Origin of the sequence: Bartonella sp. AA126HLJHH, from assembly GCF_042197425.1 — a bacterium.
Taxonomy (GTDB): domain Bacteria; phylum Pseudomonadota; class Alphaproteobacteria; order Rhizobiales; family Rhizobiaceae; genus Bartonella.
Window position 1 is genome coordinate 1 of record NZ_JBHIRU010000002.1, and the last position, 57,671, is coordinate 57,671.

Below are 57,671 nucleotides of genomic sequence, written 5' to 3' on the forward strand. Positions count from 1 at the left end.
CCCCTTATGATGTTTTTCCAGAAAACCAACAGCAGAGTATTAATGCTAAAGCAACAGTTGATGCTTGCATGGTTCAAGCAGGATTCCGCTATAAAGATCAAAGAGGAGGGGGGTGGTGTTATACTTTTAAAGAGAAAAACTTGCCGATTTGTCGTCCAGGTGCTGTCATACCACAGCGCAGTGTCAAGAAGCGCTTGAACAGCCCTTTTTGTAAAAAGTATAAAAATGCACCTGAATGCAAACCTTAAGTTTTGCTGTTTGTGATGATTAACAATCCGCCATCCTTGCTTTGCTTGAAATGACGGGATTGTTCCCTCAACTAACCATTTCAATATTGTTCACCGTTGTTTTAAGCAGCGGTGACAGAAAATATCAACAAGCTTCCGAGCTGTTTTATTGTAAAGAAACCCACTGAAGGAGGGGAATAATGAAGAAAATCTTAAAACTATTGAGTTGCATAGCTCTCTTAAATACAGCTGGATGTGTTAACCAACCTCCTCCATCAACTTTAGCATTATGGGAAAAACCAGGTGTCGATAAAGCGATGATCCAACAATCCTTATCAAAATGTGGCTGGAAACCGGTTTATGCTTCTTCTAGTGATATGAATTCGTATGCGAGTGAATTTGCCTCAGTTTATGAGTGCATGAAAAAAGCAGGTTTCCGGTATAAATTGCAAGATTCAAAAGGGCTCTATTTTGTACAACCTCTGAAAAGTGACTCGTTTTTAGCTAATTTGATGCTAGCTGGATATCAGCAATTTATGGACAATGATACCTTTGGTGTGACCAACAAAACGAAACAGGAACGCGCTTTACTAACGCATTTTGAGGATGAAAGAAAACGTCAGCAAAAGCAAAAAGCTTTACAAAAGCGATCACCAAAGCGTCCTCCCCATCGTTAAAAAGGTCGTTGGATAAAATCACGAATGAAGTAGGGGATCAAAGCCGTCTCCTTCTTTATTCAAGCGGATGACACTTTAAATAAGGCAGCATTCATGGTGTTGGAGCCGATATTATCGCTGGGACCAATCCTGTTTATGAAAATGGTGAGCAGAGCGGGAATATCACCTTGGGAGAAGGTAAAGATATCATTTTTGAAAGTGTACAAAACCAGCTCGTGGGTGTTGCTACAGCCCTTGGCTCTTAAGACGATTCATAAGAATCATTTTTACTCCTTTCTTCTATAGTTTTTACCCACACATCAGCCCCGCTTATGATGTGCAAGCAAGTGATTTTGATTGATTCAAGATAAACAGATTTGAAATGAGAGAATCCTACGTTATTCGGGAGGCTAATTCAATATAAATAACGCTAGATTATTATTATAAATCAATATTTTGTTATATAAAAAAACTAATCCGTAGGAGATTGTTGGAAATGTTGGAACTATCCTTGGTACTTTTGCTGGGCTTAGCAACATCAGAGCGAAAGAAAATATCGTACGAGTAGGGCAGCGAGATGGATACAAACTCTATGAGTATAACTACAGGGGCTATCCAGAGCGTTATCGCGGGGTGATGGCACAAGATGTTTTGAAGTCAAAACCTGAAGCTGTTTTCTTGCATAAGGCGATAGGTTTTGTGCATGTAGATTATAGCAAGCGTGGCTGTGAGATGGAAAGGGTGCAGTGATGGAACAAGAAAACACAAATTCTCTTTTAAAGTTGTTTGATCCAAAATTTTTGCGTCCTTTAATGTATCAGGTTATACCGCAGTTACCTAGATATTTATTGCAACAACGCTCGATGCCTCCAAGCACGCCGTTGGAAGGACGATACAAGCCAAGTTTTTTAGAACGGGCTGCTTGTCGCACAGACCCTTTTGATGCGAGCAATGGGGATAATACTCCGCAAAAATTGAGTCCTACAGAGCTTATTCGCGGTTCTCAAGCAGGGACAGAACAAGCTGGGAAAAAACGCCAGCAGAATTGATTATGTCTACAGATGATTTAAAGCGCCAAATGCCTCCATTGCCGGATGTTTCAAAGGATACTGTTAAGATACAAGAGGTACCAGAGCAACAAAAACATGATTTTTCAGAGCAGAGAGGTGTTGCATCAATGATTCCTCAATCTTCACTTGTTGGGAACATTGATCAGTCTAGTGGGGATGAAGCTGGGCGACAGCAAAAAAATGTGATGGATTATATTGCTCAACTTAATGAGAAATCTATAGCGGAAAACTCTTTGAAAAATGATTCTGGAAATGATGAGGAAAAGCTTTTTGATGCACCTATAGGAGAAGAAAAACATTCCAATTCACACTTACCAGAAGAGGAACATTTAAAAGCAAGTGGTGATCTTGAACAAAAAACAGATTATATCAAGTCACTTGATAACTTTGTTCAGACAGGAGCAAATCCAAGTAGCTTATGGGAGCGTTTTAGAAAATCAGAATTTTCCGAGCATTTAATGGATTTTTTTGCAGAGCTTGCGTTAGGAAAGACACCACAAGAAAGTTTTTCAAATGCATCTATCCTTATGCGGCAGGGCAACAAGGAACGCGCATAACATAAACAAAATTTGCAATTTTTACGCTCTAAAGGGTATAGCGATGAAGATGCGCAAGCACTCACGCAATATCCAGATTTTGCCATGAAAATCATAGGCAGCACGTTAAGCTCTCAAGAAGGCTATAGAACACTACTTAAAAGGCTTAATCGGGGGGATTATGAAGCAGTACCAACCGAATTGCAGAAATGGACCAAAGCAGGAGGCAAACGTTTACAAGGTCTCGTACACCGGCGTGTAGCAGAGGCAGGGCTATGGGCGAAAGGGGCTTATGTTTCTTCTAATTATCAAACAGTAGAAACGAAACAACCAACAGGGTTTCTCAAAGCAGAAGCATTGGCACCGATTATTGGTTCTTTCTCAGGTCTTGGTGGGTTTTTAGCGGGCAATGGACCAATCCAATGGGCTTTAGCCGCCATTATGGTTTTAGCGGCATGTACTGGCATTTTCTTTGTTGCTAAACGCTTTCAGGAGCACCGCCTATGATCTTATGGATGAAAAGAAACTTGATGGTAACAGGTGCGGCTTTAGCCGCTTTTTTTATTGCCTTAGCAAAAGCTTTTACTCTTGGAAAAAAAGTAGAGCAACAAAAGCAAACAGAAAAAGCTTTAAAAGCAGCCACAACACGGCTTGAGGTGGAAAGTGAAGTTAATCAAAAAAGTGATGCTGATATGCGTGCTGCTCTCTCTGATTGGTTGCATGACAAATAAATATGCTTCTTCTTGTGTTGGCTGGTTGCCAATTTATTTAGACAAGAAAGATCTGAACGCCATCAGTTCCAATTTAGCAAGAGAGATCTTAAAGCACAATAATCTAGGTGAACGCTTGTGTGGGTGGAAACATGGTTAGAAAAAAATCCAAAAAACACACAGAGCTTACAGAATCAGAAAAAGAAATGCTTCAAGAAATGATCATCACCTATCAAAGCGTGAAAATGATGTCTCGCTTGATGAAGTGGATAGCATTTTTTCTTTTTTTGCTTATTCTTGATTTTGCACGCCTCATGGATGCGATAGACAACATCTTCGCTCATTTGAAGCAGTGGTTCTCAAAGAATTAGAAAAACTGTCATACAAGCAAAAACTTCGAAAAATTCTTTTTACTATGAATTGGAGATCCAATCATAAGCGTAGTTCAGAATGCAAACCAAGTCGTAAGAGCCCTAGTGTTTTGGTATTCGGCTTTCGATAGATCAAAACTAAATCTGGCTTGATATGACAATCACGACAATTGCGCCATTGACCTGTTAGCGCATGATCTCTCCAATGCGCTTTTAGCGGTTCATTCTCCGCTAACGCTTTGACCACAAGCAGCAAATCCTTCTCTAGTGTATTAGCATACCTACCTTTGCTTTCACGTTTAAGGTCAGACCGGAATGAACGCGTATAGACAATATAGCAAGCTTAGGTTTTCTTTTCAGATTTACGCATTTCGGTTCTATCTTCGCGTATCATGGTCCTTAAGCTGTCTAATGATGTACGTTCGACGCATCCCATTTCGGCATCCTCGATAGCTCGTAATGTTTCCGGATTTGGTTGAAAGATCCAAGCGGTAATGTTCGATCTCTAGCAATGCGGGTCATAAACATGCGTACTGCATCCGATACAGTTAAACCCGTAGACTTAATAACTGCACTTGCAATTTCTTGAACTTGATCAGGTATGCGGGCTTGAATTTTTCCCATTTCTAAATCCCCTATTCAATTGTAGTACAATGTACTGCACGTTAAGTCTATGTCAAGAGTTTCAACAATAGCTTTTCACAAGAGAACTTAGCAAAATTCAAAAAATTATTAGAGAAAGTTAGAAGAATAAGATATGTTCTGTAGAAGAATATTGGAAAATCCTATTCCCTAACCTTTATTTATGAACCACATACTTTAAAAAAACATATAAATCAATGTGATATATGAATAAAAAAGAGCATAATATCACTAAAAGAGTGTTATAGAAATGATGTGTCATGACGATTCTACCACTCGATAGTGCTTCGATAAGAGAGGCAATAGCGCTTCTTGAACAAGGGAAGTTAGTAGCGTTACCAACAGAAACTGTTTATGGATTAGCGGGCGATGCAACCAATGGGAGGGCAATTTCTTCTATTTATTCTACAAAGGGTCGTCCACAAATTAATCCTCTTATTGCGCATGTTAGCGGCATCGAAATGGCGGAACGTTATGTTAAAATTGACTTTCTTTCACGCCAATTAATAGAGGAATTTTGGCCAGGGCCTTTGACATTGGTTTTGCCTTTAAAGGAACAGCATAATATCCATCCTTTAACAACCTCTGGTTTGAATACCTTGGCTGTTCGTTTTCCAGACAGTCGTTTTGCGGAAGTGGTACAACATTTTGGCCGTCCACTTGCTGCTCCTAGTGCGAATCAATCGGGGCGTCTTAGCCCTACTTCAGCTGAGGCTGTTTTTGCATCTTTGGGGGAATCTGTTCCTTTGATATTGGACGGAGGACCTGCTAAAATAGGGCTGGAATCAACGATTATTAAAATTTGTGGTGAAAATATTTATCTTTTGCGTCCAGGGGGGCTTGCGGCTGATGAAATTGAAGAGGTTGTGGGGAAGCCTTTAAAACGGATAGATCAAAGGGCGGCGATTGAAGCTCCTGGGATGTTAAAATCACATTATGCTCCCAATGCTACGGTTCGTTTGAATGTAGAAAAGGTGGAAAATGGTGAAGCGCTTTTAGCATTTGGTTCAAAGCGTGTTATGGGGGCTGAAAATGCCGTTTCTATTTTAAACCTTAGCGAAGATGGAAAGTTGGAAGAGGCAGCCTCTCATTTATTTCAATATATGAAGGAATTAGATTCATTTAAAGTGAGATGTATCGCAGTAGAACCTATTCCATCATACGGATTAGGAGAGGCTATCAATGATCGTCTTATACGGGCTGCGGCTCCAAAGGAGAAATGAACATGGAGCAGGAATTAATTGAAGGGTTTAGGGAAATTGTTGGTGCTAAGCATGCTATAACGGATCAAGCTTTGATTGCACCGTATTTGCTTGAAGAGCGTGGGCTTTTTCATGGAAAAACACCTTTACTTTTACGTCCATCTTCTTGCGCAGAGGTCTCATCGATTATGCAGTTAGCGAGCAAAACGCGCACACCGATTGTGCCACAGGGTGGAAATACAGGGCTTGTGGGGGGACAACAACCAGATGAAGGAGGAGGGAGCGTTCTTTTATCCATGGAGCGATTAAATAAGATTAGAGCTATAAATCTTGAGGGAAATTTTGTTGTTGTAGAGGCTGGTGTTATTTTACAGGATTTACAGAAAAAAGTGGATGAATCAGGTCGTTTTTTCCCTCTTTCTTTGGCATCTGAAGGTTCTTGCCAAGTAGGAGGCAATCTTTCGTCGAATGCTGGAGGGACAGCTGTTTTAGCTTATGGCAATATGCGTGATCTTTGTCTTGGTTTAGAAGTTGTTTTACCGGATGGGCGTATTTTAGATGATTTGCGTTTTGTTAAAAAAGACAATAGCGGTTACGATTTAAAAGATCTTTTTATTGGTGCAGAAGGCACATTGGGAGTTATAACCGCAGCCGTTTTGAAGATGTTTCCAAAAATAAAAGGAAAAGCTGTTGCTTTGGTGGGATTATATAGTCCGGCGAAGGCTTTAGAGTTTTTATCTCTGGCTCAAGAATATGGAGGAGGGATGTTGACAGGTTTTGAGCTCATGGGAAATCTCAGTTTGCAAATGGCTTTAGATTATAAGATGTGTGAGAAGCCTCCTCTTCAGCGGAAACATGAATGGTATGTATTAATGAACATTTCATCGTTGCAAGGCAATGATGAGGCGTTATCGGTATTGAGTACTATTTTAGAAGAAGCTTTAAAGAATGCGGTGATAGAAGATGCAGTTGTTGCGCAATCTTTAAAACAGCAAGATTTTTTTTGGCAATTACGAGAAAGTATATCATCAGCACAAAAGTTAGCAGGAGGGTCCATTAAGCATGATATTGCAATCCCACTTGCTTCTATTCCTGATTTTATTGCTGAGGCAGCGCTTATTGTTGAAGATATTGCTCCAGGAGCACGGGTGATTTGTTTTGGACACATGGGCGATGGAAATTTACATTATAATATTACACAACCTGTAGGAGCTGATACGACAGTGTTTTTGCAGTTATGGTCAACAATGAATCATCGCATTCATAGTTTAGTGGTGGACTATAGAGGTGCATTTTCTGCTGAGCATGGAATTGGTCAGCTTAAGCGCGAAGAACTTCGTTCTTTTAAATCGCCTGTCGCATTGGATATTATGCAAGGGATTAAAAAAACACTCGATCCTTTAGGGATAATGAATCCTGGAAAAGTATTATAATTCAAGAATGGTGATCATGCATTTTTGTTTAGATTTTAATAACCAAAAAAGAAACCAGTTGTTTTTTATTCAAACTTTTAATAATCCAATGAGAAAAAGCTGCTAAAGGGTGTATGTTATTTAAGATAAATTGGGATAATGTATATGGCTAATCAATGCTTTAATCAGGCAAAAGCGGTGCTTGAATTTCGGTTAGATCCGTGCCATTTGCCACAAACGACGACATATTTTTCATCCAAAACGGGTAATCAGGTTATTTGTTCGTTAAATGAGCGTGGTGTTTCTTTTAAAACGGATATGCCTTCAAGCTTATCGCATTTAATACCCCCTTATCATTTTCAAGGAATTGCAGCACGTACCGTAAAAACGCGTTCAGGAGAAAGAGCTGTTGCATTAGAATTACTTCATGCCGATGAGGAAGCTTGTATACCGCTTTTGGTTTCCAGAGATTTGAATAATGTTCTTCTGGATTGGCGGTTATGGGCGGATACTTATGGCCTTCCCATGCTTATGATCAATGAGGATAATCGCATTCTGGTTGTAAAAGATCGTTCTGATTTACATCGATTTTTTGGTACAACAGCACATTCTAAACAAAAGCATTTTTTACTTCGTTATAGCAATCCGTTAGGCTTGCGTTTGGTGATTGCGAATCGAATTGCACTCCAGTAAATTAATATGCATTCATTTTTGTACGACCGTCAGCATTTATCTTGTTGTGCTGTAAAACATCGTTGTTTGGGGAGGTAACATAAGGCATGTAAACTTCACACATGAAGTGTTTTTAGAAGATATGGCGAATATTCTAAGTTTGCTTGTAGGTCTTTGTGTAAGTGCAGCATATGAGTGGGAAGCAAGAGGAACCCGCTTAATGAGAATTCAGACCTTTACAGACGGGATTTGGTGTGACTTTTGGTTCTTGAAAACAAAGAGAAAGTCAATGATTGTAAATGAGAGTTTTTTGACACCATACATTGGCAGCAGGAATCGATGATGTAGAACGCTTTTTTCAGAGAGGTAAAAACGGTTTTCATAACAATAGAAACTGTTTTTTTGCGGTATAATTTTGGGTGTTTGCCACATTATTAAAAACACCAGAAGATTACTGGAAGTGTTTTTGAATTTTTTTTATAAATCATTTCTCCATGTTGAATGAAAGCTTTGAATATTTCAGAATATTCTTATTTCATCTCTCTTTTATAATCAAAATCATTTAGATAGAAAGGGTTATCGTAATATTGAGAATTGGAAAATACAATGATGGTATAGGTTTTTATTTTTATTCCAGAAAGCTGGCAGAATGGATTTATACTATTTGCAGGTAGTGTCGTAAAATGGGAATGATAAGCATGAGAGATATTGTTTAAGAATTTGTATGTGAATAACATAACTATCTTTTTTGGGCATTTTATTTTTCGTAAAAGCGGAATTTCACTAAAAACGCGATAAATAAAAGAAATGATAGTATATACGTTTTTCCTCAGGATTTTATAAGAAAGAAAGTGTTTATAAAAATGATGAGAAAATGCGTTTAAAGTAAAGACAACAGTAAAATGATTATTTTATATTACATCTTCAGATTCAGAAAATTTTCCTATTTTATCATGAGTAGATATCCTATTTACAATATTTGATTGTTCAAAGGAAAGCACACTTATTTTTTCAAAATTATGGCCAACGTAAAACAGTGAGAAAATTTGTGTGTTATGCTCTTATATAAAATAAGAAAATCGTAAAAAAAGAATATTCAAAGGATTTAATTTTCTCGCGCAACGGCTCTCCATCCGATATCTCGACGAACAAAACCTTCTGGCCAATCAATAAAATCAACAGCTTCATAAGCACGTTTTTGTGCATGCGTAATCGTTTTTCCTGTTGCAGTTATATTGAGTACACGTCCACCATTTGCAATGAGTTCTCCATCACGCAACACTGTACCAGCTTGAAAAACTTTCACATCGGGAAGAGTGTTTACTTGATCAACATTACGGATAACAGTACCTTTTTGGGGGGAGTCTGGATAACCATTAGCAGCCATAACAACGGTGAGAGCTGTTTTTTCAGACCACCGAAGAGGCTTATTTTCAAGTTTTCCTTGAGCTGCAGCAAGAAAAATTGGCAAAATATCATCTTTGAGGCGCATCATTAAAACTTGACATTCAGGATCACCGAATCGTACGTTAAATTCAATTAATTCGGGTCCTTTTTGCGTTATCATTAATCCGACGAAGAGAATACCTTTAAAGGGGGCGCCCATTTCTTTCATGCTTATTAAAGCTGGTTCAACAATTTCTTTGAGAGTACGATTCACTATTTCTTGGGTCATGATGGGCGCTGGTGAATAAGCACCCATACCACCGGTGTTTGCTCCAGTATCCCCATCACCTACACGTTTATGATCTTGAGCAGATCCAAAAGGAAGAGCAACTTTACCATCACAAAGGCAGAAGAAGCTTGCTTCTTCACCTTCAAGAAAAGATTCTACAACAATTTTGTTTCCTGCATCTCCAAATGTACTTTTGAAGCAGGCATCAACTGCGTTAAACGCTTCTTCCATAGTTGTTGCAACCACGACACCTTTGCCAGCTGCTAAGCCATCAGCTTTAATAACAATGGGAACACCTTGTTGCTGAATGTAAGCTTTAGCTTTAGAGGCATCATTAAAGCATTGGTAACTTCCTGTAGGAATGTTATTCTTCCGACATAAATCTTTTGTAAAGGCTTTTGAACCTTCTAGTTGAGCAGCTTTTTGAGTAGGACCAAATACACAGATGTTAGCGCTATTAAGAGAGTCTGTTATACCCGCCACCAAGGGTGCTTCTGGTCCTACAATTACAAGATCAATAGAATGTGCTTTACAAAAATCAATAACAAGGGGATGGTCATCAATGTTCAAATTAATATTTTCACCAAATTCTGTTGTTGCAGAATTTCCAGGAGCACAATATAACTTTGTTAGCAGTGGTGATGCTGCTATTTTCCATGCTAAAGCATGTTCTCGTCCACCTGAGCCAATAAGAAGAATATTCATTGCTTGCTCCTCTCATAAAAGATAATTAATCTCATCCCCTTCTCATAAGAATGAAATGTCTCTATCGCAAGACCAAAGGTAAATCATTTGATGAAAAAAAATAAAAATATCGCGCATGTTCAGTCCTATGATAGCCAAGGACGGGTTATGGATGCATCTTCCAAACAATGGGTCTACAGCTTCCTTCCCCGTTCTTTATGGTTTTATGCGCAATTGGCGCGTTGGGATCGGCCTATCGGTTGGCAATTGTTGATGTGGCCTTGTTTTTGGTCAACAACAATGGCTTTTTTCTCTTATAACATGCATTACGATACTCTTTTATCAATGTTTCTTCATTGGGTTTGGTATCTTTTTCTTTTTTTTCTGGGGTCTATTGCTATGCGAGGGGCAGGATGTACTTGGAATGATCTTATTGACCATAAAATTGATGCTCAGGTAGAAAGGACACGTTCTCGCCCATTGCCGACAGGTCATGTGAGTCGGTTGCAAGCAAGAGTTTTTATACTTGTGCAATGTTTAGTTGGTTTAGTTGTTTTATCACAATTTAATAGGTTTAGTTTTTTTCTAGGTATTTCGTCATTGATAGCTGTTGCATTTTATCCTTTTATGAAACGCGTAACATATTGGCCGCAGTTTTTTTTAGGCGTTGCATTTAATTGGGGGGCATTAATGGGGTGGGCTGTTGTCTTTGGAAGTTTAAGCTGGGCACCAATCTTGCTTTATGTGGGATCAATTTTGTGGACCATAGGATACGACACAATCTACGCACATCAAGATAAAGAAGATGACATTACTGTTGGTGTCCGTTCTACGGCTCTTCTTTTTGGTAAAGCAACCAAGCGTGCTTTAGTATTTTTGTATGGTGGTTTTGTGATGTTCGTTAGTCTAGCATTTTATTTAGCTGGAGTTCCTGTTCTTAGTTTTTTTGGGATTTTTGTGGCAAGCATCCATATGTTTATTCAAATTAAAGTCATTGATATAGATGATAGTTCACAATGCCTCAGGCTTTTCAAATCTAATTCGCTTATTGGTTTTGTGATTTTTGCTGGTTTAGTATGTGGGGGTATATGGATGATATTTTATTCTGCGGTCTAAAAATAAGTTAGCTAAAATCATAGTTTCTATTGAATACAGTATGTTTTTTTAATTAGCTTGTTGCTAATCTATTTTTAAGCAATACAGTAGAAAATATCACCAATTAACCTTTACAGTGAAAATAAAATTCTTCTATTTAAATAAAATAAATCAGCTTCTTTTAGAATTTTTCGAATAAAAAATATTTGTTTAATTGTTGCGAAGAAAAAATCTTCATAACGATGAAGTTTGAAGGATTAGGGATAAAGTTTTTGTCTTTTCCAATCGCTGTGTTCAACACAATCCCGTGTAAAAAGCAGACGATCATGTAAACGAAATGGGCGATCGCACCAGAACTCTATAGAAAGGGGTTTAACACGAAACCCAGACCAATAAGGTGGTCGTGGAATATTGCCTAGAGCATAACGCGCAGTATATTGAGCAATTGCTTTTTCGAGCACAAAACGATTGTCTAAAGGTTGAGATTGTTTAGAGGCCCATGCACCAATTCGACTACCACGTGGTCGCGATTGGAAATAGGCATCGGCTTCCTGTTGACTTACTTTTTCAACGATTCCTCTAATTCTGACTTGACGACGGAGTGATTTCCAATGAAAACCTAAGGATGCTTTCATTGATTTTAAAATTTCTTGTCCTTTACAGCTTTCATAATTGGTATAGAAGACAAAGCCTTGGGGACTGTAGTCTTTGAGGAGAACCATACGAACATTAGGGAGTCCTGTTTCGTCAACTGTTGCTAATGCCATAGCATTCGGATCATTTATTTCACTTATCGTTGCCTCTTCAAGCCACTTTGCGAAAAGTTCAAAAGGTTTTTGCATTTGCATAAAATGATCATCTGTTGGTATTTTTTTGCTCATAGTTTCTCCAAATATCAGTGAGCATGGGTGAGGCATTTTCTCATTTACTTTATCATCAAGAAGTCACAGTACCATTTTTTCTTATTTTCAAAAAGCCAATGCTATCGTGTATTTCTATGGTAGTTTAATTATTTTTACTTTAGCATAGACTACAAGGAGCTATATTAAATAAATATCTCATTTTATCTGGTATTTTAGTTTATTGATAGACATATAAAGAGAAAAGAAGAAATTATTCTTTAGAATAGACTGATGAAGCTATAAGGGATATTGAACAACGTATCAGTTGATATTTTGAAAACGAAGAAATTGAAAAGAGGGCAATATGCGTGATCCCTACACGATTCTGGGTGTGGCACGTACCGCAAAATCGCAAGAGATTAAATCGGCATTTAGAAGATTAGCGAAGAAATATCATCCAGACCATAATAAAGATGATACAAAGGCTAAAGAGAAATTTGCTGAAATTAATCAAGCCTATGAAATTATAGGTGATAAAGATAAAAAGGCACAATTTGACCGCGGTGAAATTGATATGGAAGGAAAACCGCTTTATCAAGCCTATGGTGCTGGTGAAAATTTTAGCAATAAACAAAATCCCTTTTCAGGAAGAGCAAAGGGATTTGATTTTTCCTCTTCAGGTGGTGCAAGTTTTGATGCGAGTGATATTTTTCGGGATCTGTTTGGAGGAGGAGGTAGCTTTTCGAATTCTACACACTATAACCGTCCCCAACAAGGAACACATGTTCGTGCTAATCTTGCCATAACATTAGAGCAGATGGTTGGCGCAGAAAAGGTGGAAGCTGTTTTTCCAAATGGAAAAAAGTTAAAAATTAAACTGCCAGATTATATTGAAGACGGACAGACTATTCGTTTAAAAGGTCAGGGAGAAGAGGTACCTCACGGGCAAGCAGGAGATGCGTTAATAACCATTCAGATTCAAAAACATCCTCGTTTTCGGGTTGAAGGAAGAGCACTCCATCTTGATTTACCAGTTTCTCTCAAACATGCTGTTTTGGGAGCAAAAGAAGAAGTTGAGACGTTGGAGGGGCGTGTGGTTTTAACGATTCCTGCGTGGTCAAGTTCTGATCGCGTTTTACGGTTGAAAGGGAAAGGGCTTCGTTTAAAAAATGGTACAAGAGATGATCTTTATGTGCATGTTCGCATTATGTTGCCGGGAGATGAAAATGCCGCCGCACTAGAACAGTTTTTGCAAATGCAACAAGATTAATTTTAAAAATTTTATATATAAAAGCGTAGTTTTTGTTTGATTTTAAACCAATTGCTTGAAGAAAAAGTTGACCTGTGTCATAGGCAGGTGAATAATACTAATTTTAAGTAACAATGGGGCAGTGCTGATGGCTAAGGGTAATGGTTTATTGTACGGTAAGCGTGGTTTAATTTTGGGGTTGGCCAATAATCGCTCCATCGCTTGGGGAATCGCTAAAGCGGCAAGTAGCGCAGGGGCAGAGCTTGCTTTTACCTATCAGGGTGAAGCAATGAAAAAGCGTGTCGAGCCTTTGGCTGAAGAATTAAATGGATTTGTTTGTGGACATTGTGATGTTTCTGACAGTGTCTCTATTGATACGGTCTTTAGAGAAATAGAGAAGAAATGGGGAAAACTTGATTTTTTAGTTCATGCTATTGGTTTTTCTGATAAAGATGAATTAAGTGGTCGTTATATTGATATCAGCGAATCAAATTTTATGATGACCATGAATATTTCCGTTTATTCGCTAACAGCTCTAACGAAGCGTGCAGAAAAATTGATGCCAGATGGTGGTTCAATCTTGACACTAACCTATTATGGTGCAGAAAAGGTTGTTCCCAATTATAATGTAATGGGGGTTGCCAAAGCCGCTCTTGAAGCGAGCGTGAAATATTTAGCGGTAGATTTAGGTCCCCAAAATATTCGTGTTAATGCTATATCTGCTGGACCAATTAAAACGTTAGCGGCTTCTGGTATTGGTGATTTTCGTTATATTTTAAAATGGAATGAATATAATGCTCCATTACGTCGTACGGTAACAATTGAAGAGGTTGGTGATTCTGCGCTTTATTTTCTTTCAGATTTGTCTCGTTCTGTTACCGGTGAAGTCCATCATGTCGATTCGGGTTATAATATCATAGGTATGAAAGCAGTTGATGCCCCAGACATTTCTGTCGTTAAAGAATAAAGTTTGGTTTATAAGATTTTATTAGACAGCAGTAATTTGACCAAATTTAAGGTGTCCAAGAGTATTTGGGAGAAAAGAGCTGTTTTGTGTATAGCACACAACATACGTTATCGTTGTATATATTTGACAGAGAAATGGATCTTTTTTCATGTCGCATAATACATTTGGTCATTTGTTTCGTGTAACAACATGGGGTGAAAGTCATGGTGCTGCTCTTGGTTGTGTCATTGATGGTTGTCCACCTGGAATTATTTTTACTCTTGCAGAAGTTCAAGCTTATCTTGATAAACGCAAGCCAGGACAATCAAAATACACAACGCAGCGCCGAGAACCAGATGAAGTAGAGGTCCTTTCAGGAGTTGTTGTTCAAGACGATGGAACGACATTGGTGACAACAGGTACACCAATTTCTCTGTTGATTCGAAACACAGATCAACGCTCTCAAGATTATGGAGCAATTGCTCATCAGTATCGTCCAGGACATGCGGATTATACTTATGATATTAAATATGGCATTCGTGATTTTCGAGGCGGGGGACGTGCTTCGGCACGGGAGACGGCAGCACGTGTTGCAGCAGGTGCATTTGCTCGTAAAATCGTTCCTGGTTTGAGTGTACGAGGAGCAGTGATAGCAATTGGTCCTCATAATATTAATCGTGATCGTTGGGATTGGTCAGAGGTTGATAATAATCCTTTTTTTACAGCTGATGCAGAGATGGTTCACATTTTTAGTGACTATATCAGTAAACTCCGTAAAGAGGGGACATCTGTTGGTGCGGTTGTTGAGATCGTTGCAGAAAATGTTCCGGCAGGTTTAGGAGCCCCTATTTACGCAAAGCTTGATCAAGATATTGCCTCGTTACTTATGTCGATTAATGCGGTAAAAGGTGTGGAAATTGGTGATGGTTTTGCGGCAGCCCGCTTGAGAGGAGAAGAAAATGCCGATGAAATGCGAATGGGAAATGATGGAAAACCGCTTTTTTTATCCAATCATGCTGGTGGTATTTTAGGGGGAATATCGAGTGGACAGCCAATTGTTGCGCGTTTTGCTGTAAAGCCTACTTCATCAATTTTAACACCTCGTCGTTCCATTGATGTTGATGGTCATGATATAGACGTTATAACAAAGGGACGTCATGATCCATGTGTTGGGATTCGTGCCGTTCCTGTTGGTGAAGCGATGGTTGCTTGTGCTATTGCTGACCATTATCTAAGACATCGCGGTCAAGTTGGGTGATTGAAAAGGTGAACAATGGCGTATGATGAAAAAAAAATTGTTTCTGCACTTAAAGCTTTTGAACGCGGTGAAATTGTTGTGGTGACAGATGATGATGACCGTGAAAATGAGGGTGATTTAACTGTTGCTGCAGCGCATTGTACAGAAGAAAAGATGGCGTTTATTCTTCGTCACACAACAGGTATTGTGTGCACACCTATGCCAAAAAAAGAAGCAAAACGGTTTAATCTTTCTCCTATGGTACCAGATAATAACTCTGCACATGGGACGCAATTTACGGTTACTGTTGATTTTAAACACGGCATAACAACAGGGATCTCAGCACATGACCGTACATTAGCTGTACGTAATCTTGCGAATTCAAATGCAAGTGCGGATGATTTTGTTCGTCCAGGGCATGTTTTTCCTTTAATTGCGCATGAAGGGGGAGTGCTTATGCGTTCAGGTCACACGGAGGCCGCTGTTGATTTATGTAAATTAGCTAATTTGCCGCCGGTTGGTGTTATCGGTGAGTTAGTTAATGATGATGGAAGCGTTAAACATGGCGATCAGATTATGAAATTTGCGCAAGAACATCGGTTGCATATTATAACGGTTGCAGATTTAATTGCTTACCGCCAACGTAAGGAAATATTGATCAAGCATGTTGGAGAAATGCCTATTGAAACATTCGTAGGTCCCGCTATTGTTCAAAGTTATCAACTCCCTTGGGAAGTCGTTCAGCATATTGCAATTGTTTTTGGTGATGTCCGTGAGGGTGAGAATATTCCTGTGCATTTACATCATGAAAACATTATAAGTGACGTTTTTTGTCAAACTTCAGATATTATGGTGATGATGCGGCGTATGATGGAAAAAGAAAAACGTGGCGTATTTATTTATTTGCGTGAAGGATCTGTTATACAATCAACTGTTGGTATTCAAAACATGACAAGAAACAATTCAGAAAACCATGTGCAGGCGATTGAACGCGAAGAAGAATGGCGCAAAATTGGTTTAGGGTCACAAATTTTAAAATATTTAGGAATAGGCTCTGTTATTATTTATGCTTCTAAAGAGCATCATTATGTAGGTTTGGAAGGTTTTGGAGTTCGTATATCCAGAACAGATATTTTTTGAGGTTCATATGAAAAAAGAGATACAAGAGGGGGATATTACGACCTTAAGCTTTGAGCAAGCGCTTAAGCAACTTGAAGTTATTGTCGAAAATTTGGAACGTGGCGATGTGCCTTTGGAACAATCCATTGATATTTATGAACGCGGTGAAGCGCTTAAAAAGCATTGTGAAAAACTCTTAAGAGTTGCTGAAGCTAAAGTTGAAAAAATCCAGCTTTCAGAAGAAGGTTTTCCAGAAGGAGTGGAACCACTTGATGCTAAATAATTTAAATCTTTTTGGATATTTATTGTGGGACTTAAGAGAAGCAATAACCTTAGTTTATAAACAGAAAGTTTTATTGATTTCTTTTTTATAAAATAAGTTAAAAATGAGGAAATTATAGCTCATCTCAAATAGAAAAGAGCATTTTTCAGTAAAAAAGATGCAAAACTGTAAATAAAAGAGTAGAGAAGATATATTTTTATCATTGTGTTTTCTTGAGTTAAGATAATAGGAAGGATTTTTTTTTGTCTCAGGTCTTAACACCATTGCTTGACCGTGTTTGTTTTCCGCAAGATTTGCGGGCATTGCCTGAGTCTGATTTGGTACAGTTGGCTGATGAGTTGCGGACCGCAACAATTGATGCGGTTTCTGTAACAGGTGGTCATCTTGGGGCGGGACTTGGTGTTGTTGAGCTCACTGTTGCATTACATTATATTTTTAATACACCAGAGGATAGGATTATTTGGGATGTTGGTCATCAAACCTATCCACACAAGATTTTAACGGGGCGTAGAGAAAAAATTCGCACATTACGTCAGGAGGGCGGATTATCTGGTTTTACAAAACGTTCAGAAAGTGTGTATGATCCATTTGGAGCGGGGCATTCGTCTACTTCTATTTCAGCGGGGCTTGGTATGGCAGTGGCAAGTGCTTTGAAAGCAGAGACAAGACGCAATATCATAACTGTCATTGGTGATGGTGCAATGTCTGCGGGCATGGCTTATGAAGCCATGAACAACGCTGGTGCTTTGAATGCACGCTTGATTGTTGTTCTTAATGATAACGATATGTCTATAGCACCACCTACAGGTGCTATGAGTGCACATCTTGCACGATTAGTGTCTCGTCCTTCTTATCGTCATTTGCGTGAACGCGTAAAGATGTTGAGCGAAAAATTGCCAAAGTTTTTTTTGGATAAAGCTCGTCGTTCAGAGGAATTTGCGCGTGGACTTTTGGTTGGGGGAACTTTATTTGATGAGCTTGGCTTTTATTATGTTGGACCCATAGATGGGCACAATTTGGGGCATTTATTGCCTGTTTTTAAAAATGTTCGTGAATATCCTAATGGTCCTGTTTTGGTGCATGTTGTAACCCATAAGGGAAAGGGATATCCACCTGCAGAGGCCTCGTCTGATAAATATCATGGTGTTAATCGTTTTGATGTCACGACAGGAAAACAGGTAAAAGCATCAAGTAATATTCTACCCTATACCAAGGTATTTTCTAAAGCTTTAATAGAAGAAGCTCGCAATGATGATAAGATTGTTGGCATAACAGCAGCGATGCCAACAGGGACAGGACTTGATTCTTTTGCGAAAAAATTTCCTGAAAAAATGTTTGATGTTGGTATTGCTGAGCAACATGCCGTAACTTTTGCGGCAGGACTTGCTTGTGAAGGGTATAAGCCTTTTGTTGCAATTTATTCTACTTTTTTACAGCGTGCTTATGATCAAATTATTCATGATGTATCAATTCAAAAATTACCGGTACGTTTTGCTATTGACCGAGCAGGTTTTGTGGGGGCAGATGGTGCAACACATGCTGGAAGTTTTGATATTGTTTTTTTGGCCACTCTTCCTGACTTTGTTGTTATGGCACCTTCTGATGAGCTTGAACTGATGCATATGGTGCGTACAGCTGCAGCTTATGATCAGGGACCAATTTCTTTTCGTTATCCGCGTGGTGAGGGGATTGGTATAGATTTACCGCAACGTGGTGAGTTATTAGAAATTGGAAAAGGGCGCGTTCTGCGTGAAGGAAATAGAATCGCTTTGGTTTGTTTTGGAACGCGGATGTCAGAAGTGTTGCAAGCTGCTGATGCGTTGGAGGTTGAAGGATTGTCTACAACGGTTGCAGATGCACGGTTTGCAAAACCTTTAGATAAAGATTTGATGCGTCGTTTGGCACGTGAGCATGAGGTATTGGTGACAATTGAAGAAGGGGCAATCGGTGGATTTGGAGCGCACATATTACAATTTTTAGCGCAAGAAGGGCTCTTAGAGCATGGTTTGAAAGTTCGTACACTAAAATTTCCTGATGAATATTTGAATCATGGTTCACCAGAAAAAGTTCTTTCACGTGTCGGACTTGACGCTATGGGTATTTTAAACACGGTTTTTGCTGTTTTGGGACGCGAGATTCGAACAGGATAGAAAATTCGAGTATGAGATGGCTTCCAGAAAAAGACTCGATATTCTTTTAGTTGAAAAAAACTTTTTTACGACACGTTCACGCGCACGTGATGCAATTATGCGCCAAACTGTTAAAGTTAACGGAGAAATCGTTTTTAAAGCTGGGCAAATCGTTTTTGATGATGCAGAGATTACCGTTTGTGATCCAGCGCAGAATTATGTTTCTCGGGCAGCGTTAAAATTGATTGCTGCACTTGATGCATTTCCAATTATAACAGATAAAGTGACAGCCATTGATGTTGGTGCATCAACAGGTGGTTTTACGCAAGTTCTCTTAGAGCGTGGAGCAGATCATGTCATTGCCGTTGATGTTGGGCATCATCAATTTGATAAACGTTTATTGGGCAACAGTGCTATAACGTTATTAGAAGGCTTGAATGTCAGAGATTTTAAACAGGAACATTTAGGTGGGCGAGAAATTGATCTTATCGTTTCAGATGTTAGCTTTATTTCGCTCAAACTTGCATTGCCTCCCGTGTTGTCTTTAGCCAAGAAGGGTGCCCAAGCTGTTTTACTGGTAAAGCCTCAGTTTGAGGTTGGTCGTAAACACTTGAGTAAGGGAGGAATATTAAGTCCATCAAGTGCTAAAGAAACTGCTGAGGCGCTTTTTGTTTGGTTAAATATACAAACAGGGTGGAGTGCAAAAGGTTTAATTTCTTCCCCTATTACAGGTGGTGATGGCAACGTGGAATATTTACTATTCGGAGAAAAACAAGAGTGAATGACAATGTCATAATCGATCATATCGGAGCAAATGGTTATGGTATTGCTAAGACGTCTCACGGCTTCGTTTCTGTTCCTTTTACTTTACCAGGAGAGTGTGCTGAAATTACTGTTCATGGAAAATATGCAACATATATAACATTAAAAGAAAAATCATCAGAACGCATTGATACTCTTTGTCAGCATTTTGGAGAATGTGGAGGGTGTACTCTTCAGCATTGGCATATGGATGCTTATCGCGTATGGAAACAACAATTGGTTGTTGAGGCGCTTAAAAAGTATGGACTTAATAATGTTGTTGCGCCTTTAATAGAATGTAAACCTTATAGCCGACGGCGGATTACTCTAACAGCATCCATGACCCCACAGGGGCAAAAAGTTGGTTTTAACCGTTATCTCTCTCATGAGATTGTAGCTCTTGAGGAATGCCCAGTAAGCCGTCCAGAGCTTATTTCTCAGTTGCATAATATCAGAGAGCTCTGTGCTTTTCTAAAGAGCTCTGCCAAACGGTTTCATGTTACGATAACATGTGTTGAAAATGGTTTAGATGTTGCTTTAAGCGGTTGCATTATACACCATGAATCACTTCGTCAGAGAATGATCAGTGCTGCTCTTTCATATGGGATTATACGTTTATCTGTTGACGGTGAAGTTTTGGTTGAACGAGAAAAACCAGAGATTTACTTTGGAGATGTCCGTGTTGAATTTCCTTCTGGTGGTTTTCTGCAAGCAACTTGTGAAGCTGAAAATATAATGGGCAATATTATTTTGACTCATTTTAAAAAAGCAAAGAATGCTGTTGATTTGTTTTCAGGGGTAGGAACATTTACCTTGCGTATGGCAAAAAAGATGAATGTTCATGCAGTAGAAAATAATGAAGATGCATTAAGAAATCTAAATACAGCAGCACGTTTTGCGACTGGTTTAAAAACGGTCACTTGTGAAAAACGTGATCTTTTCCGACATCCCCTTTCTGTAAAGGAACTTGAATGTTTTGAGAGTGTTGTTTTTGATCCTCCCCGTGCTGGTGCAGAGCAACAAGTACGTGAATTAGCGAAGACTATAGTATCACGTGTTGTGGCAATTTCTTGTAATCCTACTACATTTGCTCGTGATTTATCTCTTCTTGTTGCAGGGGGGTATACAGTAGAAAAAATCATACCGATTGATCAATTTTTATGGTCACCACATGTCGAAATTGTTGCTGTTTTGAGCAAAAAGAAAAAAAAGAAAGGTTGGAAACTTTAGCCTAATTTTTTTAAAAGTTTACCTGAGTATTATTATAAAATCTCTCCAAAATTTATCTATAATAATAACCTTTTTCTCGTTGATTTAAGAGCACTAAATGTAGAAAGTCTTTTTTATTATGAATATAAAAGACAAGTTACCCCACACAAAAGACTAATATCTTACGAAAAAGATGTGTCTGAATAAGCCTGTGCCGTCGTTATATTTGCCATCCCCTAATGTTTCTTAAAACTCTTGGCACTTGAGACGCCCCATAAGAGGAATCTTTAGTCTTTTCTTGTACAGTTTTTATCCATATAACTCTCCCCGCCTGTAACGTATAAACGAATGATTTTGATTGATCCAACAGACACAGATTTAAAATGAGAGAATCTTGCGGTATTCAAGGTTCTAATACAATATGAATAACGCTAGATTATCTTTATAAATCAATTCATTGTAATCTCCCCCTCACAAAATGGTCGTAATAGACGAGAAGGAGGCAATACTGGGAAGGAATGAGCAAGCTTATTCCTCTATAAGCGCAGTTCCACCGATTGTCATATTATTGATTCGAAGATGAGGTTGACCAACACCAACAGGGACATTTTGCCCTGCTTTTCCGCACATACCAATACCATTGTCTAGTTTACTATCATTACCAATCATTGTGATACGTTTCATAGCATCCGGTCCATTTCCAATAAGAGTTGCACCTTTGATTGGTGCACAAATTTTGCCATTTTCTACTCGGTATGCTTCAGTACATTCAAAGACGAATTTTCCGGAAGTAATATCAACTTGTCCTCCACCAAATGAAACAGCATAGATACCACTTTTAAGTGAAGAAAGGATTTCTTCAGGTGTTTTATCTCCTCCTAGCATGATTGTATTGGTCATTCGTGGCATTGGTGCATAAGCATAAGATTCACGCCGTCCATTTCCAGTTGATTTACCTCCCATAAGCCGTGCATTAAGCCTGTCTTGCATAAAACCAACGAGTTTTCCATCTTCAATGAGAACGTTATATCCTGAAGGGGTCCCCTCATCATCGACAGTGAGAGAGCCACGGCATTGTGGAATTGTTCCATCATCAACAACAGTAACACCTTTTGCTGCAACTTGTTGTCCTAAAAGTCCAGCAAAAGCCGATGTTTTTTTACGGTTAAAGTCACCTTCTAAACCATGACCTACGGCTTCATGGAGCATAACACCAGGCCATCCGTTAGCTAAGACAACATCAAAAGATCCAGCAGGTGCTGCTTCTGCTTCTAAATTTGTTAAAGCCATACGTAAGGCTTCATCCGCGGCTTTTTTCCAATTGTCTTCATGAATAAATTGGTTAAATGCTTGTCTCCCTCCACATCCATAAAAACCATTTTCACGACGATTGCCTTCAGCTGCGACCACAGATATAGAAAGTCGCACAAGGGGACGAATATCACGAACCAAATAACCATCTGCACGTAAAATTTCAACATGTTGTAGCGAGCCGGAAAGAGAAACAGTCACCTGATGCAATTTATCATTTTTAGCACGTAAATAGGCATCAATTTTTTGCAAAAGAGCACTTTTTTCTTCAAATGATGGAGCATCAAGGGGATTATGCGGTTGATAAAGCCTTTTGTTTGTTTGTTGAGGTGCTATGCTATAAGTCCCTGCATGATTATTATAGGTAACAGCTTTAGCAGCTTCACTGGCACGTTTGAGTGCAGCAGCTGATAACTCACTAGAGTGAGCATATCCAGTAGCCTCTCCAGCAACAACGCGTAGTCCAAATCCCATATCTTGATGAAATGAGCCGTTTTTAAGCTGTCCATTATCAAATAAAAGAGCTTCGCTTTCTGTATACTCAAGGTAAAGCTCACCATCATCAGCATGATGAAGTGTTTCCTGTATAAGTGATTGCACTTTAGAGGAAGCAATATCAAAATGATCAATCAGCGATTTCATAAGAATTATCCTATTTTTATGGGGGCTTCGAAGATTTTTATCAATCTAATTTTAAGAATCTTTCAAAATATACGATGAGATTTTGATTGTTTAAAATGTATTGATTTCATTCATGTCGGTAAGGTTGCATAGGCGTCGCCAAGACCATGAAGGTCAACAAAACCTCCAATCCCTTGTTCAGGAGTTGTAAAGATAAAATAGGTTGCCATTTTTCCTTTTAAAAAGAGCTGCAATATGTCTTCTTTAAGAAAGGCTTCAGCAACACAATTATCACCAAGACAACGACGATATTCCATTCTGCCCATATTTTTATCGTCAATTTTAATTCCAACGCCAGGACGTAATTCAACGCGAATCGGAACAAAAACACGCATCAAAGCACCTTGCTTTTGAGGAAGTTTATAAAATGTAACGCGCAAGGTAATATCTTGACGCCCTTGTGTGTGAACGTTTTGTACAATTTCACACTGCATGTTAGGTGTACCTGGTGGTAGAGAACACACTTTTGTCCATGCACCATAGGTTTGCGGAGCAGGAACATCTTGTGCATAGGGTGTTTGTGCAAATGCATGACTGATAAAACTACTATAAAGTGTGTAAAGAACAGCACCAATAAAAAAAGTTTTTTTGAGTAATTTATAAAGTATCACAGAAAATCCTATCCGACTCAACACCCACAACCGTGCATAGATTTACATAAAAAATGAATTCCCTATAAAAAACTATAACACAAAATCAGTATTTACCCAAATATATTAATTCATATGATATATTTTTATGATACATTTGTAATGTGGAGAGAACGTTGATTGAAAAAATGTATTTTTATTGCCAATATTTCCATTTACTTTTAGGGGATACGTGCGAAAGAGATATTTCATATTTTCTCAAAAATACGATTGGTCTTAATGGGTTATTTCCATACGCTAGATAATATTTGTCAGATAATATTGGGTTTGTGAATGACAGAAATGGAAAAGGGTTTTGAGTGGAATGTCAGTTTCAGAAGAGTTATCGGTTGTGAATGATAAATCAACGCCACCAAAATCCGGTATTGGTGATTACATCACATTATTAAAGCCACGTGTTATGTCTCTTGTGGTCTTTACGGCTCTGGTTGGTTTGCTTGTATCGCCTGTTCCTATCAATCCGTGGTATGGTTTTTTAGCAATTTTATGTATTGCTGCTGGTGGCGGTGGTGCGGGAGCACTGAACATGTGGTATGATGCTGACATTGATGCTGTGATGGAACGGACTAAAAAGCGTCCTATTCCCATGGGTAAAATCAGCTCCCAAAAGGCATTTATTTTTGGCATGGTTCTTTCTATGCTCTCGGTATTGGTTATGGGGAGCTTCATTAATTGGTTTGCGGCATTTTTTCTTGCGTTTACGATTTTCTTTTATGTCGTTATCTATACAATTTGGTTAAAGCGTATCACACCACAAAATATTGTTATTGGTGGTGCTTCTGGGGCTTTTCCACCAATGATTGGATGGGCCGTGACAACAGGGACAGTGAGTATTGATAGCTTTTTATTATTTTTAATCATTTTTATGTGGACCCCCCCTCACTTTTGGGCTCTTTCTTTATTTTCATCTCTTGATTATGAGGCTGCAGGTATCCCTATGATGCCTAATGTACGAGGTGAACATTCAACAAAAAAACAGATTTTATTTTATACTATTTTGATGGCATTGTGTGCTGCTGCTCCTTGCTTTACTGGTCTTGGCGGAATTTTTTATGGTATTTTTTCAACAATTTTAAGCATTATCTTTATTTATTTTGCCTATTGTTTATGGAAAGCTGATACACATAATGAAACTATTTTGATGGCCAAAAAAACGTTTTTCTTTTCGTTACTGTATTTGGCAGCTATCTTTGGAATTCTTTTGATTGAATCTCTTGTTTGGTATTTTATCGCTCTTTAGTTGCGTAAAATGAAAGAGCAAATTTTAAAAGAGCTTTTCTTCAAGAAAATGCTGTAAGAAAACACGATAGAGTGTGTTCTTATGTAAAAGATGATATTGCACGTTTTTTTACATTGCTTATTCATGTATAATAATAGGTTGTTTGAATATATAGCTAAAACTATAGAGATTAAGGATGATTTATGTCTGGACTTCCCCCTTTAACGATACGTCTTTGTGGTCCACGTGGATTTTGTGCAGGGGTTGATCGTGCTATCCAGATTGTTCTGCTTGCATTAAAAAAATATGGTGTTCCAGTATATGTCCGTCATGAAATTGTACACAACCGCTACGTGGTTGAGGGATTACAGCAACGGGGTGCTGTTTTTGTCGAAGAACTTAATGAGATTCCAGAAGAACATCGCAATCAACCAGTTGTTTTTTCTGCTCATGGTGTACCAAAATCTGTTTCAGAAGAAGCACGATACTATAATTTGTTTTATCTTGACGCAACATGTCCGTTGGTCTCGAAAGTTCATAAACAAGCGATACGACATCAACGTCATGGTCGTCATGTTATATTGATTGGTCATGCTGGTCATCCTGAGGTGATAGGGACAATGGGACAGCTTGAAGAAGGAGTTGTGACGCTTATTGAAACGATAGAAGATGCTTTGCATTATCAACCCAATGATCCAGATAAATTAGGATTTGTGACACAAACAACGCTTTCTGTTGAAGATACTGCAGGAATTATCGATATATTACAACAACGTTTTCCTACATTAGCAGCCCCAGCGGCTGAGTCAATTTGCTATGCTACAACGAATCGACAAGATGCGGTTAAAGCAGCGGCAAAGGGGAGCGATTTGTTTTTGATTGTTGGAGCACCAAATTCTTCTAATTCACGACGTTTAGTAGAGGTTGCCGAAAAGTCTGGTGCGCGGCAAGCTATTTTAGTTCAGCGCGCTGATGAAATTAATTTTGAAAACCTAAAATCTCTTTCTATTGTCAGTCTTTCAGCAGGGGCTTCGGCTCCTGAAATTATTATTGATGAAATTATTTCAGCATTTCGTGAGCGTTATGATGTCACAATAGAATTAGCTGAAACAGCGGTAGAAACGGAAAAATTTTTAGTGAGTCGCGAATTACGTGACGTCATTTTAACGTCTCAAGATATGGCTTTCGTCAATGGTCAAGCAAATAGTGCAAAAAATGAAAATCAGAATACAAACATATCTAAAACGAAAGCAGAATAATGGCCGTTTATACAGATATTCACCCAAATGATTTAAAAGTGTTTTTAACACGTTATGCAATAGGATCACTTTTGTCTTATCAAGGTATAGAGGAGGGGACTGAAAATTCTAATTTTATGTTAGAGACAACACAAGGGCGATTTATTTTAACACTTTATGAAAAGCGTATTTCAAAAGATGATTTACCTTTTTTTTGTTGCTTGATGCAGCATTTAGGACAGCGTGGAATTCCTTGTCCTCAACCTGTTATTCAAAATGATGGAATGATGATCTGTGAATTAGCAGGACGTCCTGCCGCTATTATTACTTTTCTGGAAGGAGAGTGGATCCGCCAGCCCAATATAGATCATTGTGGCGAAGTGGGGACGGGGTTAGCACAATTGCATTTAGCAGGACAGGATTTTACACTTAGTCGTAAAAATACTCTTTCTGTTATGGATTGGAAGGTCTTGTGGCAACGTTGTCAAACCAAAGAAGATGCATTGTTAAAAGAATTTGGACAAAAAATTGAGTTGGAATTGGCTTTTTTACAGAAAAATTGGCCGTTCAATTTACCAATAGGCATTATTCATGCAGATCTATTTAATGATAACGTCTTTTTTGTGAATCATCGTCTTTCTGGGATGATAGATTTCTATTTTGCTTGTAATGACTTTTTTGCTTATGATTTAGCGATCTGTTTAAATGCTTGGTGCTTTGAGCCTGATCATTCCTATAATCTTACCAAAGCACGTAAGTTATTGGAAAGTTATCAAAAAATAAGACCATTGATCCCTTTAGAATTGGACAAGATGGTTTTATTAGCTCGTGGTGCGTCTCTACGTTTCTTACTCACACGTCTATATGATTGGTTTAATACACCGCCTAATAGCTTTGTTATTAAGAAAGATCCATGGGAGTATTGGCACAAGCTTTGTTTTTTCAGTAATGTAAATTCGCTAAGTGAATTAGGTTTTTAAATTTTATGGCAACTCCACAAAAAGTCGTTGAAATTTATACAGATGGTGCTTGCTCAGGGAACCCTGGAATTGGAGGATGGGGGGCAATTTTACGCTGGAATGGTCATGAACGGGAGCTTTATGGCGGTAAGGTCCATACGACAAACAATCAAATGGAACTCATGGCGGCAATTTGTGCATTAAAGGCGCTTAAAGAGCCCTGTTTGGTCGATCTTTATACAGACTCAGTTTATGTACGTAACGGTATATCTAAGTGGATTGAAGATTGGAAAAAGAATAATTGGCGCACTGCATCAAAAAATCCTGTTAAAAATATGGAGCTATGGCAAGCTCTTGAGGATGCTAGTTCTTGTCATACAGTTAGATGGCACTGGGTAAAAGGGCATGCGGGACATCCAGAAAATGAACGCGCAGATGCCCTTGCTCGCAAAGCAATTACTCAATATCGTGAAAATGGACGTTTTCCAGCATAATTGCTTTTTGAGAGCTTTTTCTTTTATCATGGAGACGCAAGAGGGGTTGGCTGCGTATGGAATATGAATGTTCCACTTAAGGCGTGATCTTTAAAAGAAATTGTATAAAAAATTTTTTGGTTTATTTCTTCTGGTGTGAAATAGAGTGGAGCACTGAAGAGTGTATATTCTGCGTTATCACTGACTTTTCTTGCTGCTCCAATTTGCATTTCTCCTCCATCTAAAAAGAGAGAGGAAGGAGTGGTTTTGTTGTTATTTTGTATTTTTATAAGAAGGGTACTGTTATTTTTTTCGGCACTTATTTTTAGTGCATTCTGCATCATGCGGGGCAAAGAATCTTGCGCCTTTTTTAAGAAGGAAGCAGGAAGCTGTTTATTTTTAAGAGCAGATGGCGAAAAATCAAAGTTAATAGTAAATGGAAGACAGATTTTATTACATAATCCAAGAGTGAAAGCACCACTTAAATTTTTGCTTGAACCAGAAAGATTGAAGGGCAATATTACTTTATCTTTATAACCTAATGACCAATCATTTTCTGTTTCAAAAAGCTGTGGAGTAGGATAAAAGATTTCATAAGAAATCTGTTGGTTGAAATTAAAAAATGGTGCCATGCCAGAATTACCTGGATTACGCCAGTAAGTTTTCCATCCTGGTTTAAGCTCAATTTCAATAATGCCTTCTCTTATTCCAGAAAGAGAAGGTTCAGTGATCGCTAATCGGATACGACCACCATCTGATTCATACCAAGATGTTGCGAAAAGCTGGAGTTTTTGTTCTGTTTGAGCATTTACAGGAATGTTAAGTAATTCTAAAACTATGAATGTTAAGCTTAAAGTAACTAAAAGCTTTTTATAAAAGAAAGTTGCGATATTTTGTAAATTTGTAAATATACGACTTTTTTTCATTGGAGTTTTATTTTCCTAGTGTGCTAAATGAACAAACTTTTATCATGTAAATTATGGAGAATAACAGATTAATGAAGCGGTGTAATGGCTTTTTAGGTGGACAATTACTCATAGCAATGCCTGGGATGAATGACAAACGCTTTATTCGTTCTGTTATTTATATTTGTGCGCATTCTGATGCCGGTGCGATGGGCATCATTCTTAATCAATTGCATCATATTGATTTTCCAGAGCTTTTGCTTCATTTGGGAGTCATAGACAGTGGCCAAAAAAAAAGTCTTTCTGAACCAATAAAACAGTTTCCTGTTCGCTATGGTGGTCCTGTTGATCCTTCGCGTGGTTTTGTCCTTCATTCAGATGATTATACTTGTGAAGAAACTGTTTTTATTGCAGATAAGATCTGTTTTACTGCGACAATTGATATATTAAAAGCGATCAGTTGCGAACAAGGTCCGCAACATGCACTGGTCGCATTAGGCTATGCTGGATGGAAAGCGGGGCAACTTGAGGCAGAAATTTCTACAAATGGTTGGCTAATCAGTTCTACATCACCTAGTTTTCTTTTTGAAAGCGATTTAAGCTGCAAGTATGATAAAAGTTTAACACGCATGGGTATCGATCCAACTTATCTTGCTTCTGAAATGGGACACGCGTAGAGTTTTTTCTAAGCTTTTTAACTTTACACGTTATTTTATCCCTTATGTTTTTATTTTATAAGGGAAATGGCTCTGAACGAGCGTAATTAATTCTTCTATGGCAATCGGTTTCGTCACAAGTGTACTTTGAACATATTTACAGCCTTCTTGACGGAGGAAGATTGCTTCTTTTTCATTTTCAACACCTTCTGCGATAATTTGCAAATTAAGATCTGTTGCCATATTAATGATAGACTTTAGAACAATTTTCTTCTTAAGAGAGTCGATTGAGATAAGTGAACGATCAAGTTTAACCATATCAAATGGATAACGTACGAGATAGGTCAGAGACGAATAACCTGTTCCAAAATTATCGAGTGCGAGATTCATTCCAAGTGTTTTAATTTGTTCAAGAAAGTGCGCTGATTGTTCAGGATTATTTCTTAAGACAAATTCAGATATTTCAATCATCAGACGCCCTTTGTGGAGCGGATGGCGAAGCAAAGCGGCACGCAATTGACTGATAAAACGAGGATGAATCATTTCTGCGCTTGGTAAATTAATTGAAATAAAGAAAGATTGTTGGGAAAACTTTTCTTGTACATTTATAAGATCAATAATGGCATTATCAATGATAAATTGTGACAAATCCATAACAATTTGTTCATTTTCTACGATTTTTATGAAATCAGAGACATTTAAATTTCCATAAGTGGGGTGATGCCATTCTACAATTGTTTCAAAACCAATAATATGTCCGTCTGATAAATTAAGAATAGGATGGTAGAGGATTTTCATCTCATTACGTTTTATGGCATAATGAACATCTTTCTCCAGAGTATTATGTTCGAGACCCAAAGTGCGAAAATTAGGACGAAAAGGTTCAATATGGTTCCCACCCATTTGTTTTGCGCGAATCATCGCTAACTCACTATCATTAAAAATATCTTTAGCCGTCGATCGGCTTTCACTCCATGTAACCAATCCGATAGAGGTTGAAAGGATTATTTTATTTTCTGAAAGTGAAATAGGTGCTGAAATTGTTTTGTGCAAATGATCTGCAAATGCTGCAATTTTTTGTGGTTCGGTTTCACTGAGTAAAATAATTGCAAAGCGGTCTGCTGAAAGACGCGATAAGGTGTCTTGAAAGTTAATGAGACGATTTAAACGACGTGCGATTATAAGCAGTACAGTATCCCCAACTGCTATGCCTAATTTGCGATTAATTTGGCGAAAATTGTCAAAATCAATCATAAAGACAGTCGGTCTAATTTTGATATTTGCTTTCGCTAAAGAGGTATAATTTTGTAGTCTATCAAAGAAAATTTGTTGGTTAGGAAGTCCAGTTAAGCTGTCGTGGATTGCATCATGCAATAAGCGTTCTTCGGATTTTTTATGGTTAGTAATATTGACAATGGTTCCAATGACACGTGTGATTTTTCCATCTTTTTGCATAGCCGGACGTGCACGAAGAGAAAACCAATGATAATAACCACCACCGGAAGAAAGCCGAAAAATTTGATCAATGCGCCCTTTTTTATTTTTAAGAATGATATCCAATACGGCTTGAAAGCGTTCACGATCATCATGGTGCAAGGCTGAAATCCAGTTGCGCATAGGTCCATTGAGGTTATGAATTTCAGTACCAAAAAGGGTTGCCATGTTTGGATGTACAACAATACGATCACGCTCAATATTCCAATCCCAAATAATATTTCCAGCTCCCTTTGCTGCGAGTACTTGTTGTTCAAGGTCGGAAAATATTCCTTCATGGAAAGCGTCATTAGAAAAAGTTTGTTGCAGGACAGTAAAGCTTATGAGAAGAACAATGAGCACTAATCCCCCTGCTAATGCTGGCTGGATAATATCATTGTTTAAATGTCCAGCTATGCAGGTATAGGCTCCAACACACCAAAAGCTAATGAGCAACCATGTTGGAATAAGCATAATGGCGCGGTCATAGCTTCTGATTGAGAAATAGATGATTAATATTATACCAAGCACAGCGGTAAGGCCAAAAGACAAACGCGCAATTCCAGCTGCTCTGATGGGATCGTAAATAGCAAAGGCTCCTAGACTGCAAAACGCAATGGTCCAAGCGATAGCACCGTAACTAAAATGATAATGCCAGCGGTTAAGGCTGAGATAGGTAAAAAGAAAAATGAAGAGTGTAGCAGTAAGTGCTACTTCTGTACCAGCACGCCAGATTGGTTGGGTTGTGAGTGTAACTGCAAAGAATTTATTTAAAAAGTTGAAGTCAATACCAATATAAAAAAGCACTGCCCAAGCAACTGCCGCTGTTGCAGGAAACAGCCCCGTTCCACGGACGACGAAGAGAACAGTTAACAAAAGCGCTAAGAGACCTGATATCCCAAGAAGAATACCATGATAAAGCGTATAAGAATTAATTGCATCTTTATAAGCTTCAGGTTGCCATAAATAGATTTGCGGTAGATTTGCAGAGTTAAGTTCGGCTACAAATGTAATAACAGCACCAGGGTTAAGGGTAATACGAAAGATATCAGAGTTTGCACTAAGTTGACGATCGAGGGAAAAACCTTCGCTTGGCGTTATGGATTGAATCCTTGATGATCCAAGGTCTGGCCAAAAAAATCCAGAACGTGCCATGCGGTAATGGGGGGCAACGATGAGACGATCAACTTGTTCATCTGTTGGATTTGCAAGAGAAAAAACTGCCCAATTTCCGGAAAATTTTTCATTTTTTGCCTGCACTTCAATACGCCATACAATACCATCTGGTCCTGGTGCTGTACTTGTTTGAAAAATAGAGTTGTTTGTATGGTGAATTTCAATTGCTTTTGAGAGATCAAGAGCAGCATCTTGAGAAGAAATTTTAACTGGTTCAATTGCTTGTGCTGATGTAAGATGGACAAAAGAACTAACGACTACAATGAAAATGATGTCAATTATTTTACGCAAACTCTTCACAATGTCCCACTCTCAATATTTTAGGATGTTTAATTTTCATTTCGACTTTTGAGAAAAAACGTCCACCTTTTATAATTTATTTACATAATAAATTGTTATCACTTTTTCTTAAGTTATGTGATTTTATATACAAATAGACCACACACCCATTTGCTTCAATGGAACCTGAAGCGAATGAAGTTTTATATTTTAAAAGTGCAAAGTTAAACCATGAATTTTCAGATTTCACGGATATACCTTCACTTATTAGAATCTTTATCACATGAAGTATGAATTGGGTAGTTTTGTACGCCTATTTGCCCAATATTTCCAAAACTTATTTAATGAGGAGAGCTTTTGTGGTAAATTTTATGATAAAATATGTGACGTTATTGTGATGTTGCATTGAAAAGAAGTTTTTACTTTAGCTTGTATGAAAGAGTTGACGTTAAATCATCAAAATTTATAAGGGGTCCTACAGGTCCGACAGCAGTTAGTGTTGGAGTGGAGTTTGTAAAAAGACGATGTGCTAAATCAGTTAATCTTTTAGGAGTGATGAGATTGAGGCGTTCAATTGTTTCCGATATTGGAATTGGTCGACCATAAAGGAGTATTTGGCGAGCAATGAGATGTGCTTGACTAGAGGGATTTTCCTGTGACATTGTCAGATTTGCACGATATTGCGTTTGTGCTCGTTGCAGTTCGTTGGCGTGAATATTTTTGCTGACCTTGGAAAGTTCATCAAGAATCACAGGAATAAGTTCTTTGAGCCCTTCTTGTCCGGTAGCTGCGTGAACACCAAAAAGCCCAGTATCTGAAAATCCCCAATGAAAAGCATAAATAGAATAGCATAATCCACGTTTCTCTCTTACCTCTTGAAAAAGACGTGAAGACATACCACCACCAAGAATGATTGAAAGAATTTGGGCTGCATAAAAATCACGCGCGTGATAAGCACGCCCTTCAAACCCTAGAACAACTTGTGTATCCATTAAATCGCGATATTCACGAAAGTCGCCACCGACATAATTTGCAAGATTAGTAAGAGGTGCGGTTGAATGGGAGCGAAAAGTACCAAGACGACTTTCAACTTCTCGCAAGAAACTTTCGTGCTTTACAGCTCCTGCAGCAACGACAATCATACGATCTGCACTATATTGTTTATTGATGAAATCATGGAGATCAGTAGATGTAAATGATTGAATAGTTTTAGCTGTTCCTAAAATAGAGCGTCCAAGGGATTGATGACGAAAGGCTGTTTCTGTAAAGTGATCAAAAACAATATCATCAGGAGTGTCATGGGCAGCACCAATTTCCTGAAAGATTACTTGTTTTTCTCGTTCTAGTTCATCGTCGTCAAATTTTGAATGCATTAAAATATCGGCTAAAATGTCTATAGCAAGTGGGATATCGCTTTTAAGTACACGTGCAAAGTAAGCTGTTGTTTCAATACTGGTTGTAGCATTGATTTCACCGCCAACATCTTCAATATCGGTTGCAATTTGAAAAGCAGTACGGTTTTCGGTTCCTTTAAAAGCCATATGCTCAAGAAGATGAGCAATACCATGCTGTGTGGAGGTTTCATTGCGTGAGCCCACTTTAACCCATATTCCGAGAGCAACACTATCAATTTGTTGCATTGTATGTGTGGCGATAGTCAAACCATTACTAAGGCGACATATATCTACATCCATGTATCTACAACTCCATTAAATAAGCTAAACACCTCATTGTAAGGGTATCAGAATATTCTTGATTTAAATTAATGCAGCTAACTTTAATAAGATGCACGCGATTTTAAAGAAATATAATCTTTTACTATTTTTTCATCATTAGCAAGATTTATAAAATGTTCTTCGTGTTTCATTACATCATTGAGATGAGATGGCCATGGAGCATGAAGGCCACAAGCGCTTTTAATAGTATCAGGAAATTTAGCTGGATGAGCCGTGGCAAGAACGATCATTGGAATATGCGGTTTTTTGTTTTCACGCGCTACTTGAAGAGCGACCGCTGTATGTGGATCAACAAGATAGCCACTTTCCTTATAGACACTATCAATTGTTTGAGCTGTTGCAGCCATGTTGCTTTTTCCAGCGGAAAATAGGGAACGAATATTTTTGAGTTGCTTTTCATCAAGAGTAAAGAGCCCCGTTTTTTTCAAGTTTTCCATTGCATTGCGAATCCACATTGGATCACGATTGCCACTTTCAAAGAGCAAACGTTCAAAATTAGAAGAGACCTGAATATCCATAGAAGGTGATGTTGTATGGACTATTGGTTGTGTTTCGTAAGTACCACTGGTCAATGTACGTACAAGGATGTCGTTATCATTCGTTGCGATGACCAGTTGAGCAATGGGTAATCCCATACGGGCTGCGACATAACCTGCAAAAATATCACCAAAATTTCCAGTAGGAACAGTAAATGAAACAGCTCTATCAGGTGCTCCTAAAGAAAGTGCAGATGAAAAATAGTAAACAATTTGCGCCATGATACGCGCCCAATTTATAGAATTAACACCTGAAAGTGCTCTTTTTTTACGAAAATTGTGGTCATTAAACATTGCTTTGACAAGAGCTTGGCAATCATCAAAATTTCCTTCAATGGCAATGGCATGAACATTGGAACAATGATTGGTTGTCATTTGCCGTTGTTGAACAGGCGATACACGTCCTTTAGGAAATAAAATAAAAATATCTGAGTGTTCTTTTCCAGCAAAAGCTTGTATCGCAGCTCCTCCTGTATCACCTGATGTTGCAGCAATAATCGTTGCACATCTATTTTTTTCAGTCAAAACATAATCCATCAGTCGAGAAAGAAACTGCATTGCTACATCTTTAAAAGCTAAAGTAGGACCATGAAAGAGTTCAAGGATAAATTCATCTGCTCCAGTTTGTCGTAACGGACAGATTGCTGGATGGTGAAAGGTTGCATAAGATTCAGCGATCATATTTTCAAAAGCTGTATATTCGATTTCGTTATTCACAAAGGGCCACAGAATAGTTTTAGCAATTGTTGTATAGGACTGACCACGAAGTGCTCGTAACGCATCAAATGATAGCTGAGGAAATTTATCTGGCAAATAAAGTCCCCCATCACTTGCCAACCCTGTCATGATTGTTTCCGTAAAGCTTAAAGCAGGAGCTTCACCTCTCGTGCTGATATATTCCATAAATCTTATCCTTTTTTTATTTCTGGCAAATTGGTGAAGTTATTTATTTCACGTTTTTCATAATATTTAAATTATTAAATGGATAGAGCTTCTTTTCTTCTTTTTAACTCAATAATGAAAGGAAATAGCCTTAAGCATTTTTATTTTTGAGATATAAACGCCAAATGTTCACAGAAAATCTGTTACAGTCAAAAATTTTCTCTCTATTATTCATTCACTTAGATTTTACAACGTATCTTCACTTGTACACCTTCTTAAATAATAAAATTAAATAGATAGAATAGTATTTACTGAAGAACTTTTGTATAAAAATCAATCATTCATAGTTATTTTATACTCTTAATACTCTGTAACAATTAAATCTGCTAAACGAAATGTTAAAATGATACATCCCAAGACTCACATTGGAAGATTTATAAGGTAATTTTATGGCATTTCGTGCGCAAATCTATACTTTGAATAATCTTTTTTAGCTTAATTTATTACTTTGTATAATAATAGATATTATATTTGTGCTATACAGTATGGTAACCTAAAGGTTATCCATAGAAAACATACAACAGCCTGCTAAATGATGGGAAGCAGGCTGTAAAGTATTTTCATTTTAAATAGAAAAAAATAACTAAGTATCTTTGAATTATTTGCCTTTAATTTTTCCTATTGCCCATCCGATTATCCCACTAAATATGGCCATAACAGATCCAGTCAAGAATCCAAAACCCAAAGCTCCTACTGTAGAAAAAACTCCTAGCGTAATTGGTTCAAACACTTTCTCAAATTTTCCTTCAAAGGCAGATTCACTTTTTGCTCTATGAGTGAAACTTGGGACATAAAGAGCAGCTATATCGATAGCTTTTTTCTTTCCTTGTTCTATTAGAGAGACAGTTTCCCATTGAGTATCATTTTTCAAATGATTGGCATGAACATTTATAATTTGTGAAAGCAAAAAAGCAACTGCTATAAAAATATTTAATACGTAAGTTTTCAATACTTTAATCATAGTTTACCACCAATACTTTTATTTTAATCTGAATTGAATAGATGCATCGGCAGAATTAGTGCACATTGAGAGAAACAGAAGCATTTAAAGCTTTTTTCACTCTTAGTGTGATAATTCATTAGTTTTATCATCAACAATGGATAAACACAGAATATGTTCATAGTTTATATTTCATATGAGAAGGTCTTATTCTGATGAAATTTCAATTTTAACGAGATTTAAAATACAATATTATTTTACTTATTATCCATCCTAAAAACATGCCTATCGTACTTGATGCATATCCAAGTGCCATCCCCATACCAAAAGCCCCGAGTGTAAGAGGTTCAACAACCTTTTCAAATTTTCCTTCGACGGTAATTTCATTTTCCATACGACGATTTAGATTTTGTGTATAGAGAGCAATCGTACTGATTGCATCCTTTCTGTTCTGTTCTGTTACAGAAATAAAAATATTCTCACGATGAATATTGTTTTGCAAATAGTTGGCATGTACATTTACAGTCTGTGAAATGTAAAAAACAGATATCATAGAAATAATTAACATATTATTGTTAAAAAAATTAATCATCATTTACCTCAAATACTTTATAGTATTCAATATATATATATGTATGTATATAAATTATACTTTGGATTTTTGGATGTAATTTACAGAATTTATAGTTATAGTAAGAGAAGTAGAAGCTTCATTATGTAATAAATTTATAATAATTAATAATAACATAATGAAGCTATGTATTCTATATTTCTACAATAGATTGAATTACTTGAACATCAATACTATGTCATTTATCCAATTTATTATCGATCCTATAAAACTTATTGCATATCCAGCGTACAATAGTCCCCCTCTTACAGTCATAGGCTCAAAGACCTTTTCTAATTTTCCTTCACCTATTGTTCCATGTTCTGTTTGATAATTTACAGACGGAGCATAGAAAGCAGTCGTAGAAACTACATCGGATTTCGCATATTTTACTTGTTCCATTGGGAAAACAGAAAGTTCCTCTTTTGGAGTATCGTTTTTCAAATAGTTTGCATTAACATTTACAGTTTGTGAAATAAAAAAAGTGCTCGCTATAAAAATGCTTAAAATATAATTTTTAAATATTTTTACCATAACTTTACCTCAAATATTTTTAATTTATATATGTAAGAAATATACATAATGTTTATGTATCTCACACTATATACAAGTCATATAGTTCAATATGTATTTTTAGTCAATAATAAAAATACATATAAAAATATACCTATAATTTTTTTACAAACATTATTGTAAAAAAGTAACAGTAATAATTACAAATTATATTTTTAAAAACTTTATAGAATATTTTATTATGTGTTATATATAAAACAGCATATGGTTATCGTATAATTTTTATAAAACGATATTAATATATTTTTTAAATACATTAATAGATAATAAAATTGATCAAAATTTTTACATATTTAATATATAAAAATTTATTTATTATCGATAGTATAATAGAAAACATGAAAATTATGATTTAGTTATAAAAATATTATTAACAATTAAAATATGAATGGATACGATAAAATTTTATTATTTATAGTATTTATTATAGATAGTCATTATTGTATAATGTGTGTTATATAGATATTATTTAAGTTATTATTCAATGGTTATTTAATTGCATTGTGATAGCAGAATAATACTTCTTAATTTACTATTAAATATATACATTTATCTTATAGATAATAATATGTTATAGATACTAAAAAATGTACAATTTTCTCATAGTGTAAAGTAGAGCTCGAATTGGATAGAGATAAATGATATTATCTTTTTATCGCTAATGTGAACGGCATATTACTATGATGCAAGGCAGTGTATAGAAGAATATAATTTAGACATATTTATGAGTGCCGAAAGATCAGCATTAGATAATATTTTCAACACTTTCTTTTTTCCAAACTGAAAAGCCGCTTTTATTTTTAGAAAGTGGATTACTTTTGAAAAGATCTGATTTCATTGCTTATTTAAAAAGTATATTAAATGCTTTCGGAAAATTTTAAGCAACTATTGGTATCTCTGTCGCTTGTTTAACATGATTATATGTTTCATATTTATGTGCTTTTTTAAAGAAACCGTTTTCAAGGTACTCAAGCCTATTTTGCAATGATAGATATGATGATAAAGCCCCCATAATATAAAATTCTTAGGGCATCAGAATTTTTGACGTTTATAAAGAAGAAAGATGGTATTGGCATACACTTTTCTCGCTCCTAATGTTGCTACAATTTTTGCCTTTTAAGATGATTCATTAAAAGGCATTTTTATTTCTTTATTTATTTAATTCAACATATCCAGATTTGAAATGAGAGAATTTTACAATATTCGGTTTTTTTGCTTAATTTGAATAATGATAAATTATGATTATAAATCAATATTTTGTCTGTAAATTACTTGGTATGAAATGTTTTTGATAAAAGGTACATCTTCATAAGAGTGTATTCTTTTTGTTTTTTGTAATCTTAGGGAGGTTGTACCAATTGATGCTGTTAAAATACTATTTAAGCAGCAAAGTAAATAAGCCTTCAACAAGTTTATGAGATTTGGATTGAGTAAATATAAGCCTTTGTAACTCAACAAGGACGCATTTGTCATTTTCAATAAAGTCTTGTATTCTATAGAATACGTGAATTTTAATATTGTTTTCCATGATCAATATGCGCATCCCCTACAATTTTACCATAGTGTGTGATTTTTTTGATCAGATGAAAGAGGTTATCAATTTTCACATCTTATCGAGCAAGGCATCGTAATATTCCTTTGTTTGACAAATATAATAATTTATCAGGATAGGCTGCTGTGGTTGGGAGTGGGATATCGGATTTGAGATAGATAAGCAGGGTTTAATTTTTATGAGTTTGTACCCCTGTTTTTTGCTTTTTTAAAAGCACGTACAATGGTTAACTGACTTATGATCTCAATGAGGTGCTATATTTTTCCTTCACATTGAGATGCAATTCACCCGTGTCGTGAATTACGCATTTATTGAAGTTATTATAAAAGGAGCAGCGAGAAGAGAAGGACATTTGAATAAAAATACTTCTTACAATAGTTTACAAATTGATATATTCAAGAGATTTTTTATAATAGATCTCGCCATACTGCCATTGCTTCTAAGACTTCTCCTAAATGAGCATGTTTTGCAATAACTGTTTCTGCACCAGCTTCTGCAAGTGCATTAGAGTGGCCAAGATAGCTATGTGATCCTCCCGTAAAGCCGATGACACGCATGCCTGCTGCTATGGCTGCGTGTACACCATGAAGTGAATCTTCTATAACGATAGTGTTTTGGGGCTCTGCCTGTAATTGTTGTGCGGCAAAAAGAAAAACATCAGGGGCCGGTTTCGTTCTTTTTGTTCCAACTTCAGGTGCTGAAAATATTTTACCTTCAAAAAGGTCATAGAGGTCAACCGTGGTGAGCATCTCTTTTATATCTACGCTTTTTGCATTAGAGCAGATACAGTAGGGATAGCGTGTTTGGATAATTTCTACAGCTTCTCTTACATCATCAATAGCCCGTAATTTAGTTTTTATTTGTGTACGAAAAATATTAGTCATTTGATCTATGAGATGAGCAGAAATAGGTTTTTCTGTTTCCTGTTCAACGTGTTTAAGAATATCGCGAAAGATAAGCCCTGCAAAACGCTCACTCAATTCTTCGGGTGATATTTCATATCCTGTTTGTTTGAGCAATTGAGATCCAATTTTTGCTGCAAGATATTCAGAATCGACGAGAACTCCGTCACAATCAAAAATAATAAGATCTATCTGAGGCATAAGATATTCCTTTACATGTTACGAGATGGACAACTTTCATGAAAACGATATTGAGAAGATCTTATTTCATAAAAATACGCTTTGAAAATGATTCTTAATTCTTTTACGAAATAAAAGATATGGAAACAGTACATTGAAAAAAAGAAAATTAAGGTTTCATTCATATGAAAGTTTTTTTACTAAAAAAACAAAAACAATTATCAATTTTGTAGAACTTTAACGATACGTTTACGCTATTTTGTAAATATAGATTGGTAATGCGGGCCTATAAACTATTTTGGTTGATTATAGGGCAAATTCAGTTAATTTTGTTGGGTTTTTCATGACAGTTATTCAGCTTCAAAAAGATTTCCTTCGTACTCCCTTACAAATGCCATGGCGCAATAAAATTTTTAAAGGAGATTGTGTTTCCGTTTTAGAAAAACTTCCAAAACATTCTGTTGATATGATTTTTGCGGATCCACCCTATAATTTGCAATTGGATGGAGCTTTATACCGTCCAGATCATTCGCTTGTTGATGCGGTTGATGATGCATGGGATCAGTTTGAGAGTTTTGCTGCTTATGATGCTTTTACTCGTGCATGGTTGCTTGCTTGTCGTCGTGTATTAAAACCCAACGGAACACTTTGGGTTATCGGATCTTACCATAATATTTTTCGGGTTGGGACGGCATTACAAGATTTAGGTTTTTGGATGCTTAATGATATTATTTGGCGCAAGAATAATCCGATGCCTAATTTTCGAGGGCGCCGTTTTCAAAATGCTCATGAGACGCTTATTTGGGCCGTGCGAGATCAAAAAGATAAAAAGTACACATTTAATTATGATGCCTTAAAAGCGGCAAATGAAGATCTACAAATGCGTTCAGATTGGCTTTTCCCTCTCTGCACTGGAGCTGAACGTTTAAAGGATGATTCGGGGCGTAAATTACATCCAACACAAAAACCGCAAGCGTTATTAGCGCGTATTATTATGGCTTCTAGTAAACCTGGTGATGTTATTCTCGATCCGTTTTTTGGTTCGGGAACAACAGGTGCTGTTGCCAAGCTTTTAGGGCGTGATTTTGTTGGGATTGAACGCGAGCAAGATTACATCGATGCAGCATGTGAGAGAATCGCGGCGGTTCAACCTTTAGCGCAACCAGAACTAGCGATTTTGGATAGAAAAAAAGCAGAACCGCGCGTAGCATTCAACAGTTTGCTTGAAGCAGGTTTACTCTATCCTGGAGAAGTTCTGTATGATCGTAAGAAGCAAGTATCTGCTATTGTAAGAGCTGATGGTACGATTATGCATGGTGGTGAAGCGGGCTCAATTCACGCAATGGGAAGAAAGGCTCAAGATTCGCAGAGTTGTAATGGTTGGACCTTTTGGTATTATGAGGAAAATGGACGGTTGAAGTCCATAGATCATTTAAGAATGATCATACGTTCACAAATGTTAAAAACGGGTGTTTTATGAACTAAGCTGATCGCTTCATTCTATTGACCACCAATGTACCTGATCTTGATTGAGATGGACGTGAGGGCGTTTTATGCCTTTATTAGATGTTTTTTATTGACACACTAATCTCGCTTGTAAGCGACAAGCGAGTATTTTTATGCTTCTTTTAGAAGAAATTAAAATGAGAAATTTTCACTCTATGTTCTCGTTTTAGTTCCAAAACAGTAAAATTTCAATATAAGCTTATAAAAATGAAATATCAGAATTAAAAGGTTCATTCAGAAGTTCAAAATTAAGTGCTTTTTTGAATACGTACATCTGTAAAGTGCATATAATATATTGATTATAAATATAATTTAGCGCAACTCATATCGAATTGCCCTCGGAATATCGTCAAGTTTTCTTATTTCAAATTTGTTCCATATTGAATCGATGAAAATTACTTTCTTGCATGTCATAAACGGGGTTGGCGTGTGAATAAAAATTGTTAACGAAAGAACTAAAAGTACCTCTTATAATCCGTTTCACGTACCAAGGGATGTTGAGGGGGCTGGTAAATATAACGATGGTGCTAACTTGCTCCGTCATAAGCGAAAAAAGGATAGATCCTGAAATTTAAATCTAAAGCTTCTAAGCGTTTCTATCCCTCCTTAATTTTTGTCTGTAGAAAAAATTGGTTATTTCATTTTTTAAAATTTTTCTTTTACAGATTAGTAAATGATCACTAGAGATACAAAAGTCTCCATTAGAAAACATTTTTATGAATAGGGAAGGTTATTTAAATCTAAAAGAATTGGGAAGTGCTACGGAAATGGCTTTTTTCATAACAGTAGGTAATGCTTCTTCGGCAAGATGTTGAATGTTACACCACCAACCATTTTCACAATTCATTTCATGAACATCTTCGGTATAGTAAACATCAAGTTTTAGAGAAAAGTGAGTAAAAACATGCGTAATTTGTCCTTTGAATTGCCAATTGGCAGTAAAGGGTGCGTTTTGTAGCCCATTTTCGTTGTTTATGCCAATATTGTTAGGAATTTGGGTCATTCCACCAAGGAGCTTTTGCGTCTGTCGTTTTTCCAAATAAATTTGTTTCTTTTTATTAAGGACCACAAAAGCAATACCTGTTTTTGAAGGGCGTTCTTTTTTAGGGGCTTTAACTGGAAAAGACTCCGGTTGTTGCATCTTTTCTGCTTTGCATAAACATTGAAGAGGGCAGGTATAACAAGATGGTTTGCGTGGAGTACAAATTGTTGCTCCCAAATCCATCATTGCTTGAGCAAAGTCACCAGGACGATTTAAAGCAGTAATTTTTTGTGTTTTTTCTTTAATTTCAACTTTTGCTTTTTGCAGTATTGAAGTGATAGCAAAAAGTCGCGCTACCACACGTTCGACATTACCATCAACCACTGCTACAGGGTGGTTAAAAGCAATCGCAGCAATGGCTGCGGCAGTATAATCTCCAATACCGGCTAGAGTTCGCAATTCTTTTACAGATTGTGGAAATTGTCCCGCGTAGTTTTCAACAAGCTGTCGCGCACATTTTTTAAGATTACGTGCGCGTGAATAATAACCAAGTCCAGCCCATGCTTTCATGATATCATCTTGGGAGGCTTTTGCTAAAGAGGAAAGATCAGGCCATAGTTTTAGAAACTTTTTAAAATAAGGCTTAACTGTTTCAACGGTTGTTTGTTGAAGCATGATTTCAGAAAGCCAAACTTGATAAGGATCAGGACGGATACCTTGTTTTTGCTTTTCGGGGGTAATCCGCCATGGAAGATGTCTGTGATTTTGATCGTACCAAGCAAGGAGGTGCGAAGAAATTTCATACATGATTGCTTTCAAGCATAGGGAGATATAAAATGCAAAAGAAAAAATTATTTATTTTGTAATTCATGTTTTTTGCTCTTTTATTGTCAAGGCTCTGGTGAGAAAAGGCTTTTTATTTTGTTGATATTTCATAAATTGAGGAGGCAACAATTTTTAGATGAAACAAATGATTTTAATTTAGTAAGCGCTTGAACAATGATCTAAAAATGAGAAAACAACTTAAAAAACGTATCTTTTATTCTCTTTCTGAGGCGGTATACAAAATACTTGATCCAGTTTTACGCAAACGGACAGGGCTTAATGTAGCGCTTATAGAACATTGGCCACAGATTGCAGGCTATGATATCAGTGAACATACAATGCCACTTAAAATTATTTGGAAACGTCGTGCAGATCAAGATGAAGTTTTTCAGCCAGCAACACTTGTTGTCGCATGTGAAGGATTTGCTGCGTTAAAATTGATGCATGAAACAGAGGAATTACTTCATAGAATTAACGGATTTTTTGGCTATATTGCTATTGATCACATCAAGATTGAGCAAAGGAGTATGTCGGTTTTTATGAATCACTTGCCTCTAAAACCGCCTTTGAGTGAACAAGACAAAAAATACGTGGAAAAAATGCTTGAAGGAATTGAAGATAAAAGTTTGCACCAAGCACTTTACCAACTTGGCTGTTGCATTTTTTTGGAAAAAAATAATAAATAGAAAGATATTTTATATATTTTTCTTTAATATATGAGAAAGCATTGGATTCCTATTCGTTAATAACAACAGAAAAGTATTATTTATGGTAAAATATCGTTCTTTTTTATCTTTCGGGATAATTTTTCTCTTCATAACGATTGTACAAAACAGTGTAACAGTTGCTTTAGCGCGTGATCCCAAATCAGTGGCAACTGTTGATATGGCAGAGCTTCTCCAATCGGGTAAAGTAAAGGATCGCTTTGAGGGAGAGGCGGATGCATCAGTCGTCATTGTTGAGTATGCTTCGTTGACATGTACCCATTGTGCGCATTTTTATAATGATATACTTCCCCAAATTCGTAAAAAATATATCAAAACAGGAAAAGTAAAACTTATTTTCCGAGAATATGCTTTTGATCCTCGGGCAACAGCAGGTTTTATGTTGGCACGGTGTGCACCGGAAGATCGCTATTTTCCTTTGATAGAAGTTTTATTTCAAAAACAAAATGAATGGGCTTTCGGAAAAAATGCTCTAACACCATTGAAGAAAATTGGCTTAATGGCTGGTTTTACAGATGAAAGTTTTACTGCGTGTTTGAAAAATCAGTCCATTTTAGATGAAGTAAATGCATCTTTTGAACGCGGTAAAGAGCTTGGTGTCACAGCAACACCTACTTTCTTTATTAATGGTAGTAAATATGAAGGTGCCATGAAAGTAGAAGAATTTTTTTCGGTGATTGATAGTTTTCTAAAAAACTGAATCTTAATCTTCCAGAAGATGGATAGTGATACTTTTGGTCATTATCTCTTTTGGAAGGATTAATATTATGCATTTATGAAGCGATATCGTTGAGCCAAATTTGAATCAAATCATTGCTTTTAAGTGAGCCTGGGTTGAATGATGTTTTGAAGCTGATATGGGAGGATTTGTACAGTGAAAAAATGGGTTTATAGTTTTGGAGATGGAAAGGCAGAAGGAAGTACAAGTGAGCGTAACCTTCTCGGAGGTAAAGGGGCTAATTTGGCAGAAATGAGTAATCTTGGTTTGCCCGTACCACCCGGATTTACGCTGACAACAGAAGTTTGTAATTTTTATTATGCCCATGACAAATCATATCCAGAAGAGCTACAGGAATCTGTTAAGCAAGCACTAAGATACGTTGCTGAACAAACAGGACGTGAATTTGGGAATGAACAAAGACCACTTTTGCTGTCTGTTCGTTCAGGGGCTAGGGCTTCTATGCCAGGGATGATGGATACAGTGCTGAACCTTGGCATGAATGATAAAACTGTAAAAGCAATTGCTTTACAAGCCAATAATGAACGTTTTGCTTATGATAGTTATCGGCGTTTTATCCAAATGTATTCTAATGTTGTTTTGGGGCTAGACCATTCGTATTTTGAAGAGATTCTTGATGAAGTAAAAGCATGCAATGGTTACACTATTGATACAGAAATGACAGCAGATGATTGGAAGAATGTTATTATTTCTTATAAAGCCTATGTTGAAGAAAAATTAGGAACCCCTTTTCCACAAGATCCTGAACAACAGTTATGGGGGGCGATTGGAGCCGTTTTTTCAAGTTGGATGACAGCACGTGCAGTTACTTATCGCCGTTTACATAGCATTCCTGAAAGTTGGGGAACGGCAGTTAATGTGCAAGCTATGGTTTTTGGTAACATGGGAGAAGATTCGGCAACGGGCGTTGCTTTTACACGCAATCCATCGACAGGGAAAAAAGAACTTTATGGTGAGTTTTTAGTTAATGCGCAAGGGGAAGATGTTGTGGCGGGCATTCGAACACCTCAAAATATTACAGAAAATGCGCGTATTGTTGCTGGTTCAAATAGACCGTCGTTAGAAAAAATTATGCCTGAGGCTTTTTTGAAATTATGTCAGATTGCGCAGAATCTTGAGCAGCATTATCGGGATATGCAAGATCTCGAATTTACCATTGAAAAAGGTAAATTATGGATGCTTCAGACTCGTTCAGGAAAACGCACGGCTCGTGCGGCTCTCAAGATGGCAATTGAAATGGTTGAGGAGGGGTTAATAAACCGTGAAGAGGCTGTGATGCGTATTGATGCAAAGTCGCTTGACCAACTTTTGCATCCAACACTTGATCCCAAAGCAGAACGTTTTGTTATAGGACGTGGTTTACCTGCTTCTCCTGGAGCCGCAACTGGTGAAATTGTTTTTACTTCAGAAGAGGCAGAAACTGTGTCGGCGGAAGGTCGCAAAGTTATTTTGGTCCGGGTAGAAACAAGCCCAGAAGATATTCATGGTATGCATGCTGCAGAAGGAATTTTAACAACGCGTGGCGGTATGACAAGTCACGCTGCTGTTGTTGCGCGGGGGATGGGAAAACCATGTATTTCTGGTGCTGGCAGTGTGCGGATTGATTATAACACAAATACGTTGTTTGCCTCAGGAGAAAGCCTAAAAAAAGGTGATGTTATCACAATTGATGGTGGAAGTGGAGAAATTTTCAAAGGGAAAGTTGCAATGTTACAGCCTCAGCTTTGCGGAGACTTTGCAAAATTAATGGAATGGGCTGATGGGATGCGACGTATAAGAGTTCGCGCTAATGCTGATACACCATCTGATGCCCGTATGGGGCGCTCTTTTGGGGCTGAAGGTATAGGTCTTTGCCGTACGGAGCATATGTTTTTTTCTGATGAACGTATCGTTGCCATGCGTGAAATGATTTTAAGTCATGATGAAAGTGGTCGTCGTAAAGCACTAGATAAGCTTTTGCCAATGCAGCGTTCAGATTTTAGTGAATTATTTGAAATTATGTGTGGTTTACCTGTTACTATCCGCTTGCTAGATCCACCATTACATGAATTTTTGCCTAAAACGAAAGCAGAAATTCTTGATGTTGCAACAGCTATGGGGGTTTCTGCTGAAGTGCTTGCTGAACGCACTCAGCAGTTGCACGAATTTAATCCTATGCTTGGATTACGAGGATGCCGTTTAGCTATTACTTATCCTGAAATTGCAGAAATGCAAGCGCGGGCGATTTTTGAAGCAGCAGCAGAAGCTGCCCAAAAATCTGGATCTCCTGTTATGCTTGAAATTATGGTGCCACTGGTTGCGCTTAAATCTGAACTCGATTTTGTGAAAGCGCGTATTGATCAGGTTGCTGAGGAAGTGATGAAAGAAAAGGGAAGCACTATTCAATATATGGTTGGGACGATGATTGAACTTCCAAGAGCGGCGCTTCGAGCAGATGAAATTGCTGAAACTGCTGAATTTTTTTCATTTGGAACAAACGATTTGACACAAACTACTTTTGGGATTTCCCGTGATGATGCAGCTCCTTTTTTGGCAACCTATTTTCAAAAAGGTCTTTTAGAGCAAGATCCTTTTGTGTCTATTGACCGTGATGGAGTAGGGGAACTTATTACCATTGCTGCACAGCGTGGACGCTCAAAGCGTGCAAAAATAAAATTGGGAATTTGCGGTGAACATGGAGGCGATCCTGCCTCTATTGCTTTATGCGAAGAAAATAACCTAGATTATGTTTCGTGTTCTCCTTTTCGAGTGCCAATTGCTCGTTTAGCAGCAGCTCAGGCCGCAATAGCAAAAAGGATGTAATGGGTTAATATTTTTTGTTGTATCGTTATTACTGAAATAAATTTTTATATATTCTTTTATTTTCTTTAATAAAGGGAATAAAAATGCTTCTAAAATGCACGATAAGTTGTGTTACGCGAGAAAGTGTTTTTTTAGAGGTTTATGAGAGAAAATATAAAGCACAGGATAGACAAAGATGTATTATTAATGCACTTTTTATTGGCGAACCTCTTGATAGAGAGAAACGTGTTATTGTGCAGTCAATTTACGCGTTTGCTTTTTTATAGGGGAATGAGCTCCTCACGCAAAGTAGAATGCTGCAAACAAATGCATTTTTTTGTGCATCATGCTGTTTGAGATAGACATTTCTCAGTGATGCCCCATTTCACATTGATATTCGTGGAATGGGGATTATGTAAAACTCCCCATAAGTTTATAAAAATCTTCCCAAAATTTATAAACTCCATTATGCACTCCCATCTTTACATTTATAAAGGAATATCAAAGTTACACAATCTATTGATTTATAAAGATAATTTTTTATTTCTCATATTGAAGGAAAGCTGTAAATATCATAAGATCTTCTTATTTCGACTTCTTTTATAATGAATCAATCAAAACCATGTTTTTTGTATGTTACAGGCGGGATGAGCGTCTGTAGGTAAAAAAATAAAGCAAGGATATGCCTCTTATGAAACGTCTCAAGTGAGAGCTATCACAAATTGAAGGTAGGTACAGTGTGTAATGGTGCTGGCTTGCTTCTTCACAAGCGTAAAGATGATGTGCGCTGTCGCGCAGTTGTTGTGGGGGGGGGCCTGCTATTATTATTCACGGGCGTTGTTGCAAAGTGGTTTTGGGTGCTTTAGAGATGTTTTTTAAGAAAGCCCGTGAATGGCAATCCAAGTATATTCCGTTTGGGACATTTTGTTTTAGGTGAGGGGGAGTGAGACCAAAAAGACATGTGATAAAGTAAGAGCATGAGGCAATAGGTAATTTCCGTTATTTTAAAGATATTGCTTTAGATGTCTTTGAAAGGCGTAAAGCTGAATTAAAAGGAAATGGCAAAGATGAAAAATGGTGTTTACCTTAAAATTTCATATTCTTCCCAAATTAGGCTGTTTTCCTGTTTTAAGAGATTATACAAACAGAGATGCGCAATATTCTTGCCTCCATTTGGCATATAAAAGCTATAACAGCTGAGAGAAGTACTAAACTGTCTTAACATTTTTTTCAAACATACTGCTGCGGTAAGTTTGGATGTTGATTTATAGACAATACTAAACGCACACGCTCTCTTAAGAAGACAATGTCATAAAACACATAACTTTCCAGCAATAGATTAGAGAGAAGTGCCGGTTTTTTATCAGACACTTTGCAAAACAACAACCATAACACAATTAGCTTTACGTCTACTTATCCTTACAGGTGTTTGCACAAATTCTTTGTATCATATTTATAAAGATCAAATTGACGATAATATATGGACAATTCGTGGTTCGATAATATGAAAGGTTTACGTGATACTACAAAAATTTCGTGTCCTTTTATCATCAGAGGCAATAAAAATGCTAGAACAAGCGCGTTTGCTATTTTGCAATATTCTTTTTTCTGCAATCGGTTGTGGTTTTTTTGAAGCAAATTATACGGCTCAATATGTAATGTGTAAGAAAACCATTCTGATTGATTGAAAATAAGAGGGCTTGAGATGAAGGAATGTTTGAGGGGAGCATTAAACAAACGAAAGATGAATTATCATTATAAATTAAGAGATTATTATGATTAGCTTCAATTTAATAAACCAATTTCACGCATTTTCATTAAAATTGTGTGATTAATTTTACCTGTTACAGGAAGATCAAATATTTTTTGAAACTGTTTTAAGGCTTCTATCGTCTTTTGATCTTCTATTCCTGTGACAATAACCTCCTCATTCCCAAAAATATGTAAAGCTTTTTGCACTTGTATAATATCTTCAACAGAAGGCTCTAAAATAGCTTCTTTTAAGTGTGTCATATTTTTTGTATTGTTTGTTTCTATTTCGCTTTGCTTAATTAATATCGCGATTTCATCTGCTGCGGGATTAGATAGAACATTCTTTTGCATTCTCTGAGCAGTTTGCTGTTTCCATAAAGTGATGGCTCGGCGTGTTTTAGGTCCTTCCAGTCCATCTAATGGTCCATCATAAAGTCCTAATTTTGCTAGTTCTTTTTGCTTTTCCAGCATGCTTGCTGATTGAGAGGGTAAAGGTGAATTTGTGTACTTATGACTTTGAGAATGTACAGAAGTTACACGGGAGAGTTTTTGTGATTTTTCTTCTTTTTCCGATAAAGTAGAGCTCTTACCTATACTTTGAACAGAGGAAAATTTCATTTGAGTTAAAATATTTTGATGCGTTGTCATTTGCGAAAATAAAGCATTAAATGAAATAAATAAAAAACTAATGCTAAAAAGAAAAGATCCAACAAAAAATAAAGTATTTTTTCGTGTATAGAAATAAATAGTTTTTGCACTCCAAAAAATAAAATGAAAAATTATAAGAAGAAGTGTTATAACAATACTACTATAGTATTTACGGTGTTTTACAGTTTTTTTTCGGTAGGTCTTTCGTTTTGTTGCCATTACTTTTATTTTCAGTTGCGTTTATTTTTTACAAAGAAACAAATATAAATTAGGAAACGAATATGAATCAGTTTTTACTTCCAGCCAGAGAGAAGTGCATTGACATTATTGATTTTTCCTTTCAAACTCCTAGAATGAGCAGCTTCATTATATCAATTTATAAGTTGATAAATCAACAAGAGTTCTTATCAACGTTTATTCATTTTATTTTATACAAATCTTTAATGTGTATAAAGAGAGCACAAAATGATTAGCATTCAAGATCATTTTGGTGTTTGCAAACTACATTATCACATATAATTATCTAAACAATAATGCCACGTTATTCTTCATTTTGGGGCATATGTTTGCCTATTATTTAAAATAAAATTGAAAATATTTGCCTATAACGCTAAAAAGATGACAATCATTATCTATTCTTTATAATTTACATATAGATGGTTACTTATCCATAAACGGTTTGATAATAATAATTATCTCTTAATATTATTATATTTTGGTATAAATTCCTTCTATTAAATAATTTTCATAAGTATTAATTAAATTGATGTTTACAATGTTATAGAAAAAACTGGCTTGAGATGTAATCATAAGAGATGCAATTGTTTTTTGATGTTTTTATCGACAGGTTGACCATTTTCATAACATTTCAGTAAAAATTTTATAGATAATATAAATATTTTATCGACACTAGAGTCAGAATAACAGAGTTTACTCTTTTTAGCCTTTTCAACTAAGCTAAGATGGTGGACTATTATTTAAAATAATTATGTACACAACATGATTATCTTTCTCATTTTTTATCATAGTATGTTCATTAACATGATCAGCTTGTAAGTGTATAATTTTGATGTTATTTTTTACTGAATAGACAATGTATCCCATTTTATACAGCGGAATTGTGCCATATTTATAAAAAAGCCAATGATATAGATCCAATACATGAATACTCAATTTTATAAAAAACACATTTTATAAATTGTTTATAAAGCAACAGTGTATAAAATGCTCCTTTTATTGTATTTACCACTGCGGTACATTGATTGTCCATGATACGTTTTTTAATCAAATTATCATTTTTTTTATTTTTTATTTTTGTCATTATTTCATTTTTTGTAGCAGATCCAAGCAGTAACCATTCTTCTAGCCCCCAAAATAATGAGACAACAACGAGCGATGTGATTGTTGCTTTTAAGGAAGCCTTAAATGACTTAGGCGCATTTTGTGACCGTAATATAAAAACCTGCAAAGTAGGAAAATCCTTTTTAAGTTCACTTGGTGAGCGCGCATATTACGGTGCAAGAGCTGCTTATGAATATTTAGGGAACATATTAGGAAACAAAAATGATATCAGAGACTTCCCCTAATGTTTCTTACAAAATCGAAATACAAGAGTTCTTACAAAACCATGCAATGTTATCTTGAAATAAGGATTTTTAACGTTCTTCGTGTTATTTATGTTAGGAAGAATAAATATTTATTTTTTATAAGTGTATTCAAGAATGATTATTCAAACGAAACAGGACTAAAATAATGGCGGAAACAATCGGTAATATTATAGAGAACTTTTCGCTTTTGGATAATTGGGAAGATCGTTATCGTTATGTCATCGAGCTTGGCTATGAATTGCCACCTTTTCCAGAAAGCGCTCGAAACGATGCTCACAAAGTTCCTGGTTGTGTTAGCCAAGTGTGGCTTCTATCTTCACGTAATAACTCAAAAGATCCAATATTGACGTTTCAAGGTGATTCCGATGCTCATATTGTGCGTGGACTCATTTACATACTTCTTGCTTTTTATTCAGGCAAAAAAGCTTCTGAAATTCGCAATTCTGATGCTCAAGAGCTCTTTGAAAAACTTGGTTTAAATGAAAATCTTACACCACAACGATCAAATGGTTTGAAATCAATGATTAAACGGATTCGTAACGAAAGCTATATGTAATCCCCTTGGTAGAAATTGCTATATATACAAAAGCTTCACACAAAACATGTATACTAAAATCAACTTTATGCACGAAACCATTTTTTCGCAAAATAAGATTATTTAGTTTTTTTCCGTTTGCTTTTGCGTCCAAGCCCCATTTCTTTGGCCAAAGCCGATCGTGTTTTTGCATAATTAGGCGCCACCATAGGGTAAGAACTATCTAACTGCCATTTTTCACGATATTCCTCTGGCAACATTCCATAATGTGTCATGAGATGACGCTTTAGAGATTTAAACTTCTTTCCATCTTCAAGGCAAATGAGATAATCAGGAAATACTGAACGCTTCGGATTAACGGCAGGCCTTTGTTTTTCAACTTCGACTTCTGTTAACTCTAGATTCCCTGCTTTACGAAAAGCAGCATGGACATCAGCAATTAAACTTGGCACTTCAGTCGGTCGAATAGAATTATTACTCACGTAGGCAGCAACAATATCAGCAACCAATGTAATAACTAAATTGCTTTCAGTCTCTAAGACTGCACGATGTTCCATTCTTGTTTCCTTTAATTTAAAATTGAGTAATTCAAAATCGAGATATAGTGCATATACTCATGATATAAAGATCTCATGCACATGAGTTTCATATTGTACAAAAATCTTTTTTGTCAATTCAATTATTCTATAAAATTGCCAAAACACAAAAAAATCAAATAAATACCTATTTTTTGTCATAATATACAATAAGAAAAACGAAATTATTACATGCTAAAATATATTTTTACCCTATAACATATCATACATAATATATAATACATCACAAATATAAAAAAATATATGATAAAATTTATTTATTTTTTTTGAGAACGTAAAAATAAAATTACTAATTATAAAAATATAATATATAAATTATTATATTTTGTTTTGAATACTTATAGTTTAGTAAGTTTATGTTTAATAAGTTTTAAATTTGTTTTTATTATTTATATTTATAAAATTTAATAATAAAAAACATGATATATTATAATTATGACATAATAGTATTATTTATAATATAAAACTATTCATTAAAAGGAGATATGACATTTTTATTTTTTATACAGTAATAATAATATTTTAGATATATTTATTCCTTTCTGTAAAATTATGCGATTATACTGTTTCAAAAAAAATCAATTCTTTTTCTAATAGTTTAATTGTTTTACCAGTCACTTTCATTATAAAAGTGGTGTTATATCCCTAGAAAACAATAGCTGTGATATGTAATGAACAGAAAGGTATTAGTTTTAAAAATTATCATGGTGCTATTTTTGCAAGTGAATAGAACTTATAGGTTTTTACACTTGCATCAATCATTGTGATTCTAACATATAAACGAAGCTATTAACATATTTTAATATAGGATTGTGTATGACTCGCACTTTTGCAATTCCTCCCAAAGCATCTAGAATCACTCATAAGGAAATATATCATGGTATTTTTCGTGATGATCCCTATCATTGGCTACGTGCGTCTAACTGGCAAGATGTTTTTAAAGATCCTAACTGTCTTGATCCCAATATTCGACATTATCTTGAAAAAGAAAATGCTTATCAATCAGCTCAAATGGCTGATACAAAACCATTACGAGATTTGCTTTTTACCGAAATGAAAAACAGGATCCAAGAGAATGATAGTTCTGTTCCTATAAAACATGGTCCTTTTGCTTACGGATTCTCTTATGTTACCGGAGGCCAACAACCACATTATTTTCGGACACCAAGGAATGGCGGAGAAAAAAACGTGTACCTTAATGGTGATGTCTTGGCAGAAGGCAAAGAATATTTTAAATTTGGTTCAGTTCAAGAATCTCCTGACCATACACATGTGGTATGGACCTATGATGACAAAGGATCAGAGTTCTATACAGCTAAAATTCGTAATTTTGAGACATTGTCTGACTGTACGGACACAATTACTGATACATCTGGTCAAATTGTATGGGATGCTAGGTCTGAAGGTTTTTTCTATACTAAGATGGATAAAAACCACCGACCTTCAGAGCTCTATTATCACCAATTAAACACAGATCAATCACAAGATAAGCTTATTTTTCGTGAAGACAATCCAGGTTTTTTCTTAGATGTAAGCGGTTCTAAGCTTAATGATGTTATTTATATTAATATTCATGATCATGAAACATCCGAGATCTGGTTAATTCCTGCTGAGGCGCCTTTTACTGTTCCCCAATGTGTACGGAAACGACAAAAAGGTATTGAATATTCACTTACAGAGGGTGGTGATGTCTTTTATATTCTAACCAATTTAGATAATGCAAAAGATTTCAAAATTATGGTAGCGCCATATACATCTCCACAATCAGAAAATTGGTCTGAGTTTATCCCACATCAGCTTGGGTGCCTAATATTATCCCATGATGCTTATCAAGATTTTCTTGTCTGGATCGAACGTTTTGAGGGGCTTCCACGTATAAAAGTAATGGAACGTACCACTAAACAAGTTAATTCCATCGCTTTTACTGAAGAGGCTTATTCTTTAGGTCTGCAAGGAGTTGCAGAATATAACAGTCCAACTATTCGTTTTTCCTATTCGTCTATGACAACACCTGATCAAGTGTTTGATTATGAGATGAAAAATTGTAAACGAATGCTTTTAAAAACGCAAATAATTCCCTCTGGGCATAATAAAGATGCATATGTAACACGACGTATTACAGCAATAGCAGACGATGGTGAGAAGATTCCTATTTCACTTTTTTACCACAAAAACACTCCCCTTGATGGTGGTGCGCCTTGTCTGCTTTACGGCTATGGTGCTTATGGGATTTCTATTCCTGCCAGTTTCAATAGTAATGTACTTTCTCTAGTGAACAGAGGTTTTATTTATGCCATTGCTCATATTCGCGGAGGAAAAGAAAAGGGAGTAGAATGGTATGAGAAAGGAAAACATCTCTTTAAGCACAATACATTTACAGATTTTATTGCTTGTGGGCGTTATCTTGTAAACAATAAATTTACTTCTCACGACCGGCTGATTGCTCATGGTGGTTCAGCAGGGGGGATGTTGATGGGAGCTATTGCCAATATAGCTCCACAGGATTTTGCTGGGATCGTAGCGAATGTGCCTTTTGTTGATGTTTTAGCGACAATGTTAGATGCTTCATTGCCACTCACACCTCCAGAATGGGCCGAATGGGGGAATCCTCTTGAATCAGAAGAAGATTATAAGCTTATTGCTTCCTATTCCCCTTACGATAATATCAAAGCTCAAAACTATCCCCCTATACTTGTGATGGCAGGATTAACAGATCCTCGTGTAACTTACTGGGAGCCTGCAAAATGGGTGGCAAAATTACGAGACCTAAAAACAGACGATAATGCAGTTTTATTACGTATTAATATGGATTCAGGGCACGCTGGTGCAGCTGGACGTTTTTCAAAGCTAGAAGAAGTTGCCTATATCTATGCATATATTCTAAAGATAGCAGGAAAAGACTTTTGCTAATCCATAATATCTCTGTATGAAAGTCTCCGATAATTTATTGGATTATAGAGACTTTCATACACTAAAAAATTATTGAGACAGTTTAAAATTCACATTCTTCATAAAGTTCCAAAACATAGTCCCAATTAATTAAATGGTCTACAAAGGATTCGAGGTACTTCGGTCGAGCATTGCGATAATCAATGTAATAGGAATGTTCCCACACATCGACACCCAAAATAGGGCGAGCATTGTGCACTAAGGGATTTTCACCATTAGGCGTTTTCATAATTTCAAGCTTGCCATCTTTAACAGCAACCCACGCCCATCCAGAACCAAATTGGGCACTAGCAGCAGCAATAAAATCAGCGCGGAATTTGTCGTAACCACCTAGATCAGCGTCAATAGCTTTTGCTAACTTTTCAGGAAGTTTTTGGCCACCACCATTTTTTTTCATCCAAAGCCAAAAGTGGTTATGATTGTAATACTGCGCTGCATTATTAAACAAACCAATATTTTTTCCAAAACTTTTTTTAACAATATCTTCAAGGCTTTCATTTTCTAAGCCTAACTCTTTCACAAAATTATTGGTGTTGGTAAGATAAGCAAGGTGATGCTTATCATGATGATATTCAAGCGTTTCGCGTGACATATAAGGCGAAAGGGCATCGTAATCATAAGGCAAAGGGGGCAATTCAAAAGCCATTTAAAAATCTCCTCGATTCTAATTGTTAAGCTTATTTCATAAGCCTAATTTGCCATTTACCGCATTTAAAAGCAAATGTTGAATACCTAGTTTGTATGAAATTAGTTTTAATGTCTGTCTTTTTGTAAAAGAAGCTTTTAGGAAATGTATATTCATCAATCAAAAAGGGTATTGGTCTACATAAAGATTGCTTCTGAAGATTTTTTTACATCTATGAGCGGGTAATAAATATCATTATCTTTTGAATAAAAAGTAAATGGAAATAGCGATTATTCCTTGTTTTGGTATCTCTATTTTTTCAAATACCATATAAAATGTTTTTAATTTTTGCAAAACTTTTCCAGTTTATTGGTGTATCATAATGTTTTCAACAGAATATTAAGTGTTATTTTTAGGAAATATTTTTCAATGTGCTTGATTTCATTTTATGGTGCTACCCATGAATAATATAATGTAAAAATTAGTGGACATTACCATCTTTATGCTTAATGCAAGAGCACAGCAGCACTATCACACACTTACCGGTTGCCAATGTGGTGACAGCTTTTTTCTTAAATTGAGCAAGATGAGATTTTAATATATCAAGAAAAGTAAATCATATGCAAATTTATTAGATACATGAGTAAACTGCAAGATTTTCATTTTCTGTTCCTAGAAAATCAATACAAAGAGTAAAATAATTGATGGATAAATGGTTCCTACTTATATTAAAATAACAACTGTATATCAGTTTCTGCTACGAATTTGTATCGATGGCAATGCCATACAAAACTCAGAAATTTATGATAAAAAAGTAAAGTCTTTGATTTTCAGATATTGCGTCCAATCACAGGAATCGCTATAAGGTGCAAGAGTCGCTATAAAGCGTGTTTTTTTGGGGTATAGCCAAGCGGTAAGGCACCGGTTTTTGGTACCGGCATTCCCTGGTTCGAATCCAGGTACCCCAGCCAGTTCCGGTAAAATGTTAATAAAAGTTCGGCTTGAGAGTGGATCAATCCCCTTAACTATCTATTGCTATTCATAGAAAGTCTGGTAAGCTGAAAAACACCTATTTGTAGCGGGTTAGCTCTAAATATGGTAAGGTTCTCTTGCTATAGCTATCGCTTAAAGAGCTCTTTTAAAAGATTCTTTTCTATAAGACGAGGGGTAAATGATTGATGCGCACTTGCTTTAGAAAAACTATTTGGCTGGATTTTGCGCTCTATAGCAACACCAGCGTGCAATTTTTCGCATTCCACCATCTTCATTACGTCGTACAGCATAACAATAACGCTGATCAGGAAATATATTTCGTTGCATATCGCGTACAATATGAGCAGTATGGCCATAGGGTGCTACACAATCAATAAACCATACGTATTTTCCATTCTGCCAATTGGCATCAGGTAAAAATTCTCCCTTATCAAGCATAGATTGATGATTTTTCTCATCTAAAAAAGCCCAAGTGATAAAGGCACAAAATTCTCCACGTTCATTTTTATAGAGCTTGTATTGCCCAGTCTGTAAAGCTGGTCCTAAATTTCGTTCGATATCCCAGATTCGCCAGCGGCGGTATAAGGGAGATGTGAGCATTAAAACAACCATGGCACCCAAAGCCGTAAGAGGGTCTATGAATGATGGTG

47 protein-coding genes, 1 tRNA gene and 4 pseudogenes (1 of these 52 running past the window's edge) are annotated in these 57,671 nt (G+C 36.5%); 33 read left to right on the plus strand and 19 right to left on the minus strand.

Annotation, left to right across the window (positions count from 1 at the left end; genetic code table 11):
* From ACFIQC_RS01245 to ACFIQC_RS01280, 8 genes and pseudogenes are all read left to right on the plus strand, one after another.
* Positions 1-248, plus strand: a pseudogene (locus ACFIQC_RS01245) (hypothetical protein); the annotation flags it as partial.
* 179 nt (positions 249-427) lie between these two features.
* A complete protein-coding gene (locus tag ACFIQC_RS01250) occupies positions 428-904 on the plus strand; it encodes a hypothetical protein (RefSeq protein WP_273791330.1) in 477 nt (158 codons plus the stop codon).
* Between the two features lie 728 nt (positions 905-1,632).
* The gene (locus tag ACFIQC_RS01255) at positions 1,633-1,932 is read left to right on the plus strand and encodes a hypothetical protein (protein ID WP_375706628.1); all 300 of its coding nucleotides are present in this window, start codon (positions 1,633-1,635) and stop codon (positions 1,930-1,932) included.
* 2 nt (positions 1,933-1,934) lie between these two features.
* Complete coding sequence (locus ACFIQC_RS01260) at positions 1,935-2,510, plus strand: hypothetical protein (protein ID WP_375706629.1); 576 nt, start codon at positions 1,935-1,937, stop codon at positions 2,508-2,510.
* A gap of 129 nt (positions 2,511-2,639) precedes the next feature.
* Positions 2,640-2,996, plus strand: a pseudogene (locus ACFIQC_RS01265) (glycoside hydrolase family protein); the annotation flags it as partial.
* Positions 2,993-3,220 carry a hypothetical protein gene (locus ACFIQC_RS01270; protein WP_375706630.1) on the plus strand — a complete coding sequence of 76 codons (228 nt, stop codon included), beginning with the start codon at positions 2,993-2,995 and terminating at the stop codon, positions 3,218-3,220. The pseudogene ACFIQC_RS01265 and the gene ACFIQC_RS01270, both read left to right, overlap by 4 nt.
* The gene (locus tag ACFIQC_RS01275; RefSeq protein WP_375706631.1) at positions 3,153-3,359 is read left to right on the plus strand and encodes a hypothetical protein; all 207 of its coding nucleotides are present in this window, start codon (positions 3,153-3,155) and stop codon (positions 3,357-3,359) included. The genes ACFIQC_RS01270 and ACFIQC_RS01275 overlap by 68 nt, the downstream gene beginning before the upstream one ends.
* Positions 3,352-3,570 carry a hypothetical protein gene (locus ACFIQC_RS01280; protein ID WP_375611113.1) on the plus strand — a complete coding sequence of 73 codons (219 nt, stop codon included), beginning with the start codon at positions 3,352-3,354 and terminating at the stop codon, positions 3,568-3,570. Before ACFIQC_RS01275 ends, ACFIQC_RS01280 begins: the two co-directional genes overlap by 8 nt.
* A gap of 61 nt (positions 3,571-3,631) precedes the next feature.
* Here ACFIQC_RS01280 and ACFIQC_RS01285 read toward each other — a convergent pair whose 3' ends face one another.
* Positions 3,632-3,904 (minus strand): type II toxin-antitoxin system YafQ family toxin, encoded by a 273-nt coding sequence (locus tag ACFIQC_RS01285; protein ID WP_375640341.1) that lies wholly within the window; start codon positions 3,902-3,904, stop codon positions 3,632-3,634.
* 9 nt (positions 3,905-3,913) lie between these two features.
* Positions 3,914-4,194 (minus strand): annotated as a pseudogene (locus ACFIQC_RS01290) (type II toxin-antitoxin system RelB/DinJ family antitoxin).
* Between the two features lie 278 nt (positions 4,195-4,472).
* Here ACFIQC_RS01290 and ACFIQC_RS01295 point away from each other — a divergent pair.
* The 3 genes from ACFIQC_RS01295 (at position 4,473) to ACFIQC_RS01305 (ending at position 7,519) form a co-directional block, all read left to right on the plus strand.
* Entirely contained in the window at positions 4,473-5,435 is a 963-nt protein-coding gene (locus ACFIQC_RS01295) for an L-threonylcarbamoyladenylate synthase (RefSeq protein WP_375613034.1), read from the plus strand.
* Positions 5,436-5,437: 2 nt separating this feature from the next.
* Positions 5,438-6,847 (plus strand): FAD-binding oxidoreductase, encoded by a 1,410-nt coding sequence (locus ACFIQC_RS01300; RefSeq protein WP_375629535.1) that lies wholly within the window; start codon positions 5,438-5,440, stop codon positions 6,845-6,847.
* Positions 6,848-6,991: 144 nt separating this feature from the next.
* Complete coding sequence (locus ACFIQC_RS01305; RefSeq protein ID WP_375628324.1) at positions 6,992-7,519, plus strand: DUF6101 family protein; 528 nt, start codon at positions 6,992-6,994, stop codon at positions 7,517-7,519.
* A 1,084-nt stretch (positions 7,520-8,603) separates the two neighbouring features.
* On the opposite strand, the gene purD is transcribed toward ACFIQC_RS01305, so the two are convergent.
* A complete protein-coding gene (purD, locus tag ACFIQC_RS01310; protein WP_375706632.1) occupies positions 8,604-9,878 on the minus strand; it encodes a phosphoribosylamine--glycine ligase in 1,275 nt (424 codons plus the stop codon).
* 90 nt (positions 9,879-9,968) lie between these two features.
* Here purD and ubiA point away from each other — a divergent pair, with 90 nt between their 5' ends.
* Complete coding sequence (gene ubiA / locus ACFIQC_RS01315; protein ID WP_375620644.1) at positions 9,969-10,973, plus strand: 4-hydroxybenzoate octaprenyltransferase; 1,005 nt, start codon at positions 9,969-9,971, stop codon at positions 10,971-10,973.
* Positions 10,974-11,209: 236 nt separating this feature from the next.
* On the opposite strand, the gene pdxH is transcribed toward ubiA, so the two are convergent.
* Positions 11,210-11,833, minus strand: coding sequence for a pyridoxamine 5'-phosphate oxidase (gene pdxH / locus ACFIQC_RS01320; RefSeq protein ID WP_375628318.1), 624 nt, complete (start codon positions 11,831-11,833; stop codon positions 11,210-11,212).
* 325 nt (positions 11,834-12,158) lie between these two features.
* On the opposite strand from pdxH, the gene ACFIQC_RS01325 reads away from it, so the two are divergent.
* From ACFIQC_RS01325 to ACFIQC_RS01360, 8 genes are all read left to right on the plus strand, one after another.
* Positions 12,159-13,064: a DnaJ C-terminal domain-containing protein gene (locus ACFIQC_RS01325; RefSeq protein ID WP_375706633.1), complete on the plus strand. Its 906-nt coding sequence runs from the start codon at positions 12,159-12,161 to the stop codon at positions 13,062-13,064.
* A gap of 127 nt (positions 13,065-13,191) precedes the next feature.
* Positions 13,192-14,010 carry an enoyl-ACP reductase FabI gene (fabI, locus tag ACFIQC_RS01330; RefSeq protein ID WP_375620647.1) on the plus strand — a complete coding sequence of 273 codons (819 nt, stop codon included), beginning with the start codon at positions 13,192-13,194 and terminating at the stop codon, positions 14,008-14,010.
* Positions 14,011-14,158: 148 nt separating this feature from the next.
* The gene (gene aroC, locus ACFIQC_RS01335) at positions 14,159-15,247 is read left to right on the plus strand and encodes a chorismate synthase (protein WP_375620648.1); all 1,089 of its coding nucleotides are present in this window, start codon (positions 14,159-14,161) and stop codon (positions 15,245-15,247) included.
* 15 nt (positions 15,248-15,262) lie between these two features.
* A complete protein-coding gene (gene ribB, locus ACFIQC_RS01340; protein WP_375620649.1) occupies positions 15,263-16,366 on the plus strand; it encodes a 3,4-dihydroxy-2-butanone-4-phosphate synthase in 1,104 nt (367 codons plus the stop codon).
* Positions 16,367-16,373: 7 nt separating this feature from the next.
* Complete coding sequence (locus tag ACFIQC_RS01345; RefSeq protein ID WP_375611123.1) at positions 16,374-16,628, plus strand: exodeoxyribonuclease VII small subunit; 255 nt, start codon at positions 16,374-16,376, stop codon at positions 16,626-16,628.
* Positions 16,629-16,870: 242 nt separating this feature from the next.
* Positions 16,871-18,778 carry a 1-deoxy-D-xylulose-5-phosphate synthase gene (dxs, locus tag ACFIQC_RS01350; RefSeq protein WP_375620650.1) on the plus strand — a complete coding sequence of 636 codons (1,908 nt, stop codon included), beginning with the start codon at positions 16,871-16,873 and terminating at the stop codon, positions 18,776-18,778.
* A 16-nt stretch (positions 18,779-18,794) separates the two neighbouring features.
* On the plus strand, positions 18,795-19,538 hold the full coding sequence (locus tag ACFIQC_RS01355; RefSeq protein WP_375706634.1) for a TlyA family RNA methyltransferase: 744 nt from the start codon (positions 18,795-18,797) through the stop codon (positions 19,536-19,538).
* Positions 19,535-20,788 carry a class I SAM-dependent RNA methyltransferase gene (locus ACFIQC_RS01360; RefSeq protein WP_375706635.1) on the plus strand — a complete coding sequence of 418 codons (1,254 nt, stop codon included), beginning with the start codon at positions 19,535-19,537 and terminating at the stop codon, positions 20,786-20,788. The genes ACFIQC_RS01355 and ACFIQC_RS01360 overlap by 4 nt, the downstream gene beginning before the upstream one ends.
* A 507-nt stretch (positions 20,789-21,295) precedes the next feature.
* Here ACFIQC_RS01360 and tldD read toward each other — a convergent pair.
* On the minus strand, positions 21,296-22,720 hold the full coding sequence (tldD, locus tag ACFIQC_RS01365) for a metalloprotease TldD (protein ID WP_375611127.1): 1,425 nt from the start codon (positions 22,718-22,720) through the stop codon (positions 21,296-21,298).
* Between the two features lie 110 nt (positions 22,721-22,830).
* On the minus strand, positions 22,831-23,370 hold the full coding sequence (locus ACFIQC_RS01370) for an invasion associated locus B family protein (protein WP_375640316.1): 540 nt from the start codon (positions 23,368-23,370) through the stop codon (positions 22,831-22,833).
* Between the two features lie 343 nt (positions 23,371-23,713).
* Here ACFIQC_RS01370 and cyoE point away from each other — a divergent pair, with 343 nt between their 5' ends.
* From cyoE to rnhA, 4 genes are all read left to right on the plus strand, one after another.
* Entirely contained in the window at positions 23,714-24,649 is a 936-nt protein-coding gene (gene cyoE / locus ACFIQC_RS01375) for a heme o synthase (protein WP_375706688.1), read from the plus strand.
* A gap of 182 nt (positions 24,650-24,831) precedes the next feature.
* Positions 24,832-25,887, plus strand: a complete 1,056-nt coding sequence (gene ispH / locus ACFIQC_RS01380; RefSeq protein WP_375706636.1) for a 4-hydroxy-3-methylbut-2-enyl diphosphate reductase — start codon at positions 24,832-24,834, stop codon at positions 25,885-25,887.
* A complete protein-coding gene (locus ACFIQC_RS01385; RefSeq protein ID WP_375620655.1) occupies positions 25,887-26,846 on the plus strand; it encodes a homoserine kinase in 960 nt (319 codons plus the stop codon). Before ispH ends, ACFIQC_RS01385 begins: the two co-directional genes overlap by 1 nt.
* A 5-nt stretch (positions 26,847-26,851) precedes the next feature.
* Entirely contained in the window at positions 26,852-27,319 is a 468-nt protein-coding gene (gene rnhA / locus ACFIQC_RS01390; protein ID WP_375620656.1) for a ribonuclease HI, read from the plus strand.
* 26 nt (positions 27,320-27,345) lie between these two features.
* Here rnhA and ACFIQC_RS01395 read toward each other — a convergent pair whose 3' ends face one another.
* Positions 27,346-28,224 carry a protein-disulfide reductase DsbD domain-containing protein gene (locus ACFIQC_RS01395; protein WP_375620657.1) on the minus strand — a complete coding sequence of 293 codons (879 nt, stop codon included), beginning with the start codon at positions 28,222-28,224 and terminating at the stop codon, positions 27,346-27,348.
* Between the two features lie 71 nt (positions 28,225-28,295).
* Between ACFIQC_RS01395 and ACFIQC_RS01400 the strand changes: the two genes are divergently transcribed.
* Positions 28,296-28,880 carry a YqgE/AlgH family protein gene (locus ACFIQC_RS01400; protein WP_375620658.1) on the plus strand — a complete coding sequence of 195 codons (585 nt, stop codon included), beginning with the start codon at positions 28,296-28,298 and terminating at the stop codon, positions 28,878-28,880.
* A 42-nt stretch (positions 28,881-28,922) separates the two neighbouring features.
* Here the strand turns inward: ACFIQC_RS01400 and ACFIQC_RS01405 are convergent, their stop codons facing one another.
* The 7 genes from ACFIQC_RS01405 to ACFIQC_RS01435 all read right to left on the minus strand — a co-directional run bounded on the left by ACFIQC_RS01405 (position 28,923) and on the right by ACFIQC_RS01435 (position 39,779).
* Positions 28,923-31,808, minus strand: coding sequence for an EAL domain-containing protein (locus tag ACFIQC_RS01405; protein WP_375620659.1), 2,886 nt, complete (start codon positions 31,806-31,808; stop codon positions 28,923-28,925).
* A 398-nt stretch (positions 31,809-32,206) separates the two neighbouring features.
* Entirely contained in the window at positions 32,207-33,481 is a 1,275-nt protein-coding gene (locus tag ACFIQC_RS01410) for a M16 family metallopeptidase (RefSeq protein ID WP_375611135.1), read from the minus strand.
* Between the two features lie 83 nt (positions 33,482-33,564).
* Complete coding sequence (gene thrC, locus ACFIQC_RS01415) at positions 33,565-34,962, minus strand: threonine synthase (RefSeq protein ID WP_375611136.1); 1,398 nt, start codon at positions 34,960-34,962, stop codon at positions 33,565-33,567.
* Positions 34,963-35,599: 637 nt separating this feature from the next.
* A complete protein-coding gene (locus tag ACFIQC_RS01420) occupies positions 35,600-35,962 on the minus strand; it encodes a hypothetical protein (protein WP_375629499.1) in 363 nt (120 codons plus the stop codon).
* 208 nt (positions 35,963-36,170) lie between these two features.
* Positions 36,171-36,536, minus strand: a complete 366-nt coding sequence (locus ACFIQC_RS01425; RefSeq protein ID WP_375673713.1) for a hypothetical protein — start codon at positions 36,534-36,536, stop codon at positions 36,171-36,173.
* A gap of 192 nt (positions 36,537-36,728) precedes the next feature.
* Positions 36,729-37,085, minus strand: a complete 357-nt coding sequence (locus ACFIQC_RS01430) for a hypothetical protein (RefSeq protein ID WP_375620662.1) — start codon at positions 37,083-37,085, stop codon at positions 36,729-36,731.
* A 1,998-nt stretch (positions 37,086-39,083) separates the two neighbouring features.
* A complete protein-coding gene (locus tag ACFIQC_RS01435; protein ID WP_375620663.1) occupies positions 39,084-39,779 on the minus strand; it encodes an HAD family hydrolase in 696 nt (231 codons plus the stop codon).
* Between the two features lie 370 nt (positions 39,780-40,149).
* Here ACFIQC_RS01435 and ACFIQC_RS01440 point away from each other — a divergent pair, with 370 nt between their 5' ends.
* Positions 40,150-41,238 carry a site-specific DNA-methyltransferase gene (locus ACFIQC_RS01440; RefSeq protein ID WP_375613050.1) on the plus strand — a complete coding sequence of 363 codons (1,089 nt, stop codon included), beginning with the start codon at positions 40,150-40,152 and terminating at the stop codon, positions 41,236-41,238.
* Between the two features lie 756 nt (positions 41,239-41,994).
* Here ACFIQC_RS01440 and mutY read toward each other — a convergent pair.
* The gene (gene mutY, locus ACFIQC_RS01445; RefSeq protein ID WP_375620664.1) at positions 41,995-43,053 is read right to left on the minus strand and encodes an A/G-specific adenine glycosylase; all 1,059 of its coding nucleotides are present in this window, start codon (positions 43,051-43,053) and stop codon (positions 41,995-41,997) included.
* Between the two features lie 203 nt (positions 43,054-43,256).
* On the opposite strand from mutY, the gene ACFIQC_RS01450 reads away from it, so the two are divergent.
* The 3 genes from ACFIQC_RS01450 to ppdK all read left to right on the plus strand — a co-directional run bounded on the left by ACFIQC_RS01450 (position 43,257) and on the right by ppdK (position 47,337).
* Positions 43,257-43,757, plus strand: a complete 501-nt coding sequence (locus ACFIQC_RS01450) for a DUF721 domain-containing protein (protein WP_375706637.1) — start codon at positions 43,257-43,259, stop codon at positions 43,755-43,757.
* Between the two features lie 82 nt (positions 43,758-43,839).
* Entirely contained in the window at positions 43,840-44,496 is a 657-nt protein-coding gene (locus tag ACFIQC_RS01455; RefSeq protein ID WP_375706638.1) for a DsbA family protein, read from the plus strand.
* 174 nt (positions 44,497-44,670) lie between these two features.
* Positions 44,671-47,337 (plus strand): pyruvate, phosphate dikinase, encoded by a 2,667-nt coding sequence (gene ppdK / locus ACFIQC_RS01460; protein WP_375706639.1) that lies wholly within the window; start codon positions 44,671-44,673, stop codon positions 47,335-47,337.
* 1,764 nt (positions 47,338-49,101) lie between these two features.
* Here ppdK and ACFIQC_RS01465 read toward each other — a convergent pair.
* Positions 49,102-49,935, minus strand: coding sequence for a peptidoglycan-binding domain-containing protein (locus ACFIQC_RS01465; protein WP_375629484.1), 834 nt, complete (start codon positions 49,933-49,935; stop codon positions 49,102-49,104).
* A gap of 1,049 nt (positions 49,936-50,984) precedes the next feature.
* On the opposite strand from ACFIQC_RS01465, the pseudogene ACFIQC_RS01470 reads away from it, so the two are divergent.
* Together ACFIQC_RS01470 and ACFIQC_RS01475 are read left to right on the plus strand one after the other, a co-directional pair.
* Positions 50,985-51,360, plus strand: a pseudogene (locus ACFIQC_RS01470) (DUF5330 domain-containing protein).
* Positions 51,361-51,468: 108 nt separating this feature from the next.
* Positions 51,469-51,879 (plus strand): SufE family protein, encoded by a 411-nt coding sequence (locus ACFIQC_RS01475; protein ID WP_375611146.1) that lies wholly within the window; start codon positions 51,469-51,471, stop codon positions 51,877-51,879.
* Between the two features lie 98 nt (positions 51,880-51,977).
* On the opposite strand, the gene ACFIQC_RS01480 is transcribed toward ACFIQC_RS01475, so the two are convergent.
* Complete coding sequence (locus ACFIQC_RS01480) at positions 51,978-52,415, minus strand: MucR family transcriptional regulator (protein ID WP_012754848.1); 438 nt, start codon at positions 52,413-52,415, stop codon at positions 51,978-51,980.
* Positions 52,416-53,270: 855 nt separating this feature from the next.
* On the opposite strand from ACFIQC_RS01480, the gene ACFIQC_RS01485 reads away from it, so the two are divergent.
* Positions 53,271-55,364 (plus strand): S9 family peptidase, encoded by a 2,094-nt coding sequence (locus ACFIQC_RS01485; protein WP_375706640.1) that lies wholly within the window; start codon positions 53,271-53,273, stop codon positions 55,362-55,364.
* 82 nt (positions 55,365-55,446) lie between these two features.
* Here the strand turns inward: ACFIQC_RS01485 and ACFIQC_RS01490 are convergent, their stop codons facing one another.
* Positions 55,447-56,049, minus strand: a complete 603-nt coding sequence (locus tag ACFIQC_RS01490; protein WP_375613008.1) for a superoxide dismutase — start codon at positions 56,047-56,049, stop codon at positions 55,447-55,449.
* Positions 56,050-56,924: 875 nt separating this feature from the next.
* On the opposite strand from ACFIQC_RS01490, the gene ACFIQC_RS01495 reads away from it, so the two are divergent.
* Positions 56,925-56,999, plus strand: a tRNA-Gln gene (locus ACFIQC_RS01495).
* Positions 57,000-57,228: 229 nt separating this feature from the next.
* Here the strand turns inward: ACFIQC_RS01495 and ACFIQC_RS01500 are convergent.
* A protein-coding gene (locus tag ACFIQC_RS01500) for a toxin-activating lysine-acyltransferase (RefSeq protein WP_375629481.1) crosses the window boundary here: on the minus strand, positions 57,229-57,671 show its 3' portion. It continues 22 nt past the right edge of the window; only the last 443 of its 465 coding nucleotides appear in the window; its start codon lies off the right edge, out of view; the stop codon is at positions 57,229-57,231.

Bases quoted from the DNA above. Each gene is read 5' to 3' on its own strand.
- ACFIQC_RS01325 (WP_375706633.1), top strand. From the start codon at position 12,159: ATGCGTGATCCCTACACGATTCTGGGTGTGGCACGTACCGCAAAATCG.
- aroC (WP_375620648.1), top strand. From the start codon at position 14,159: ATGTCGCATAATACATTTGGTCATTTGTTTCGTGTAACAACATGGGGT.
- ACFIQC_RS01440 (WP_375613050.1), top strand. From the start codon at position 40,150: ATGCCATGGCGCAATAAAATTTTTAAAGGAGATTGTGTTTCCGTTTTA.
- ACFIQC_RS01485 (WP_375706640.1), top strand. From the start codon at position 53,271: ATGACTCGCACTTTTGCAATTCCTCCCAAAGCATCTAGAATCACTCAT.
- rnhA (WP_375620656.1), top strand. From the start codon at position 26,852: ATGGCAACTCCACAAAAAGTCGTTGAAATTTATACAGATGGTGCTTGC.
- ACFIQC_RS01465 (WP_375629484.1), bottom strand. From the start codon at position 49,935: ATGGCAACAAAACGAAAGACCTACCGAAAAAAAACTGTAAAACACCGT.
- ACFIQC_RS01475 (WP_375611146.1), top strand. From the start codon at position 51,469: ATGGCGGAAACAATCGGTAATATTATAGAGAACTTTTCGCTTTTGGAT.
- ACFIQC_RS01400 (WP_375620658.1), top strand. From the start codon at position 28,296: ATGAAGCGGTGTAATGGCTTTTTAGGTGGACAATTACTCATAGCAATG.
- ispH (WP_375706636.1), top strand. From the start codon at position 24,832: ATGTCTGGACTTCCCCCTTTAACGATACGTCTTTGTGGTCCACGTGGA.
- ACFIQC_RS01395 (WP_375620657.1), bottom strand. From the start codon at position 28,224: ATGAAAAAAAGTCGTATATTTACAAATTTACAAAATATCGCAACTTTC.
- ACFIQC_RS01455 (WP_375706638.1), top strand. From the start codon at position 43,840: ATGGTAAAATATCGTTCTTTTTTATCTTTCGGGATAATTTTTCTCTTC.
- ACFIQC_RS01345 (WP_375611123.1), top strand. From the start codon at position 16,374: ATGAAAAAAGAGATACAAGAGGGGGATATTACGACCTTAAGCTTTGAG.
- ACFIQC_RS01355 (WP_375706634.1), top strand. From the start codon at position 18,795: ATGGCTTCCAGAAAAAGACTCGATATTCTTTTAGTTGAAAAAAACTTT.
- ACFIQC_RS01270 (WP_375706630.1), top strand. From the start codon at position 2,993: ATGATCTTATGGATGAAAAGAAACTTGATGGTAACAGGTGCGGCTTTA.
- pdxH (WP_375628318.1), bottom strand. From the start codon at position 11,833: ATGAGCAAAAAAATACCAACAGATGATCATTTTATGCAAATGCAAAAA.
- tldD (WP_375611127.1), bottom strand. From the start codon at position 22,720: ATGAAATCGCTGATTGATCATTTTGATATTGCTTCCTCTAAAGTGCAA.
- ribB (WP_375620649.1), top strand. From the start codon at position 15,263: ATGGCGTATGATGAAAAAAAAATTGTTTCTGCACTTAAAGCTTTTGAA.
- ACFIQC_RS01490 (WP_375613008.1), bottom strand. From the start codon at position 56,049: ATGGCTTTTGAATTGCCCCCTTTGCCTTATGATTACGATGCCCTTTCG.
- ACFIQC_RS01305 (WP_375628324.1), top strand. From the start codon at position 6,992: ATGGCTAATCAATGCTTTAATCAGGCAAAAGCGGTGCTTGAATTTCGG.
- ACFIQC_RS01430 (WP_375620662.1), bottom strand. From the start codon at position 37,085: ATGGTAAAAATATTTAAAAATTATATTTTAAGCATTTTTATAGCGAGC.
- cyoE (WP_375706688.1), top strand. From the start codon at position 23,714: ATGTCAGTTTCAGAAGAGTTATCGGTTGTGAATGATAAATCAACGCCA.
- ACFIQC_RS01435 (WP_375620663.1), bottom strand. From the start codon at position 39,779: ATGCCTCAGATAGATCTTATTATTTTTGATTGTGACGGAGTTCTCGTC.
- ACFIQC_RS01420 (WP_375629499.1), bottom strand. From the start codon at position 35,962: ATGATTAAAGTATTGAAAACTTACGTATTAAATATTTTTATAGCAGTT.
- fabI (WP_375620647.1), top strand. From the start codon at position 13,192: ATGGCTAAGGGTAATGGTTTATTGTACGGTAAGCGTGGTTTAATTTTG.
- ACFIQC_RS01295 (WP_375613034.1), top strand. From the start codon at position 4,473: ATGACGATTCTACCACTCGATAGTGCTTCGATAAGAGAGGCAATAGCG.
- ACFIQC_RS01480 (WP_012754848.1), bottom strand. From the start codon at position 52,415: ATGGAACATCGTGCAGTCTTAGAGACTGAAAGCAATTTAGTTATTACA.
- ACFIQC_RS01255 (WP_375706628.1), top strand. From the start codon at position 1,633: ATGGAACAAGAAAACACAAATTCTCTTTTAAAGTTGTTTGATCCAAAA.
- thrC (WP_375611136.1), bottom strand. From the start codon at position 34,962: ATGGAATATATCAGCACGAGAGGTGAAGCTCCTGCTTTAAGCTTTACG.
- ACFIQC_RS01250 (WP_273791330.1), top strand. From the start codon at position 428: ATGAAGAAAATCTTAAAACTATTGAGTTGCATAGCTCTCTTAAATACA.
- ACFIQC_RS01280 (WP_375611113.1), top strand. From the start codon at position 3,352: ATGGTTAGAAAAAAATCCAAAAAACACACAGAGCTTACAGAATCAGAA.
- purD (WP_375706632.1), bottom strand. From the start codon at position 9,878: ATGAATATTCTTCTTATTGGCTCAGGTGGACGAGAACATGCTTTAGCA.
- mutY (WP_375620664.1), bottom strand. From the start codon at position 43,053: ATGTATGAAATTTCTTCGCACCTCCTTGCTTGGTACGATCAAAATCAC.
- ACFIQC_RS01300 (WP_375629535.1), top strand. From the start codon at position 5,438: ATGGAGCAGGAATTAATTGAAGGGTTTAGGGAAATTGTTGGTGCTAAG.
- ACFIQC_RS01425 (WP_375673713.1), bottom strand. From the start codon at position 36,536: ATGATGATTAATTTTTTTAACAATAATATGTTAATTATTTCTATGATA.
- ACFIQC_RS01385 (WP_375620655.1), top strand. From the start codon at position 25,887: ATGGCCGTTTATACAGATATTCACCCAAATGATTTAAAAGTGTTTTTA.
- ubiA (WP_375620644.1), top strand. From the start codon at position 9,969: ATGAAAAAAAATAAAAATATCGCGCATGTTCAGTCCTATGATAGCCAA.
- ACFIQC_RS01410 (WP_375611135.1), bottom strand. From the start codon at position 33,481: ATGGATGTAGATATATGTCGCCTTAGTAATGGTTTGACTATCGCCACA.
- ACFIQC_RS01450 (WP_375706637.1), top strand. From the start codon at position 43,257: ATGAGAAAACAACTTAAAAAACGTATCTTTTATTCTCTTTCTGAGGCG.
- ACFIQC_RS01260 (WP_375706629.1), top strand. From the start codon at position 1,935: ATGTCTACAGATGATTTAAAGCGCCAAATGCCTCCATTGCCGGATGTT.